Origin of the sequence: Amycolatopsis sp. NPDC006131 (assembly GCF_040614175.1) — a bacterium.
Classification (GTDB): domain Bacteria; phylum Actinomycetota; class Actinomycetes; order Mycobacteriales; family Pseudonocardiaceae; genus Amycolatopsis_E; species Amycolatopsis_E tucumanensis.
In genome coordinates, this window is record NZ_JBEXTX010000035.1 from 1 (window position 1) to 53396 (window position 53396).

Consider the following 53396-nt stretch of genomic DNA (forward strand, 5'->3'; position numbering starts at 1 on the left):
GCGTCGGCGCGGTCGGGCTGGGGTGCACGGCGGGCAGGAGCCGCCGCGCCGTTCGGGGCCTCGACGAAGCCGCTCGGATGCACTGGGGCAGCGGCACCGCCGGAAGGCTTCGGCACGCTCGGGCGGCGCGGGGCCTCCGCACGGACGGAAGGCTGCGGGATCTCGGCGAAACCGCTCGGGTGCCGGGGAGCCTCCGCACGGCCGGAGGGCTGCACCTCGGCGAAACCGCTCGGGTGCCGCGCGTCGGCGCGGTCGGGCTGGGGTGCACGGCGGGCAGGAGCCGCCGCGCCGTTCGAGGCCTCCGCGAAACCGCTTGGGTGGCGTGGCGCTTCGGCAGGGGGCTGGGGTGCTTCCAGGAAGCTGCTCGGGTGCCGGGCGTCAGCGCGGCTCGCCGGCTGGGGGGCGCCGTTCCGGCGGGCTGGTTCGGCGGGACGGCTCGGCGCAGCCGCGCGGTTCGAGGGCTGCGCCTCGGCGAAACCGCCGGTGTGGCGACCCGGCGCAGCAGCCCGGCTCGACGGCTCCGGCGCCTCCGCGAAACCACTCGCGTGCCGTGCGTCGGTGCGGGGCGGGGTCTTCGTGAAGCCGCTCGGGTGCGCGGCACCGTTCGAGGACTCCGGCGCCTCGGCAAAGCCCCCGGTGTGGCGACCCGGCGCCGCAGCCCGGCTCGACGGCTCCGACGGCTCCGCGAAACCACTCGCGTGCCGTGCGTCGGCGCGAGGCGGGGTCTTCGTGAAGCCGCTCGGGTGCGCGGCACCGTTCGACGGCTCCGGCGCCTCGGCAAAGCCCCCGGTGTGGCGGCCCGGCGCCCCAGCCCGGCCCGATGGCTCTGGCGCTTCGGCGAAACCACCTGCGTGGCGGCCCGGCGCAGCAGCCCGGCCCGAGGGCTCCGGTCCCTCCGCGGCACCGGGTAGCGGCTTCGGGGCGAAACCGTTCGGGGTCTCGGGCGAGACCTCACCAGCTGGCGCAACCGCGCCGCGGCGTGGGGGTACGGCTCGGCGGGGCTGCTGGGCGGGCGGCAGGGGCGCGCCTGCCGTGCGGCCGGTTGCCGGGGAGCGGCGTTGCGGTGGGGGCTCCGGCGCGCGCGGCTCCGGGCGGGCCGGGGGTGCGCTCCGCCGCGCCACCGGCGGCGCCTGGTCCGCGGGCGCCGTGTGCGCGTTCGACCGGGCGCCATCGAACCTCGGGCGGTATCCGGTGTGCTGGGCTACCAGATCCGAAACGTTGATGCCGCCGTGCGTGTCCAGGGAACGCCTGCGTCGCCGGCCGTTGGGGGCGTCGTCATCGGCTCTGTGACCGGGGCCTGCGGCGTGGTCGTCTGGCACCCGGTCTCCTCTCCCTCGGTCGCGCCGGCCCGCCGGGAGGGGACCGTCTCAGTGATCATCGCCGGGACGGCGAGCATCGTTATCGTAGAGATACTCGCGGGTCCTGACGACACCCTCCTGCTGATTTTTTTACATAGCGTGCGCCAAAGCGGGCCGAGTGCGACAAACGGGGTGATGCCGCACACCGGCAAAACGGGGAAACGACCGCCGCCAATTACTGACAGTGCTCAAGCACGCGGACTCCGCCGCGTTCGCGGTACGCGACCCGGTTGCGCCCGGCGTGCTTCGCGGCGTAAAGGAGGTCGTCGGCCATCCGCAGCTGCTCCGGGCCGCTCACCGGCTCGTGCGAAACACCCACGCTGATCGTCACGCCGAGCCCGGGGCAAATCTCTGACCAGGCGTGTTGCGCCACCCGGCGCCGGGCGTGCTCGGCTATCCGCAGCGCCGTCCCCGGCTGGACCTCCGGCAGCACGAGCATGAACTCCTCGCCGCCGTAACGCGCGCAAAACCCCGGCGCGGGCACGCCTTCGCGCAACAACTCGGCCACCCGTCGCAACACCTGGTCACCGATCAAGTGACCGAACGTGTCATTGACGCTTTTGAACAGATCGATGTCGATCAACGCGACCGCCAACGGGGTCCGCGCGTCCCCGAGCAGGTCGGCGAGCCGGTTGTCCAGGTAACGGCGGTTGTAGACCGCGGTCAGCGCGTCCCGCAGGCTTTCCTCGCGGGCCTGGGCGCGCTCGCGGCGGAGGCGGTCGAACTCACGGCGCAACTGCTCCGGGATCTGCGGACGGGCGGTGCGCGCGATGCCCAGCGCTGTCCTCAGGTGCTCGTAGGCCGTGCGGAAGTCGCCCTGCGAGGCGTGCAGTTCCGCGATAGCCTCGTGCAGGCTCAGCAGGTCGGTCTCGTCCGGCCGTGCCCGCTCCGAGGTCACCCGTTCCACCTCCGTCATTCAAGTCATGTCGTCTGGTTAGACGCGCGGCTTGAGCAATCGATACGGGCCAACACGAATATCGCTCAATGGGACGACCGGGGATCGCTCTCCGTGGCGAACGACGCGTCCGTTTCCCGCCAGCGGCGCCATCGGTGGATCGTGAAGCTGAAACCGTGACACACGTGGAGATCGAGCCGAACATCCTGTACTTCGGCACGCCGGTGGTGCTCGTCAGCACGGCCGGCGAAACCCCCAACCTCGCCCCGATCTCGTCGGCGTTCTGGCTAGGCTGGCGCGCGATCATCGGCATCGGCGCCCGGTCGCAGACCGCCCGGAACCTGCGGCGCACCAGGGAGTGCGTGCTGAACCTGCCATCCGTGTGCGAGGTCGACGCGGTCGACCGGCTCGCCCGCACCACCGGCACCGCCGCGGTCCCGGAATCCAAGCTGCGCCGGGGATACCGCTACGAGGCGGACAAGTTCGGCGTGGCCGGCCTGACCGCCGTGCCGTCGTCGACGGTGGCGCCGCCGCGCGTCGCGGAGTGCCCGGTGGCCATGGAGGCGGTCGTGGAAGCGATCCACCCGGTCGCGGCGGACGACGAAGCGCAGCTCGGCAGCATCCTGTGCTTCGAACTGCGGGTGCAGAAGGTCCACGTGCACGACGAGATCCGCATGCCCGGCACGACCGACCGGATCGACCCGGACCGGTGGCGGCCGCTGATCATGAGCTTCCAGGAGTTCTACGGGCTCGGCGGGAAACTGCGCCGCTCGGAACTGGCCCAGATCCCGGAGGTCCTGTACCGCAGCCCGGACGTCGACCGCGCGAAAACCGGTGTGCGGCCCGGGCAACCCGAGCCGCACACCGGCAACGGAACTACGCGACGACGGTGATCCGGTCGGCCGGGGGCGGCGTGACCGGCGAGTGTGCGCCGAAGTACGCGATCAGCGCGTCCAGGTCCACGGGGCCGCCGGCGAGGTCGGTGCCCTTGGTGAACTCGGTGAAGCCGTCCCCGCCGCCGGCGAGGAAGTTGTTCACCGACACCCGGTAGGTGGCCGCCGGGTCGACCGGCGTGCCGTTCACCGTGATGTCCCGCACCTTCGACCCGACCGGCGCGGACGCCGAGTAGGTGTAGTGCAGCGACGACGAGATCTGCAGGATCCGCGTGGTGGTGGCGGTCCACTGCTGCTCGAGCACGTTCTTCAGGTTCGCGCCGGTCAGCGTGATGGTCTGCATGATGTTCCCGAACGGCTGCACGGTGAACGCCTCGCCGTAGGTCACCACGCCGTCGCCCTCGCCAGCGGGCGAGGACGCGTAGTTGAGGTCGGCGCGGATGCCGCCCGGGTTGGTGATGGCGATCTGCGCGCCGTTGGCGGCGGTGGCCTCGAGCTGCGCGTCGGCGATCACGTCGCCGAGTGCCGACTCGCCGGACGCGGCGCCGGCCGCCTTCAGGTCGCCGGTGATGGTCCCGATCTGCTCGTTCGCGATCGGCGCCGCCTTGGTCACGGCCTCGTCGACCAGCTTGGCCACGGCCGGGTCGGGCGTGACGTCGCGGGTGACGATCTCGTTGTGCGCCACGGTCGCGCCGCGCACCACGTCCCGGGTGCGCTTGTCGATCTTGAGGTCGACGACCGACAGCAGGCGGCCGAACGACAGGCCCTGGATCACCGGGCGCGGATTGCCCGCGGGGTCCGCGATCGAGCAGTTGTACTGCTGGTGGCTGTGGCCGGTGAAGATCGCGTCGACGCTCGCCGAGACGCCCTTCGCGATCTGGCTGGCCGGGCCGGGGCTGACGGTGCAGGAGTCCGGGCCGCCGCCCTGCGTGTTGTCGCCCTGGTGCAGGAGCACGACCTGGGCCTTGATGCCGAGCCGGTCGAGCCAGCCGGAGGTCCGGTTGATGGCCTCGACCTCGTCGCCGAACTCCAAGCCCTTGATCGCCTCGGCCGAGACGACGGTCGGCAGGTCCTTCAGCGTGGCGCCGATGACGCCGATCGGCTGACCGCCGGAGAACTCGACGGTGAACGGCAGCAGCGCGGGCGCGCCGTTGTCGAAGTACACGTTGGAGCCGAGGAACGGGAACTCGGCGCCGCGGTAGGTGTCGCGGAACTGGCAGCCGTCGGTCGGGTGGCAGCCGCCGAACTGCATGCGCTGCAGTTCCTGGTAGCCCTCGTCGAACTCGTGGTTGCCGACGACGGAGGCCTGCACGCCCATCTCGTTGAGGAACTCGATGGTCGGCTCGTCGTGGAACAACGCGGAGGCCACCGGCGAGGCGCCGACGTTGTCGCCCGCGGACAGCAGGATCGAGTTCCTGACCTCGCTCTCCAGCTGCTTGACGTGCGTGGCCAGGTAGGCCGCGCCGCCGGCGTTGACGGTCGAGCCGTCGGGCAGGGTGACCCGGCCGGACGAGCCGGACGGCGGTTCGAGGTTGCCGTGGAAGTCGTTGAAGGTGATCAGCCGGACGTCGGTGGTGCCGGACGGCTGGGCCGCGGATGCGGGCGCGGCCGAAACCGCGACGGCGGCCAGCGCCGCGGCGGTGGCCGCTACGCAGCGTCGCAGCACGCGAGGTGAAGGGGACATCTTTCCTCCGGTCAGGGGCGTACCGGCGCGATCTAACCTCCGCGGCGCAACGACCACCAGGCCCGAAAGGTGGAAGCCCGGTGAAATGTCGGCCGTTCGGCCGATGCCGGTGATCGTCGCCGGGCTTCTCGGCCGATCCGGCGGGCCAGCTGGTCGCCATAACGTCGAAGCATGACGACAGCGCAGGTCAACGCACTCCACTTCGGACTGATCGGGTTCCTCGCCATCTGGGGGACCGTGCTGGTCCCGCAACTGGTGCTGCAGCACGTCCGGTTCGGGCGGATCGTGCCGGGGCGCGTCGTGACGACCGCCACGCTGATCGCCTACGCGTCGTTCGCGCTCGCCGTGACGTTCCTGCCGCTGCCGAGCGCGGGCGGGCGGCGGCTGGCCCAGACCATCCAGCTGGTGCCGTTCCAGTGGATCGCGGACGCGCGGCGGGAGGCGGTCGAGGACGGGATCAACGCGCTGTCCACGACGGCCTTCGAGCAGATGACCCTGAACGTGCTGCTGTTCGTGCCACTGGGGTTGTTCGCGCGGCTGCTGTGGAAGCGGGGGTTCACCGGGGGCGTGCTGCTCGGCTTCGCGATCTCGCTGGCCGTGGAGATCACGCAGCTCACCGCGAACTTCGGGACCGCGCCGTTCCAGTACCGGATCTTCGACGTCGACGACCTGATCACCAACACGACGGGCGCCGCACTCGGCTGGATCGCCGCCACGCTGTTCCTGGTGCTGCGGTCAGCCGTCCAGCCGGTCCGCGAGCCTGCGCGGCGCGAGCGGGTCCACCTCACCGAGGCGCGCTAGGGCCGCGGCCCGCTGGTGGGCCTTGCGCCTGGCCGCCCGGCGGTCCTCCCAGGTGACGACCACGCCGGCCGCCAGGAAGACCAGGACTACGAGCCCGAGGACGATCGCGAATTCCACGCCGCCTCCTTTGGCGTCGTGCTTGTGTGGCAGATCACATACCGTACTCGGGTCGTGGTGAATCCGCCACCTCCGTCCGTTTCGCGGCGAACCAGCGGTGGTCCGGGGTGCACCAGTGGGAGAAGCGGAGACCGGCTTCGGCGAGGCGGTCCCGCAGCTCGGACTCGGTCAGCCGCCGGGCGGTGAACGGCTGCTCCCACGACCGCCCACGCGCCTGGTAGCGGACGGTCGCGCTCAGGAGCGGCCCGTCGCGGCTGATGCCGGAGAGGCTGACCAGCACCTCGCCGAGCCGGCCGCCGCCCTCGGTGACGGTGTCGAACCAGGACGGCGGGTGCCACTCGACGAGCGCGACGCCGCCACCGGCCAGGTGCCGCGCCACCGTCGCGAGCAGGGCGCCGCTGTCCGGCTGGTTCACGAGGTGGCTGGCCAGCAGGACGACCGGGAAGCGCCGCCCGAGGTCGAGGTCCTCGATGCTCGCCTGGACCGTCTCGGCGCCGCGGACGTGCGCCAGCATCTCCGGCGAGTCGTCGACCGCGGTGACCGGGTGGCCCAGCGCGACCAGCCGGTGGGCGATGCGGCCGGTGCCGCAGCCCAGGTCGAGCACCGCGGCGCCCGGCGGGGCCGCCGGGTGCACGATCTCCGCTTCGCCTGCCGGGGGCAGCAGGCGGTAGACCTCGACCGGGGAGCCGTCGGCGGTGGTGGCGTCCATGCGGCCAGTGTCGGCCGGTCAGGGCCGCAGGCGCCAGAGCGACACCACCTCCCGGGACCGCGCCTCCGCGAGCGGGTCCCCGCCAGGGAACCGCCGGCGCGGCGCGTCCAGCCGGTCCACCACGGTGAGGCCCGCGGCGGCGAACCGGGTCAGCAGCTCGGCGCGGGTGCGCAGGCCGACCAGCTCCGCCAGGTCGGACAGGACCAGCCAGGCCTCGCCACCGGGCTCCAGGTGCGCGGCCACGCCGCCGAGGAAACCGGTCAGCATCCGGGATCCGGGGTCGAACACGGCGGCGTCCAGCGGGGAGTGCGCCGCGCCGGGCAGCCAGGGCGGGTTGCACACCACGAGGTCCGCGCGGCCCACCGGGAACAGGTCCGCCTCCACCACACGGACCTGGGGCAGCCCGAGCCGGCGCACGTTCTCCTCGGCGCACGACACCGCCGCCGGGGAGATGTCCGTCGCCACCACCTCCGGCACCCCGCGGCGCGCCAGGACCGCCGCGAGCACCCCGGTGCCCGTGCCGATGTCGAACGCCGTGCGGACCGCGGGCAGGGGCGCGCGGGCCACCAGCGAGACGTAGTCCTGGCGGGTCGGCGAGAACACGCCGTAGTGCGGGTGGATCCGCGCGCCCAGCGCGGCCACGGGCACGCCCTTCACCCGCCACTCGTGCGCGCTCAGCATGCCGAGCAGCTCGGTCAGCGGCACCAGTCCCGGCGCACCTCCTGCCGCCCGGACCGCGTCGCGCACGTCCGGCGCGCGCGGCAGGTCGATCCGCAGGTCGGGGCCGAGTTCGACCAGCAGCATGCCGAGCACCCGCGCCCGGTTCCGCCTGGACTGGCGGTAGCGGTAGAAATCCGCCGAGCGCGCGGGCAAGCGCCTGCCCATCGCGGCGAGCAGGCGGCGGGCGGCCGGAAAATCGTCGCGCCACAGCAGGCGGACGCCTTGGGACGCCAGCCGGACGGCTACTTCAGGGCGCAGGTCGGCGCCGACTTCGATGGGGGGTTCCACGGAAGGCTCCAGGGCAGGGAGCCGCCTTCGGGGGCACGGCCGTCCGAAGACGGCTCGAAGTGGGTGTCACAACGGCCGTCACACGGACGGCGCCCACCAGTCCAAGGCCACGCACACGCAGAACACCCCGACAGCCTAGCCCGCCTCGCGCGGCGGGAGCACGCAGAATTCGTTGCCCTCCGGGTCCGCCAGCACCACCCACGGCAGGCCGTCGTCGTCCGACAGCACCCGCGCGCCCAGCTCCACCAGCCGGGCGACCTCCTCGGCCTGGCTGCCGCCCTCCGGCGCCAGGTCCAGGTGCAGGCGGTTCTTCACGACCTTGTCCTCGCCGACCGGCTGGAACACCAGCATCTCCTGGTCGTCCGAGCCGACGTTCACGTACTCGACGCCCTTGTCGTCCCGCCAGCGCCGGATCTCCTGGTAGCCGAGCGCGCGCGACCAGAACCGCGCGAGCGCTTCGGCGTCGTGGCAGTCGACGGCGACGGCTAGTATCCGGCTTCGCATGGCTTCCTCCCGACCCACCAGAGAACAGCTCGCCGCAGCGGCGGGGACGACCATCCCGGACGTCCTCCGGCCCGGCCTGGACGTGCTGTTCTGCGGGATCAATCCCGGCCTCTACTCCGGCGCCACCGGTTACCACTTCGCCCGCCCCGGTAACCGCTTCTGGCCGGCGCTGCACGCGTCGGGCTTCACCCCGCGCCGGTTCGACCCCAGTGAGCAGGACGAACTGCTCGACCTCGGCCTCGGCATCACCAACGTCGTCAACCGCGCCACCGCCCGCGCCGACGAGCTGACCGACGAGGAGCTTCGCGCCGGCGGCGTCCGGCTCGCCGCGAAGGTCGCGGAGTACCGGCCGCGCTGGCTCGCGGTCGTCGGCATCACCGCGTTCCGGACGGCGTTCGGCCGTCCGAAGGCGACCGTGGGCCGCCAGCCGGATCCGCTCGGCGAAACACGCGTGTGGGTGCTGCCCAATCCGAGTGGTCTCAACGCACACTGGACCCCGGCGACACTCGCCGAAGCATTCGCCGACCTGCGGAACTCGGTTTACTCAGAGTAGTGCGCGACACAAGCGGGTGAACCCGCGTCACGCGGACGGCCCTGACGGGTCAGACAATTGACGGGTGTCGGTCGTGGCCGGTTCCAGCAGGGAGGATCGGGTCAAGGCGCCACGGAAGCCCGGGCGGACGTCGAGGGGGGCGGACCGTCCTGGCGGTGCTGCTCCCACGGCCGGCCTTGCCGAGACGAGGTTCTTTTCGTGATGACGCGCAGTAACGACCCCGGCAGGGTGCCGCAGGGACCACCGGCCGGCCGCAGCGTGGGTGTCGCCGCTGTGGACCCGGTGCCCATCTACCGCGAGGGCCTGTCCGGGCTCGTGCAGCGCACGCAGGGGATGCACTGGGCGGGACAGGCCATCAACCCGCACGGCGCGCTGCAGCTCGCCGAGCAGATCCACCCCGACGTCATCCTCGTGGACTCCGGACTCGACCCCCACGGGCACCTCAGCAAGCTGCTGATCGCCGGCGATCCGGCGCTGATCGTGATCGCGCTGGTCCGTGAGGCCAACCGCACCCCGGCGTTCCTGCACGACGCCATCGCGGCCGGCGTGCACGCCGCCATCCCGCGCTCGGCCGAGTCGCGCCGGCTGGTCGAGGGCATCCGCCGCGCCTACCTCGACCGCCGCTACGTCGACCCGTCGCTGGCCACCCTCGTGTCCGCGGCGCGCCAGTCCGCCAGCGCCGCCGCGGTGCGCCGCGCCCAGATGCCCTTGTCCCGCCGCGAGTACCAGGTGCTGCAGCTCGTCGCGGAGGGACTGGAGAACGCGGGCATCGCGAAGGTCCTCTACCTGTCCGTGGAAACCGTGCGCACGCACGTGAAGAGCATCCTGCGCAAGCTCTCCGCCCGTGACCGGACGCACGCCGTCACGATCGCCTTCCGCGCCGGGATCCTGGTGACCCAGCCCGACGACGGCCCCGAGCAGCGGGTCGCGCCCGGTTCGACGGCTCCCGGGGTGGTCGAGTACCGCTCCCGCTAGCCGATCCGTGCGTCACAACAGGCTGGTTTCCCTTGCCGCGGTTACCCACAGGTAATATCCTGATGTTACCGGCCAGTAGGGGACCAGCATGCGCCCAGCCGGAAACCCGATCGACAACGGAGCGACGACATGGGCCACTACAAGTCCAACGTGCGAGACCTCGAGTTCAACCTGTTCGAGGTCCTGAACGTCCAGGAGCGCCTCGGCAAGGGAGTCCTCGCGGACTCCGACGAGGAGACCGCGCGCGGCGCGCTGCAGGAACTCAACAACCTCGCGGTCGGCCCGCTGGCCGAGTCCTTCGCCGACGCCGACCGCAACCCGCCGGTGTACGACCCCAAGACGTTCTCGGCCACCCTGCCGGAGTCGTTCAAGAAGAGCTACCAGCAGCTCTGGGACGGCGAGTGGTGGCGGCTGGGCCTCACCAACGACCTCGGCGGCCTCGGCCTGCCCCCGACCGTGCAGTGGGCGGCGGCCGAGCTGATCCTCGGCGCCAACCCGGCCCTGTTCATGTACATGGCGGGCCCGAACTTCGCGATGATCCTCGACCGCAACGGCACCGAGGAGCAGAAGCGCTGGGCGCGGATCATGATCGACCGCGCCTGGGGCGCCACGATGGTCCTCACCGAGCCGGACGCCGGTTCCGACGTCGGCGCCGGCCGCACCAAGGCCGTGCTGCAGGAGGACGGCAGCTGGCACCTGGACGGCGTGAAGCGGTTCATCACCTCCGCCGACCAGGACATGACCGAGAACATCATGCACCTGGTGCTGGCCCGTCCCGAAGGTCCGGGCATCGAGGCCAAGCCGGGCACCAAGGGCCTGTCGCTGTTCCTCGTGCCGAAGTTCCACTTCGACACCAACACCGGTGAGCTGGGCGAGCGCAACGGCGCCTTCGTCACCAACGTCGAGCACAAGATGGGCCTGAAGGTCTCCACCACGTGCGAGCTGACCTTCGGCCAGCACGGCATTCCGGCCAAGGGCTGGCTGCTCGGCGAGGTGCACGACGGCATCGCGCAGATGTTCCAGGTCATCGAGTACGCCCGGATGATGGTCGGCACCAAGGCCATCGCCACGCTGTCCACCGGTTACCTGAACGCGCTGGAGTACGCCAAGGAGCGCGTCCAGGGCGCCGACCTGACCCAGATGACCGACAAGACCGCGCCGCGGGTCACCATCACGCACCACCCGGACGTGCGCCGGTCGCTGATGCTGCAGAAGGCCTACGCCGAGGGCCTGCGCGCCGTGTACCTCTACACCGCGTCCTTCCAGGACCAGGTGTGGACCGGCGAAGGCGACGAGCAGTCGCAGAAGCTGGCCGAGCGGGTCAACGACCTGCTGCTGCCGATCGTCAAGGGCGTCGGTTCCGAGCGCGCCACCGAGCAGCTCGTGCAGTCGCTGCAGACCCTGGGCGGCTCCGGCTTCCTGCAGGACTACCCGATCGAGCAGTACATCCGCGACGCGAAGATCGACTCGCTGTACGAGGGCACCACGGCCATCCAGTCGCAGGACTTCTTCTTCCGGAAGATCGTCCGCGACAAGGGCCAGGCGCTGGGGTACATCGCGAACGAGATCACCAAGTTCATCGAGTCCGAGGCGGGCAACGGCAGGCTGAAGAACGAGCGTGAGCTGCTCAAGCGCGCCCTGGAGGACGTGCAGGGCATGCTCGGCTCGATGATCGGCTACCTGACCTCGTCGCAGGAGGACGTCAAGAACCTGTACAAGGTCGGCCAGCACACCGTCCGGTTCCTGATGTCGGCCGGCGACCTGCTGGTGGGCTGGCAGCTGCTGCGCCAGGCCGAGATCGCGCTGACCAAGCTGGACGGCGCCTCGGCCAAGGACCAGGCGTTCTACCAGGGCAAGATCGCGGTGGCGTCGTTCTTCGCCAAGCAGGTGCTGCCCGAGCTGACCGCGCGCCGCGCGGTCGTCGAGGCCGCCGACAACGACCTCATGGAGGTTCCGGAGTCGGCGTTCTGATCTCCCCGTAGATCCCCTGTGGAAGGCCCCCTCGCCCAGCGCGAGGGGGCCTTTCGCGTGTTCGCCGAAAAAATCGGCGTCGGTGTCGAGAACCCGCGATCGGCTCCGTCCCCGGTGCGAACGCGGCCACAATGGGCGCACCACACCGAGGAGACGATCATGGCGAAGTATCTGCTGCTCAAGCACTACCGCGGTGCTCCGGCGGCGGTCAACGACGTGCCGATGGACCAGTGGGCGCCGGAGGAGATCACGGCGCATGTGCAGTACATGCGGGATTTCGCGGCCCGGTTGGAGGAGACCGGTGAGTTCGTCGACGGTCAGGCGCTGGCGCCGGAGGGCACGTGGGTGCGCTACGACGGGGAGGGGCGTCCGCCGGTGACCGATGGTCCGTTCCCGGAGACCAAGGACCTGATCGCCGGGTGGATGGTGATCGACGTGGACAGCCACGAGCGTGCGGTCGAGCTGGCCGGGGAACTGTCGGCGGCGCCCGGGGCGGGCGGGAAGCCGATCCACGAGTGGCTCGAGCTGCGCCCCTTCCTCGCCGAGCCGCCCGACGTGGCCCCCTGCCACGGATGATCGCTGACAGGGCGTCAGGACCAGGCCGGGTAGCGCTCGGCGACGGCCGCGTAGCGCTCCGGCCACGCGGGCGGCTCCGCGCCGGCCAGGTGGGCGGCCAGCCGGTCGAAGAAGGCGTGTGTGCCCGGGATGAAGCCCCGCGCGTTGCGCACTGACAGTCCCCGGTGGGTGAACTTCAGCAGGGTGCCGTCCGGCGTCTCGGACAGCTCGTAACGCACCACGCCGTCCTCGACGATGCGCTGGCGCCACTCGTGCTCGAACACGTGCGGCGGCTGCCACACGAGGATCCGCCCGGTCATGCGCTTGGCGTCGTCGGCCGCGGGCGGGTCCTCGGGCAGCATCTCGATGGTGCCTGCCTCGGTGTCCAGGACCGTTTCGCCGAACCACGCCCGCCGCTGCGCGGGATCGGTGATCGCGGCCCACACCGTCTCGATCGGGAAGGGCAGGTGGCGCTCGAAGCGGATGACCGCCGCCTCGCCGTCGGTTTCGATCGTGCCGTTCTCGGAGCTCACTCCTGGTGTCCTTCCTGGTTGCGCGCCAGGTGGCGCTCGAGGGAATCGAGGTGGCGCGCCCAGTAGCGGCGGTACCGGCCCAGCCACTTGTCGATCTCGGCCAGGCCGTCCGGGCGCAACGCGTAGATCCGGCGTTGCCCGTCCGGGCGAACTTCGACCAGTCCGACCTCCCGCAGGATCCGCAGGTGGCGGGACACGGCCGGCTGGGTGAGGCCGGGAAGCGCCGCGACCAGATCGCCCGCAGGCAGCTCGCCCTGGGCCAGAAGGTCCAGCAGGGTGCGCCGGCTGGGCTCGGCCACCGCTTCGAAGACGTCCACTCGCGAAGTATCACACAAGACGTATATAAGCGCCAGCAAATATGCGGGTTTGAAAGCGGCGCGGGAAGGTACCCCGGAAGCACACCGAAGCTGAAGGAGTTGCGATGACAATCGGTGGAATCATCAGCGCGATCGTCGTTGGTTTGATCATCGGCGCGCTCGGTCGGCTGATCGCACCCGGCAAGCAGGGGATTCCGATCTGGCTCACGATCATCGTCGGTATCGTCGCGGCGTTCATCGGCACCGCGATCGCGCGGGGCATCGGCTACGCGGACACCAAGGGCTTCGACTGGCTGGAGCTGATCACCCAGGTGGTCATCGCGGCGATCGGGGTCTCGCTGGTCAGCGGCATGTACGGCCGGCGAAAACTGACCAGGTAACGCATTCGGACGTGGTGCCCGGGAAGGTCCGCCTTCCCGGGCACGTTCGCGTTCAGGACCGGAACGCGGCACAGCCGACGGCCACGAACGACTGCTGCGGCGAGCGCCACAGCACCTCGGCCCACCGGTTGTCGGTCAGCTGCTTGCCCTCGGCTCCGACGCAGGTGTACTGCCCGCCCGTGACGACCTGCCCGCACGGCAGGTCCCGCTCCGGCGCGTGCACGCAGGTCGTGTAGTTCGTGCAGGTCAGCGTGTGCAGCAGCGCCGAACCGACGTCCGCGGCCGCCCGGATGTTCAGCTTGCAGCCGTTCTGCGGCGACGCGTGCACCAGGGCCGGCTCGCCCTCCGCGGCCGTGGCCGTCCCGGGCAGCACCACCACCGCCGCGGCCGCCGCCAGCAGGGCAAGGGACTTCTTCACGTGGATCCTCCCTCTCTCGAGAACGGTGACGGAGGGTATCGGAACGTACGCGGAGTGATCGCGCCGGTATGTTCGCCCGATGGACCTCGACCACCAGGGCCTCACCCGGCTGCCCGAGCTGCCCGCGGGCCTGGAGTACCTGAGCGCCTACGACAACGAGCTGACCGAGCTGCCGGACGAGTTGTGGGACCTCGACCGGCTGGCCGTGCTGAACCTGGCCGCGAACCGGCTGACCTCGATCCCGGCCGGCATCGCGCGGCTGACCTCGCTGCACACCCTCGACCTCGGCCACAACCAGCTCACCGAACTACCCCGCGAGCTGGGCGACCTGCCGAACCTGACCGAGTACCTGTACCTCTCGGACAACCGCCTGACGACACTGCCGGACTCGCTGACCCGGCTCGGCCGGCTGCGCTACCTGAGCGCGACGGACAACGGGCTGAAGTCGCTGCCCTCGGACCTCTCCGGCCTGCGTGAGCTGCGCGAACTACGCCTGTACCGCAACGACCTGCACGAGCTGCCGGACAGCATCGGCGAGCTGAGCAAGCTGCGGGAGCTGCACCTGCGCGGCAACCACCTCACCGAGCTGCCCGCGTCCGTCGGGAAGCTGCGCGACCTGCGGTACCTGGACCTGCGGGAGAACGAGCTGCGCACGCTGCCGGACGGGCTCGCCGAGCTGCCGCTGGTGAAGCTCGACCTGCGCTGGAACCGGTGGCTGGAGACCCCGGACTGGCTCGACGATCTCGACGACTGCCTCGTGCTGCGCTGAGATCAGGCGACCACGGCCAGCAGGGTGGTCACCGCCCCGGCGAGTTCGCGGTCGCCGTCGAGGCCCGCGCGACGGCGGGCCTCGTCGACGGAGATGCCCCGCGTGGCCAGGCGCCAGAAATCGCCGGGCCGCATGGTGACGGTGGCGGCGGGTTCGCCCCCGGCGGCCATCCGCCAGCGCTGCCCGTCCGACCTGGCGTGCCACGTCCCGCCGTCGGGGACGACGACCCGCACCACGGTGCCCTCCGGGCGAACCACGTCTCGCAGCGTGTGGGGCAGCGCGCGCATGAACGCGTCCAGCACCGGGCGCACCAGCTCGGGCTCGTCCGCGCCGGGCCGCCCCACCGCGTCCCGGATCTGTTGCTGGTGCACCCAGAACTCGGTGTACTCGCGCGCGATGTCCAACCACGCCGGGCTGGTGCCGGGACCGGCCCACGACACGTCCAGCATCGCCGGCGCGGTCAGGTCGAAGGACTCCCACAGCCGGTCGAGCTCGGGGCCGAGAACGGTGAGCAACTGGACGATCAGCTCGGGGCTGACCTGCCGCATCGCACGGACGAACTCGTCGTTGACCCGCGTCAGGTAGGCGGGCAGGGTCTCGTCGTTGGCGAACTTCGCCCCGGCGAAGCCGTCCCGGCCGCCGGACAACCGGCGCATGTAGTCGTTCAGGATGTGCCCGGCGAGGTCGTGCACCGTCCAGCCCGGGCACACCGTCGGCGCCGACCACTCCGCCGCGCTCAGCGAGCCCAGCAACCGCAGCAGTTCGCGACGCTCCCGGCCGAACAGCGGCCGCACGTCCAGCACCGGTCCGAAGATCTTCACCACCGGATGCTGACAGCGGCCCCGGCGGCTCCGCTACCGGATTTCCGTGCCGTGCCCCGGCTCGGAGCTCACCCCGAAACCACACAGCACGGCCGGCTTCGGGGCGTAGGTGACGGTCCTGGTGTCGCGGCGGACCTCCGCTCCGGTGGTCACGTCGTAGAGCACCCGGGTGTCGGTGGTGGTGAAGCCGGGGCGGCCGCCAGACGGGCGGCAGTCCGGACCGGGGCCGCCGGGCTGCAGCGGTGGCGGCCGGAAGTCCGAGAACGAACCGGTCGAGGACTCCACGCGGTACTGCTTGGTGCCCCAGATCTTCACCGTGACGCTGCCGCCGGACACCGACGCCTGGATCGCCACCCCGCTCTTGAGGCTGTCGGTGAACTTCAGGTCCACCGCCGCCCCGTCGGCGGTGATCGCGACGGCGTCCCGGCCCGCCGGGTAGCGGTCCAGGTGGTAGCTGTGCTCGGTGTGGCCCGCGTCGGTCAGGCCCGCGAAGTACGCCGCGTTGTAGAGGGTCGTCGCCAACTGCGACGAGCCGCCGCCGATGACCTCCGGGCCGAACCCGTCCTCGTTGACCGGCGCCGGGACGTACCCCTGCGACTGGCTGCGGGCGCCCACCCGCGCGTTGAGGCTGAACGTCTCACCGGGCCGCAGGATCGTGCCGTTCACCTTGTCCGCCATGATCCGCGCGTTCGTCGCGGCCGGGCCGGACAGCCCGCTGGTGGTGAACTCGCCGACGACCTCCTTGATGCCCAGCGCGTTCGCCTCCTCGGTCGTGGTCTGCGGGCGGGTCGTCTGGTAGCGCACCGCCAGGTCGCGGCCGTCCGGCTTGGCGAGGACATCCATCAACGGCTGGAACGTCCGGTTCCAGTCGATCTTGCGCGCGTCCTCGGACGGCTGGACGGCGGGCGCGCCACCGGCGAACACGATCTGCGCGTCCTTGCCGCGCTTCTCGGTGGACACCAGCGGGTCCCGCACCGCCTGCTGCAGCTTCCCCGGATCGGCCTCGACCCGCAGCGCGCCGCCGTCGGCCGGGCTGAACTTCAGGGCGGCGGCGATCGCGCTGGGCTTGAGCACCGCGTCGGCGCCGTCGCCGTGCAGCGTGACCGGCTTGGCGACCGCGGGCGCGACCAGCCGCTCCAGCGCCGAGTGCACCCCGGCCGAGGTGACCTTGACCGGCGTCAGCACGACCGGCAGCCGCACGCCGCTCTTGTCCAGCCAGGTCGCCCGCAGGATGTCCCCGGCGCCCTTGACGTCGACCAGGTCCTGCCCGTTCCTCGGCTCGATCGGGTACGGGTTCACCCCGCCGTCGGTGCCCGGGACCGTCACGAACCCGATGCTGCCCTCGGTGGGTGGGTGGTTGATGCGCTCGGCCGCCAGCCGCGCGATGGACTGGTGCAGCTTGTCCGGATCGGTGGACGTGACGACCCCGACCTCGCGGGTGCGGAAGAACGACGTGATCCGGTCGAGCGGGTCCAGCGGCTGGCGCCCGGCCTGCGCGACGGTCGACGACCAGTCGACGGTCAGGCCGGACCGCGCCGGGTCGAGCGTGGTGCGCACGTCCCCGGCCTCGACCGGGACCGGCGCGTTCAGGCGCGGGCCCAGCTCGCGGCGCAGCTTCGCCTCGGCGTCCTCCCGGCTGAGCCCGCCGACCTCGACACCGGCGACCGTGACGCCGCGCGGCACGTCACCGGCGCTGACGATCAGGTCCGCGCCGTAGAGGATGACCCCGACGCCCAGCAGGCAGCCGGCGACCATGAACGCGCGGGCCAGGAAGCGCTTGCCGGGCGACGGTGGTGCCGCGGGCGCATCGCCGACCTCGAGCAGCTCCCCGACCAGGGCGTCCTCGGTCGCGTCGAGCGGTTCGTCCAGCAGGAACTCGGCGGGCGGACGCGGTCCGACCGCGGTCTCGGCGTCCCGGAGGGAATCAGGGTCCCGCTCCGGCCAGTACTGGTCCTCCCGCCCCACGCTTCCTCCCGGACGCGTTACAAGTACAGGCCCGTCCCGTGCTCCGTGCGCTCGGTGGCCACCGCGTGGATGTCGCGCTCCCGCATCACCAGGTACGCCTCGCCCTGGACCTCGACCTCGAGCTGGTCCTCGGGGTTGAACAGCACGCGGTCGCCGACCTTCACGTTGCGTACATTACTGCCTACCCCCAGTACGTCGCCCCACGCGAGACGGCGCGCCACCTGAGCGGTCGCCGGAATCACGATGCCGCCGCTGCTGCGGCGCTCTCCCTCCTCCGCGGAGACCCGGACGAGGACGCGATCGTGCAGCATCTGGATTTCCAGCTTCGCCGCGGCGTCCGGCAGGTTCTTGGCTTCCGACACGCCGGTAATGCTACGTGTCCTCAGCGTGCCGCGGAGACCAGCGGTTGCCGTCCGCGCAGCGTGAAGTCCCGGTGTGTGGTCCCGCCCTCGCGCACCAGCGCGCGGCTCGCGGTCGCCTCGAACCCTGGCGCGGACACGACCAGGTCGACGAACTGACCGGGCAGCCCGGCGACCGCGTAGCGGCCCTCGCCGTCGGCCGTCGTGCGGACGAGCTGGTGCCCGCGGCCGTCCATCACCGTCACCGCGGCGCCCGGCACCGGCGAGCCGTCGGCCGCGTGGACCGCGCCGGTCAGCGTCGGCACCGGCTCGCCGAAGTGGCGGTGGTCCGCCGGCACCGCGGTCGGCTGCGGCATCTCGAAGGCCGGGTCCTCGACCGGCGGCTCCTCGACCGCGCCGCCCTTGCGACGCTGCACGAGGGCGTGACCGGCGATCAGCACGACGCCGAGCAGGACCCACCCGCACAGCACCAGCACCGGCCGCAGCACGCCCCGGCCGTCGAAGTAGAAGATGCCGCGCAGGGCCTCGATCAGGTTGCCCATCGGGAAGAACGGGTGCAGCGCGCGGAAGAACCCGGGGACCATCTGGACCGGCACCGCGCCGCCACTGGACGGCATCGACAGCAGCACGAACAGGCCCATCGCCACCCCCGGGAACCACTGCTTGGCCAGCGGCACCAGGCCGAACGAGGTCAGCGAGACGGCCTGCGTGAGCAGGAACGCGACGGGGATCGCGACCGGGTCGTTCGGGATGACGTCCATCGCGACGCCGCCGGCGTAGCCGATGAGGGTGAGCAGGGCGCCGAAGCCGACCAGCGTGGCGACCTTGGCGCGGCGGCTCAGCGTGACCGCCCGCAGCAACATCATCACAACGATGTAGCTGGGGATGTTCCAGATCAGCACCAGGTAGAACAGGCCGGTGCCCATCGCGTCGCCGGGTTCGGTCGGCGCGAGGTCGATGACGGTGAGCGCGTGCCCGGTCTGGGCGGCCACCGGGGCGAAGGCCTGGTTGAGGACCGATTCGAGCAGGTAGCCGTCGGCCTTGGCGACGAACAGCGTCGGGCGCGCCGGATCGGCGGAGTAGGCGGCGGTGGCGTCGCGGTCGAGCACCGCCTGGCGGGCCTGGTCGGCGGTGGCGACCGGCTGGATGTCGAACGCGTCGGGGCTCGCCTGGCCCAGGGCCGCCTCGATGCGCGCCGCGGCGGTCTCGTCGGCGACCGCGACCTCGATGTGGTGCGGCGACGGCGCGTGGAACGCGAGCAGGTAGCAGAAGACGAAGCCGAGGGCGAAGAAGACCGGGAACCACAGGCTTTCGGCCAGGGTGCGGAGCTTTCCGGGTTCTTGTTCCTGGGTTTCGACATGTTCCGCCATGCTGTCAGCTTATCACTTTTTGCAGGCGCTGCAAAAATGCAGTACTGTAAGAATCGTGAGCCCGCCCACCGGTCTGCGCGAGCGCAAGAAGGAAGCCACCCGCGAAGCACTGCGCCACGCGGCCGTCACGCTGTACCGCCGGCACGGGCCGGACGCGGTGACGGTCGAGGACATCTGCGCGGCCGCCGGGGTCTCGCCGCGGACGTTCTTCAACTACTTCGCGACCAAGGACGAGGCTGTGCTGTCGCTGGACATCGCGGCCGCCACGCTGGGGCAGCGCATCGCGGACCGGCCCGCGGACGAGCCGCCGCTGACGGCGTTGCGGGAGGTGTTCGCCGGGCGCTTCGCCGAACTGGCCGCCACGGACGTGTGGACCGAGCGGACGCTGCTGCTGCGGGAGCACCCGGAGCTGATGCCGCGAGTGGCACAGGCCAACCGCGCGCTCGAAGAGGCGGTGGCCGAAGCCCTGGCCGCGCGCACCGGACTACCGGCGGACGACCTCTACGTGCGGACCACGGCCGCGGCCGCGATCGGCGCGAACCGGGCCGCCATCGGACGGTGGCAGCCCGGTTCGGATCCGGACCTGGTCACGTTGTTCCACCAGGCCATGGACGTGCTGGAGAGCGCCTTCACGCCCCCGCGAGGATCAGCTGGAGGCGGTCCGGCCCGTCCGGCGTGATCCGGATCGGCACGCCCCAGTCCTGGCGGGTCACCCGGCAGACCGGGTGCTCGGCGTCGGCGTCGCAGCTCGCGGCCTGCGCCACGACCTGCAGCACGCCCTCGGTGTGGCCCTCGGCGATCTTGAGCGTCCGGGTCAGCTCGGTGCCGGTGCCCTCGCCCTCGGCCAGCAGCTCCGGCGGCGCGGCGGTCACCTGCAGGCGGGTCGACGGGCCGAACCGGTCGTCGAGCTTCTCGCCCGGCGGCGGGGTGAAGACGACGGAGAACTCGACCGTGCCCGCGGCCAGCTCGGTCGGCGGGCGGCGCACGGCGAGCGCGTCCCCGGCGACCTGCTGCCCGTCCGCGCTCAGCGGCAGCGCGGTGAGGCGGTGCGCGGCCGACTCGACGACCAGCAGCGCGTCCCCGGTGACCAGCAGGCCCGACGGCTCGGCGAGGTCCTTCGCCAGCGTGGACACCTTGCCGCTCGCAGGGTCGTAGTGGCGGACGGCGCCGTTGTAGGTGTCCGCGATCGCGATGGTGCCGTCGGCCAGCACCGCGACGCCCAGCGGGTGCTGCAGCAGCGCGTCCGCGGCGTCGCCGTCGCGGTGGCCGAAGGAGAACAGGTCGGTGCCGATCGCGGTGTGCACGGCGCCGTCCTCCAGGTAGCGCAGCGCGGAGGTCTCGGCGTCGGCGAGCCACAACCGGTCGCCCTGGACGGCGAGGCCGGAGGTCTGCGCGAAGAACGCCTCGGCGGCCGCGCCGTCACGCAGGCCCTCGACGGTCGTGCCGGCGAACCGGGAGATCCGGCCGGTGCGCGGATCGAACAGGCCCAGCGTGTGGTTGCCCGCCATCGCGACGACCGCGCCGCCCGCGGGCTCCCACCAGATCACGTCCCACGGGCTGGTGAGGTCGATGGACAGCGCGTCGCCGTCGGTCTCGCCGTCACGCCACTGGTTGCCGGTGCCGGCGACCGTGGTCACCTCGCCGGTGACGAGGTCCACGCCACGCAGCAGGTGGTTGGCCGTGTCGGCGACGAGCAGGTGGTAGCCGGCCTGGTCGGCGACCTCGGCGGGCAGCAGCGCGAGACCGGACGGCTCGGCCAAGCTCGCGACGTCGAACGCGCCGTCGGCGCGGCCGCGGGCGCCGCTGCCGAAGCGGCGGATCAGGGTCTCGCCGTCGGAGGCGAACTCGGCGATCGAGTGGTTGCCGGTGTCGGCGACCAGGATGCGGCCCTCGGCGGTGACCACCGCCTTGCTGGGGAAGCGCAGGTCGGCGGGCTGCTCCTCGACCGGCACGTACGGGTTGCCGCCGCGGCGCAGGGTGCCCTCCGCGTCGTGGGTCTCGACGAGCTCGGCGATGACCCGGCGCAGCGCCTCGGCGTGCCCCTCGCCGGCGGCGGTGTGCACGACGTAGCCCTGCGGGTCGACGATCACCAGCGTCGGCCAGGCCTTCACGGCGTACTGCGACCAGGTCGTCATGTCGGGGTCGTTGAGGACCGGGTGGTGCACTTCGTAGCGGCGCACGGCCGCCTCGATGGCCGCGGCCTCGCCCTCGTGCAGGAACTTCGGCGAGTGCACACCGATCGTGACGAGCACGTCGGCGAACTCCTCCTCCAGCGGGCGCAGCTCGTCCAGGACGTGCAGGCAGTTGATGCAGCCCGACGTCCAGAAGTCGAGCAGCACGATCTTGCCGCGCAGCTGGGCCAGCGTGACGGTCTCACCGCCGGTGTTCAGCCACACGTCGCCGGCGAGTTCGGGCGCGCGCACGCGCGCCTGCCGTTGCTCTGATGCCACGGAACGGTTCAACGAGACGCGGGAATCCGCTTGTTCCCGCAGCTCACGATGTGGAATCTCACAGCCGTTCCAGCGCGTCCGCGATGATGGCGGGGTCGGTGAGCGGCGCGAGGTGGTGGGTGTCCAGGCGCTGCACGGGCCAGCCGCGTCCGGCGGCTTCGCGGGCTTCCTCGTCGTAGGCGCCGCTGAGCTGGAGGTAGGCGCTCGGCGGTTCGGTCTCGGCGGGCGCGGGTTCGGTGAAGTAGGCGAGCGGGACGCGGGGCAACCCGGCCAGGAACTCGTCGCGGATCCGCTGGTCGGGCAGCAGGTCCTCGACCGTGCCGGGCGGGAACCACTCGTGCCACGGCGGGAGCCTGCCGTCGGCGGCCAGGTCGCGCAGGCGCTGGGCCAGCTCGGGCGGCGCGGTGTCGAACCAGCTGCGACCCGGGTGCGGCAGGAGGGCGTCGACGAAGACGGCCCGCGGAGCGCCGGTGCGGGCGGCGATCCCGGCGGCCAGCGCACCCGCGCCGCTGTGCACCACCAAGGTGCCGGGTTCGCGGACCGCGTCGAAGAGCCGCGGGTAGTAGGGGCCGGGCCCGTCGAGCGCGGCGACCAGGGACGGGGTGGCCACGCGGTGGCCACGCGAACGGAGTTCGTCGGCGACCCGCTGCCAGGTCTGCGGACCCACGAGCGGGCTGTGGACCAGGACGAATTCGGCCATCACGCTCCAATCGGGCAATTCATTTCGGATCACATCCGGACTTCGTTGATCACTACCATGGAGCGCATGGACGAGGCGTTGCGCGCTGTGGAGAACAGTCTGGACCGCCCGTCCGCGGCACGGGTCTACGACTACTTCATCGGCGGCACGACGAACTACGCCATCGACCGGGAGTTCGCGCAGAAGATCCGGCGCAGGCTGCCGCTCATCGGCGAGTACATGAAGACCAGCAGGCAGTTCCTCGGCCGCGCGGTGCGGGAGTGCGCGCGGCTGGGGGTGCGGCAGTTCGTGGACATCGGGTCGGGGCTGCCGACGGCGGGCAACGTGCACGACGTCGCCGACGAGGCGCGGCCCCAGCGCGACAGCCGGGTCGTGTACGTGGACAACGAGCCGGTCGCGCTGGCGCACTCGCAGCTGCTGCTGGCCGACACCGCCGACCCGGCGCGGCACGTGGCGATCGCCGCCGACTTCATGCACGCCGAGGACCTGTGGGAACGGGTGCTGGACACCGGCATGGTCGACGCGCGGCAGCCGGTCGCGCTCGTGATCAACGCGGTGCTGCACTTCATCAAGGACGCCGACGACCCGGACAGCCGGGTGGCCTACTTCCGGAACCGGCTCGCGCCGGGCTCGCTGCTGGTCCTGTCGCAGATGACGAACGAGAACCCGCGCAGCGACGAGGAACGGCAGGCGCTGGCCGACCTGGTGGAGTACTACGAGGGCACCACGAACCCCGGGCAGCTGCGCACGAGGGCCGAGTTCGCCCGCTTCTTCGGCGACTGGGAGCTGCTCGAGCCCGGACTGGTGTACGCGCCGTCGTGGCACCCGGACCGGAGCACCCTGTTCCGCCGGACGCCCTCGGAGTCCCGCGTCCTCGGCGGCGTGGCCCGCAAGCCCTGAGCGAACACGCTTCCGGCGGCCGCCGGGCGGTGCCAGGTTGGGGACATGCGGGTGGTGTTCGTGCACGGTGCCCTGGTCCGCGACGGCGCCTGGTGGTGGAGCCGGATGGCGCCGCTGCTGCCGGAGAGCGTGGCAGTGGAGCTGCCCAGCTGCGGTGGCGGGGGTGACCTGTACGCGGACGTCGCGGCGGTGCGGGCGGCGCTGGACGACGGCCCCGCGGTGCTGTGCGGGCACTCCTACGGCGGAGTGGTGATGACCGAGGCCGCGGCGGATCACCCGGCGGCGCGGCACCTGGTCTACGTCGACTCGTACCTGCCCGACGTGGGCGAGTCCCTGTCCCACGTGACCGGCGGCGTGGCGCCGGTGGAGCCCGCCGGGGAGGGGCTGGTGTCGCTGCGCCCCTCGCTCGCGCCGCGCTACCTGCACGACTGCGACCCGGAGGTTGCGGCCGGCGCCATGACGCGGCTGATCCCGCAGACCGCGACGGCTTTCACCCAGCCGGTGCGGGCCGCCGCGTGGCGCTCGCTGCCCTCGACGTACGTGGTGTGCGCCGACGATCCGGCGACACCGCCGGACGTGCAACGCTTGCAGGCGAAACGGGCGGGCGCGGTGGTCGAGATGGCGTGCGGGCACCACCCGTTCCTGACACGGCCGGCGGAACTCGCGGCCGTGCTGCGACAGGTGGGCTAGGGTCGGCGGTCATGCGGCGCGTCGTGGTGCTCGGCTGCGGTGGGGCGGGCAAGTCGACCTTCTCCCGGCGGCTGGGCGCGCTGCTCGACCTCCCGGTCACCCACCTCGACCACGTCTACTGGCAGCCGGGCTGGGTACCGCTGCCCGCCGGGGAGTTCGCCGCGCGGCAGCGGGCCCTGGTCGCCGGCGAGCGGTGGCTCCTCGACGGGAACTACGGCGGCACGCTGGAGATCCGGCTCGCCGCCGCCGACACCGTGATCCTTCTCGACCCGCCGCGGAGGGTCTGCCTGCGCCGGGCCGTCCTGCGTGTCCTGCGGGGCTGGGGGCGGGACGGGCAGGCGCCGGGCTGCCCGGAACGTCTGTCCCTCGAGTTCCTGGCCTGGATCTGGGCCTTCCGCCGCCGCTCGCGGCCCCGGGCCCTGCGCGCGATCGCCGAGCACGGCTGCGGCGCCCGGCAGTACCTGCTGACCACCCCGCGCGAGGCCGGGCTGTTCCTCTCCGGCCTGGCCCGGGAGAAATCCGCCGGTTCCGGACGTTGAACCGGTATGGCTGTCGTGTTGCTGCTGTACATCGTCGCCGAGGTGGCTGCCGTTTGGGCGGTCAGCTCGCTCATCGGCTTCCTGGGCACGCTCGGGCTGCTCGTGGTCGGGGCGTTCCTGGGCTCCTGGCTGGCCCGGCGGGAAGGGGCGCGCGCCGCTCAGGCGTTCCTCGCCACCGCTCGCGCCGGCCGCTCGCCGCACGCGGAGATCACCGACGGCATGCTCGTCGCGTTCGGCGGGTTGCTCATCATGATCCCGGGCTTCCTCTCCGACCTCGCCGGGCTGGCGCTGCTGCTGCCGCCCACCCGCGGCATCGTCCGCCGGGCCTGGCTCAAGCGCGCCGAACGCCGCATGCCGAACCGGCTCATCGTCGTCGACAGCGAGGTGGTCGACAAGGAGACCACCAACCGCCCGATCATCGAAGGCTAAGCCGGCTTCGGTATATCGAAATAACCCGACAGCCGAACAGCGGGCGCGTACTCGCCCTTCACCTTGACCTTGCCAGTCACGAACATCGCCGCCACCGCGGCGTTGCCCGTCGCGACGCGGAAGAAGTCGTCCGGCGCGATCGTGATCGTCGTGTCCGGCTCGCGCCCCAGGTCCTTCCCCGAGTGGCACCGGCCGTCCTCGATGACCGTCTGGAACCGGTCGTACCCGCCGATCCCGGAGCCGCCCGGGAACCGCCAGCACACCACGACGCTCGAATACCGCGCCTTCTCCGCCAGGAAGTGGTCCGACATCCGGCGGAAGATCTCCTCCAGGAACACCATCCGCAGCTCGGGGTGCTCACCGATCGCCCTGAGCTGCTCCTTCGACGCGCGCCGCACGACGTCGGCGAGCGTTTCCGTGGACATCCCGCTCAGGTGCACGCCGGTCCCGGCCGACCCCAGCATGTGCAGAGTTTCGAGCAGCTGGATGAACTGCTCCGCGGACAGCCTGCTCAGATCGATCTGGCGGGCGAACGCGTCGACCACTGTGCCGGACACAGGCGGAGATTCTACCGGCGAAGGGGTGAGGAGGTAGCGTTTCGGCGTGAAGGAGGTCGGCGTGACGGAAGACGTGAAGACCCCGCGCTCGCGGCGGTTGCCCAGGGCCGTGCGAGAACGGCAGATCCTGGACGCCGCCGTGGAGGTGTTCTCCCGGCACGGCTACCACTCCGCGTCGATGGACGAGATCTCCGAGGTCGCCGGCGTCTCCAAGCCGATGATCTACTCCTACCTCGGCGCCAAGGAAGACCTGTTCGCCAAGTGCATCCGCCGCGAGGCAGGCCGCCTGCTGGAGGCGGTCCGCGACGGACTGCGCTCGGAACTGCCGCCGGACATGCAGCTGTGGCACGGGCTGCGGTCGTTCTACCGCTTCGTCGCCGAGTACCGGGACTCCTGGACGGTGCTGCACCGCCAGGCGCTGACCGTCGGCGGCCGGTTCGCCGACGAGATCACCATGCTGCGCTCGCGCGCCATCGAGGTGGTCACCGCGCTCGTGGTCACCGCGGGCATGAAGAAGGGCCTGGGGGACCGGGCCGAGTTCTCCGGCCCGGCCCTCGCCGTGGCGCTCGTCGGAGCCGCCGAATCACTGGCCGACTGGTGGCTCGATCACTCCGAGGTGTCGGACGGCGTGCTCGCGTCGTGGCTGATGAACCTGGTGTGGCTGGGGTTCAACGACCTCATCGAGGGTTCGGTGTGGCGTCCGGAGGAGTGATCGTCCCCTCCAGGTGCGGCTTCGGCTTCTTCGCCGCCCACAGCTCGAACGCCCACCCGTCGCCCGTCTGCCACGACGTGAACGCGACCTTCGCCGGCAGCAGCACGGGCAGCTTGAACTTCACGTCGACCGTGTAGGCGTCCGGCAGCCTGCCCTCGAACGCGGCCAGCACACGCGCCTTCGTCCACATGCCGTGCGCGATCGCCGACGGGAACCCGAACAGCTTCGCGGTCAGCGGGTGCAGGTGGATCGGGTTGCGGTCGCCGGAGACCTCGGCGTAGCGGCGGCCGATGTCGGCGGGCACGCGCCAGATCGCCTTCGCCGCGGGCGCCGCGAGCTGCTCGCGCTTCCCGCCGCCCTCGCCGCCGCCGCGCCGCAGGTACGTGCTCACCTCTGTCCAGATTGGACCGTCGGCGGTGGTGAACTCGCTGATCACGTCGAACTGGCGGCCCTTTTCGTGTGGCCGCAGGTTCTCCGCGCGCACCCGGACCGTGCCGGTGTCGGTCAGCCGCACCGGGCGGCGCTGCGTGATGCGGTTGGCGACGTGCACCATGCCCAGCAGCGGGAACGGGAAGTCCGGCTGCGTCATCAGCGCCATCTGCAGCGGGAACGCGAGCATGTGCGGGTAGGTCACCGGCAGTTCGTCGCCCAGCCGGAACCCGCAGACCTGGTTGTAGGCCGCCACGTGCGCCGGGTCGAACTCGACGCCCGCGCGCACGTACTCGGTGTCCGGCAGGCCGCCGCCACCGCTGTGCGGCAGCAACGCCTTGGCGTACAACGGCGCCAGCTTCGGCGCCTCGCGGAGTTCCTTCGTGCCCATCACGCCCCCAGCAGAGCCTGGCCGCACACGCGGACCACGTTGCCGTTCACCGCGGCCGACGCGGGGTTGGCGTACCAGGCGATCGTCTCGGCGACGTCCACCGGCAGCCCGCCCTGGCCGAGGCTGGACAGCCGCCGCCCGGCCTCGCGGATGAACAGCGGGACCGCCGCGGTCATCTTCGTCTCGATGAAGCCGGGCGCGACGGCGTTGATGGTGGCGCCGTACTCGGCGAGCTTCGGCGCGCCGTCCTGGACCATGCCGATCACGCCGGCCTTGCTGGTGCCGTAGTTGGTCTGGCCCACGTTGCCCGCGATGCCGGCGATCGACGAAACGCCGATGATGCGGCCGTTCTCGCGGAGCACCTTCTCGCTCAGCAGCTTGTCGTTGACCGCCAGCTGCGCGGCCAGGTTCACGGTGAGCACCGCATCCCACGCGCCCTCGGTGAGGTTGCCGAGCGTCTTGTCGCGCGTGATGCCGGCGTTGTGCACGACGATGTCGACCCCGCCGTGCCGCTCCTTGAGGTAGGCGGCCAGCTTGTCCGGCGCGTCCGCCGCGGTGATGTCCATCTGCAGCGCGGAGCCGCCGACCTTGTTGGCGACCTCGGACAGCTCGCCGCCCTGCGCCGGGATGTCCAGGCCGATCACGTGCGCGCCGTCGCGGGCGAGCACCTCGGCGATCGCCGCGCCGATGCCCCGGGAGGCGCCGGTGACCAGGGCGATCTTGCCGTCGAGCGGCTTCTCCCAGTTCTCGATCGCGGGCACCGACGGCGTGCCGGTGGCGCCGACGCGGATCACCTGGGCGTCCACGAACGCCGACTTGGCCGACAGCACGAACCGCAGCGTCGACTCGGCGGCCTCCTCGGCGCCGGGCGCGACGTAGACGAGCTGGGCGGTCGCGCCACGCTTGAGCTCCTTGCCGACGGAACGGACGAACCCTTCGAGCGCGCGCTGGGCGATTCGCTCCCGGCCGTCGGCCAGCTCCGGCGGGGTGCCGAGCACGACGACCCGGCCGCAGTAGCCGATCTTGCGGATCACCGGGTGGAAGAACAGGTACACCTCGCGCAACTGCGCCGGGTCGGTGATGCCGGTGGCGTCGAACACCAGGCCGCCGTAGCGCTGGTCGCAACCCGCGGGCTCGGTCAGCACCGTGATGCCGGCCGTCGCCAGCTGGTTCTGCACGGTCTTTTCGAGCCGCCCACCGGGCGCGGCGCCGAAAAGTGCGGGACCATCGAGGGCGGGCTGTCCGGGGCGGTAGCGGCGCAGCACCGGCGGGTTGGGCAGCCCGAGCTTGGGCACCAGGAACTTCCCGATCGGCGTCTTGGTGAACTGCTGATACCGGTCGGCCATCACGTGCCTCCTTACCGAGCTTACCTACTCGTGAGTAGGTTACACTGTCATCCGAGGCTCACCACCGCAGTGGGAGGAATTGATGGACGTTCGTCGCGTCGCCATCGTCGGCGGCAACCGCATCCCGTTCGCGCGGTCGAACGGCCGCTACGCCAACGCGTCCAACCAGGACATGCTCACCGCCGCACTGGACGGCCTGGTGAGCCGCTTCGCGCTGCAGGGCGAGCGCATCGGTGAGGTCGCCGCGGGCGCCGTGCTCAAGCACGCCCGGGACTTCAACCTGGCCCGGGAGAGCGTGCTGGGCAGCAAGCTCTCGCCGGAGACCCCGGCCGCGGACGTCCAGATGGCGTGCGGCACCGGGTTGCAGGCGATCGTCAACGTCGCGAACAAGATCGCGCTCGGCCAGATCGACTCGGCGATCGCCGGCGGCGTGGACACCACCTCCGACGCCCCGCTCGCGGTGAACGACGACCTGCGCCGCATCCTGGTGCAGCTCAACTCCGCGAAGACCGTGGGCCAGCGGCTCAAGCTGCTGACCAAGCTGCGGCCCGGCCAGATCGTGCCGGAGATCCCGCGCAACGCCGAGCCGCGCACCGGGCTGTCGATGGGCGAGCACGCGTCGCTGACGGCCAAGGAGTGGGAGATCTCGCGCGAGGAGCAGGACGTCCTCGCCGCGACCAGCCACCAGCGCCTCGCCGCGGCCTACGAGCGCGGGTTCTTCGACGACCTGGTGACGCCGTACCTCGGCCTGTCCCGCGACCAGAACCTGCGGCCGGACTCGACCGCGGAGAAGCTGGCCAAGCTCAAGCCGGTGTTCGGCGGCCCGGACGGCACGATGACCGCGGGCAACTCGACCCCGCTGACCGACGGCGCGTCGACGGTCCTGCTGGCCACCGAGGAGTGGGCCGCCGCGCGGAAGCTGCCGGTCCTGGCGTACCTGACGTTCTCGGAGACCGCGGCGGTGGACTACGTGCACGGCGGCGAGGGCCTGCTGATGGCCCCGGCGTACGCGGTGCCGCGGATGCTGGCGAAGGCCGGCCTGACGCTGCAGGACTTCGACTTCTACGAGATCCACGAGGCGTTCGCCTCCCAGGTGCTCGCGACGTTGAAGGCGTGGGAGAGCCCGGCGTTCGCCAAGGAGAAGCTGGGGCTGGACGCGCCGCTCGGGCCGATCGACCGGTCGAAGCTGAACGTGAACGGCTCGTCGCTGGCCGCGGGCCACCCCTTCGCGGCGACGGGCGGCCGCATCGTGGCGACGCTGGCAAAGCTGCTGCACGAGAAGGGCTCCGGGCGGGGCCTGATCTCGATCTGCGCCGCGGGCGGCCAGGGCATCACGGCGATCCTGGAGAAGTGAGCAGAGGTTTTGAGCGGCGGAGCCGGTTGCTGTGGGCCAGCAGCCGGCACCGCCGCGGGTTCTGAGTTGGCTCAGCCGCGCGGAGCGCGTCGGTTGAGGGTGGTGGTGGGTGACGGGCGGGCGTCCTCTCGCGAGGACAGCGCCGACGTGGTGGGTGACACCGCCGCGCGGAGCGCGTCCACCAGGGGTGGTGGTCGGGCCGGCGGGTGGGAATTCATGAGGAGGCGATCCCACAGCCGAAGGCACTGCGGCGCGGAGCGCCTCGATGAGGGGTGGCGGTCGGGCTGGCGGGCGGGCGTCTGAGGTTCCGCCACCCGCACCGCAACGCAGGCCGATTGTCATGGCACGAGCCCGAGCTGCTGGAGCAGGCCGAGCTGGTCGAGCCTGCCCCAGCGCTCGACGATGCGATCGCCCTGCACGCGGAAGACGTTGATCCCCCGCAGGGTGATCGTGCGGCCGGTGCCCGGCACGCCCATCAGCTCGCCCTGGTGGGTGCCGCGGGCGGTGAACACCTCCACGACGATGTCGTCTTCGGCGACGAGCCGCTCGACTTCGCTGCGCCAGTCGGGCATGGCCTGGCGCATCGTCGCGGCGGCCTGCCGCATGCCGTCGGGCCCGTCCGGGATGCCCGGGAACGGCGGGTCGTGGTTGACGAAGGCGGGGTCGAGGTAGCGGTCGACGGCGCCGAGGTCGCCCTTGGTGAACAGGTCCTGGATGAAGTCCTCGACGAGTTGCTTGTTGCTGCTGAGCTGGTCAGTGGTCATGCGGTGATGCTGCGGCGGCGGGAACCCCGGGACCATCCCACGCGTCTGGGATTTCCGCGGGGCACGGCGGGGGCGCACACTGGGCGCATGCGGCGATCGCCCAGTGCGGTCCGCGCCGAGCACGACGTGATCCGCCTGTCGCACAGCGGCCTGGACACCACCGGCGTCCGGCGGGAGGTGCTGCGGGCCCTGCGCCGCGTGGTGCCCACGGACGCGACGTTCTTCGCGACCGCCGATCCGGAGACGCTGCTGTTCACCGGCGCCTGGCCGGACCCGCCGCTGGACACCGCGGCGCCGTTGTTCCTGGACAACGAGTTCGGCGGCGGCGACGTGAACACCTTCGCCGGGCTGGTCACCTCCGGCAGGCCGGTCGCCACCCTGGACGGCGCCACCGGGCGGGACCGCTGGGCCAGCGAGCGCTACCGCGAGATCATGCGCCCGCTCGGGCTCGGTGACGAGATGCGTGCGGCGCTCGTGACCGGCGGGCGCTGCTGGGGCTACCTCTGCCTGCACCGCGAGGACGGCCTGCCCGGCTTCACCGCGACCGAGAAGACCGCGCTCGCCCGTCTCGCCCCTCATCTCGCGCACGCCATCCGCACCGCGGCTCTCGTGGACGGCCCGGCCGCCGCGGACCACCGGCCGGGAGTGGTGCTGCTGACCGACGACCTGCGGCTCGTCTCGCTCACCCCCGACGCCGAGCACCTGTTGTCCCTCCTCCCGCCTGGCGTTCCGCTGCCCCTGCCGGTGTACGCGGTCGCCGCCGCGCTGCGGTCCGGTAGCGCGCTGCCGAGTGTCCGGGTGCGTGGCGCCGACGGCTCGTGGCTCACGCTGCACGCCTCGCGGCTCACCGGCACCCGGCAGCTGGCCGTCGTCGTCGAACCGGCCGACGCGCGCGCGGCGGCTCCGCTGGTGCTGGCCGCGCACGGGCTGACCACGCGCGAGGCCGACGTCGCCACGCTCGTCCTGCGTGGCCTGCCGACCCGCGCGATCAGCGACCGGCTGCACATCTCCGCGCACACCGTGCAAGACCACCTCAAGGCCGTGTTCGACAAGGTCGGCGTGCGCAGCCGCCGGGACCTGGTGATCCGCCTGCTCGGTTAGACCGGCAGGACGTCGCGGGCGGACGCGGCCGTCGACTGGATCTGCTTCGACGCCTTGTGCGCCTGCTTGCTCGCCCTCTCGGTCGCCTTGTGGGCCTGCTTGCTCGCCTTGTCGGCGGCGCGGCGGGCGCGCCAGCCCAGCGACGGCTTGCCCTCGGTGTCGGCGGCCGCGATCAGCAGGCCACCTGCCAGTCCGGCGTTCTTGAGCAGGTGGATCAGCTGGTCCTGCTTCTGCTGCGGGTCCTTGGCCTCCCAGAACGGGTGGCCGGCGACGGTCGTCGGCACCAGGCTGCCGACCAGCGCCAGCGCGGACAGCCGCGGGAACTTGCCGAGCGCGAACAGGGTCCCGGCCGCGATCTTCACCCCCGCGTCGATCTTGACCAGGCTCACCGGGTCGGTCGGGAGCGCGTCGGGCAGCTTGTCCTGCTGCTCGCCGACCTTGTCGAGCACGGGTTTGGCCGCCTCCGCGTGCCCCTCGGCCTGCTTCAGGGCGTTGATGCCGCCGTAGATGAAGATGCTCGCCAGCATGGGGCGGGCCAGTCGACGCAAGATCACGATCCTCGCCTTCCTCGGATGCGACATGTCACGTCGAGGATCTACCCATTCCCGCGTCTCTTCATCCCTAACGTTTTCTAGTTCGCACGCTAGATAGCCCTATAAAAAGGTAGCGACACGCCGGTAGCGGAATCTCCGCAAATATCGGGGTCGCACTAGACGCGCCGATACGTTGGCAGAGTGGACCCGATCCGCAACCCGTTCGCGCCGGGCGCGGGACAGCGGCCGCCGGAGCTGGCGGGCCGTGAACGCGAGCTGACCGCGTTCGAGGTGGTGCTGCAGCGGGTCGCCCGTGGCCGCCCGGAACGCAGTCTCGTGCTGACCGGCCTGCGGGGCGTCGGCAAGACCGTGCTGCTCGGCGAGCTGCGGTCGATGGCCGTGAAGCACAAGTGGGGCGCGGGCAAGATCGAGGCGCGCCCGGACGCGGAGCTGCGGCGGCCGCTGTCGGCGGCGCTGCACCGCGCGATCCGCGACCTGGCAGTGCGGCACCGGGCGCCGGACCGGGTCGAAGAGGTCCTCGGCGTGCTGAAGGCGTTCGCGCTGCGGTCGAACAAGGCGGACGCGAAGCTGCGGGACCGGTGGCAGCCGGGCATCGACGTGCCCGCCGCGCAGGGCCGCGCCGACTCCGGCGACATCGAGATCGACCTGGTCGAGCTGTTCACCGACGTCGCCGAGCTGGCCGCGGACGTCGGCACCGGCGTGGCGCTGCTGATCGACGAGATCCAGGACCTGCAGCCGGACGACGTGTCGGCGTTGTGCGCGGCGTGCCACGAGCTTTCCCAGTCGGGCGCGCCGCTGGTGGTGGTAGGGGCGGGGCTGCCACACGTGCCCGCGGTGCTCTCGGCGTCGAAGTCCTACTCGGAGCGGCTGTTCCGGTACGTGCGCATCGACCGGCTGAACCGGGAAGAAGCCGACCGGGCCGTGCTGGCGCCCATCGAGCGGGAGGACGCCGGCATCGAGCCCGAGGCGCTGGACGCGTTGTTCGACGCCTCCGGCGGATACCCGTACTTCATCCAGGCCTACGCGAAAGCGGCCTGGGACGCGGCGCCGGACGACCCGATCACGGTGCAGGACGTGCAGGTCGCCGCGCCGGAGGCCGAGCAGGAACTGGCGGTCGGGTTCTTCGGCTCCCGCTACGAACGCGCCACGCCCGCCGAGCGCGAGTACCTGCGGGCGATGGCGGAGCTGACCCAGGGCCGGGACGAGAGCGCAGGCACCTCCGACGTGGCGGTCTACCTGGGCCGCAAGCCCTCCTCACTGTCCCCGGCGCGGGACTCGCTGATGAAGAAGGGGCTGGTGTACTCCGCGGAGCGCGGGCACATCGCCTTCACCGTGCCGCACTTCGGGCACTACCTGCTCAGCCGCGCCGTGGACTGAAGCAGTTCCCGCTCCTCCTCGGCGACCCGCCGGTCGTAGGCCTCGTGCGCCGCGGCGATCTCCCGCTGGTGCTCCTCGGTCCACGTCACCAGCGACTTGATGACCTGGTGCAGCGAAATGCCCAGCGGGGTCAGCTCGTAGTCGACGCGCGGCGGCACCACCGGGTAGACCGTCCGGCTGATGATCCCGTCCCGCTCCAGGTGCCGCAGCGTCACGGTGAGCATCCGCTGGCTGACCCCGTCGATCGCCCGCCGCAGTTCGGAGAACCGCATCGTGCGGCGGTCGAGCAGCGCGATCACGAGCAGGGACCACTTGTCCGCGATCCGGTCGAGGATGCGCCGGACGTCGCAGTCCGCGCGGGTGTCCCACTGGATGACCTCGTCGTCCTCGGTTCCCGTGCAGTAACCGAGTGCCTTTGAAGTGCCGTCTTCCACAGTCGTCCATGGTCACACAAGATTCGTCTGTTACCAATCGAAACCTTGGGAGCGGATCTCGTGTCCACCACCGCCGGAGCGCCACCGCGCTTCACTCCACGAACCTGGGGAACGCTGTTCGTCCTGTGCGGCGCGATCTTCCTGGAGGGCATCGACGTCGCGATGCTGAACGTCGCGTTGCCCGCCATCCGCGCCGATCTCGGCCTGTCCACCGGCGAGCTGCAGTGGGTGGTCAGCGCCTACGTGCTGGGCTACGGCGGGTTCATGCTCGCCGGCGGCCGGGCCGCGGACCTGTTCGGCAGGCGCCGGATGTTCCTGGTCTGGCTCGCCGTGTTCCTGGTCGTCTCCGCCGTCGGCGGGCTCGCCGGGGAGGGCTGGCTGCTCATCGTCGCGCGGTTCGTCGCGGGTGTCGCCGCCGCGGTGATGACCCCGGCCGGACTGTCGATCATCACCACCGGCTTCGAGGAGGGCCCGCAGCGCAACCGGGCGCTGCTGGTCTACTCCGGGACGGCCGCGGGCGGTTTCTCGCTCGGCCTGGTGCTCGGCGGGCTGCTCAGTGCCGTGAACTGGCGGCTGGTGCTGTTCGTGCCCGCCGCCCTCGCGCTGGTCATCCTGCTGCTGGGGGCCGCGTTGATCCCCGCCACTCCCCAGGAGCGCACCCGGGACCGGCGGGTCGACGTGCTCGGCGCGGTGACCGTCACGGCCGCCATCGTGCTGCTGGTGCTGGGTGTCGAGCGCTCGGCGCACTCGTCCGCGGGCTGGACCACCGCGACCATCGCCGCCGGGCTCGTGCTCGCGGCCGTGTTCGTCCTGGTCGAGCGCCGGTCCGCAGCTCCGTTGATCCGACTGGGGCTGCTCCGGTCCGGGGCGCTGGTGCGCGCGAACCTGGCGGGTCTGCTGTTCGCCGCGGCCTTCTTCGGGTTCCAGTTCATCGCCGTGCTGTACCTGCAGGAGCTGCGTGGGTGGAGTGCGCTGGAGACCAGCCTCGCGATGCTGGCGATCGGCGCGGACGCCGTGCTCGCGCCGACCCTGACCCCGCGCTTGGTCGAGCGGTTCGGCAACGCGAAGGTCATCGTGGCCGGTCTCGTGCTCGCTGTGGTGTCCTACGCCCTGTTCCTGCCGATCTCCACGGACACCGTCTACCTGGCGATGTTCCCGACGATGATCGTGCTCGGGGTGGCGTTCGCGCTCGCCTACGGCCCGCTGACGATCGTCGCCACCGACGGGGTCGCCGAGCACGAGCAGGGGCTGGCCGGCGGCCTGCTCTACACGGCCTTCCAGTTCGGCGCCGCGCTCGGGCTCGCGGCGTGCACGGCGGTGCTCACCGGGGCGAGCGGCGGGGTCGACGGCTACCGGTCCGCGCTGGTGGTGCCGATCGCGGCCGCCGCGGTGGCCGCCGTGATCAGCGCGTCCGGGTTGCGGAAGCGGGTGGCCCGATGAGCCGCGTCGTCGCCTCCTTCGCCGAGCTCGAAGCCGAGTTCAACGCCTACGTCGGGTCGATCGGGTACGCCACGATGGTCACGGTCGACTCCCGGAACCGGCCTCGCACGCGGATCCTCATCCCGGTCTGGGAGAACGTGGACGGGCAGCCGCGCGGGTGGCTGGCCACCTACCGGACGCCGGTCAAGGCCGCGCACCTGGCCCGCAACCCGCACACCTCGTTCTCGTACTGGAAGCCGGGGAACAACTCGGTCGCCGTCGAGGCGGTCGCCGAGTGGGTCGACGACGTGGACGTGAAGTCGCACGTGTGGCGGCTCTACCGCAACACCAGCCCGCGGGGCGCCGGGTACGACCTCGGCGCGTTCTGGCGGTCGCCGTCGGACCCGGAGCTGCACGTGCTCCGGCTCGAGCCGTGGCGGATCCAGGTCATCCGCGGCGCCGATCTGCGTAGTCGCATCTGGCAGTCTCTACCTCTTTCTAGCGATCAAGCTAGAAATGGCGATCTTCCGCAAGATCGAGCTGTTGCCGATGATTCGTAGGCAAGTGCCCTAGGTCACCGGATAATCGTTGGCGACCTTGTGAAAAAAGGTGCATACTGGAAGCACAGCCACCGAGATGCACGAGGGATGCGAACACCGATGAGCAACATCGCCGCCAAGCTCCGAGCCCGCCGCGCCGAGGCGCGCACCCGCCGGGCGCTGAGCCGCGCGATCGACACCGCCGGTTCCGTGACGGTCCGCCAGGAGCTGATCGCCATCGCCCAGGCGCGTCAGTCCAACTTGCGCTGACGCGTGAGCTAGGCCACAAATAGATCAGGTTGTAACGCCACCAGGGGAAGTGGCGATACCCCAGATGACCCCGTGATGCTGGCGGACCCCCGACCTGGCAGCATCACGGGGTTTTCCAATTCCCGGGCTCCCACCTCGAAAAACCACTTGCGGCCCACCTCCACCCGAGTACTGTTTGACTCAGTCAACGAGTTTCTTGAGGTGGTCAATGAACAGCCCGCCACTGCTCGACCGCATCACCCAGGTCCGCGCCTTCAACCGGCTCTACACCGGCCTCATCGGGGTCCTCGAAGAAGGCCTCGTCGGCAGCGACTACTCGCTCGGCGAGGCCCGCGTGCTCTACGAGCTCGCGCAGGAGGGCGTCACCGAGGTCGCCGAGCTGCGGCGCCGCCTCGATCTGGACCCCGGGTACGCCAGCCGCCTGCTCGGACGTCTGGAAAGCCGCGGCCTGCTGGTCCGGGAGCGCCACGAGACCGACGGCCGCCGCCAGCTCGTCCGGCTCACCGAAGCCGGCCGCGCCGAGCAGCAGGTCCTCGAGGACCGGACCATCGAACAGATCGGCAAGCTGCTCAGCCGCCTCACCGACGACGACCAGCACCGCCTGGTCACGTCGATGCGCACCATCCGCCACCTCGTCGGCGAGCGCGAACCCGCCCCGGCGCTCGTGCTGCGCCCGCCCCGGCCCGGCGACTTCGGCTGGGTCGTGCAGCGCAACGGCGCGGTCTACGCACAGGAGTACGGCTGGGACGCCACCTACGAAGCCCTCGTCGCCCGGATCATCGCCGACTACGTCGAGCACTACGACCCGGCGCGCGAGGCCGGGTGGATCGCCGAGCTGGGCGGGGAGCGCGTCGGCTCCGTGTTCTGCGTCCGCGGCTCGGACGACAAGACCGCGAAACTGCGCCTGCTGCTCGTCGAACCGCACGCCCGCGGCCGCGGCGTCGGCAAGCGCCTGGTGGACGAGTGCCTGGCCTTCGCGCGGGCGCACGGCTACACCGCGATGGAACTGTGGACCAACAGCGTCCTGACTGCCGCGCGGCACATCTACCGGCGGGCGGGGTTCGAACTCGTCGACTCGCAACCCCACCACAGCTTCGGGCACGACCTCGTCGGCGAGACCTGGCGGCGGGAGTTGTGACCACGTGTTCGTCGTCTACTGCGAAACCTGCGACACCCGGACCCTGATGGGCATCGACGAGGTGGAGTGGGTGCACAACCTGACGCCCGGCGTCATCTCGGTGACCACCGCCTGCCCGCGCGGGCACCCGACCGTCGTCCTCACCGGCGACAAGTTCCGCCCGAAGGCCGACCCGCGCGTGCCGGACCGCATCCCGCCGCTGTGGGTGCGCGCCTACCGGCACCCGGCGAAGTGGTGGGCCCGGCTGCTCGGCCGCCTGCTCCGCAAGTACGAGATCCAGCGCGACCTGCACGAGTCGCTCTACCGCTTCTGATCGCGGCCCATCGCGTAGAACTCGGGGTTCGGCCGCAACGCGGTCAGGTGCGCCAGCCGGTTGGACATCGCGAACAACGCGGTGATCGCGCCGACGTCCCAGATCTCGTCCTCGGTCAGCCCGGCCTTGCGGGCTGCCTCGATGTCGGCCTCCCCGAACAGTTCCGGCTTGCGGGCCAGCGCGAGCGCCAGGTCGACGATCGCGCGGCCCCGCTCGTCCAGCTCGACCTGCCACGGGTTGGTGGCGACCCGGTCGGCCAGCTGCGGGTCCTTCGCGCGGATCCGCAGGATCGCGCCGTGGGCGACCACGCAGTACGTGCAGTGGTTCGCCCCCGACGTCGCCACCACGACCAGCTCCCGCTCGGCCTTGCTCAGGCCGTCGGTGCGTTCCATGAGCGCGTCGTGGTAGTCGAGGAAGGCACGCAGTTCAGCCGGCCGGTGCCCCAGCGCGCGGAAGACGTTCGGCACGAACCCCGACTTCTCCGCGATCACGCCGATGCGCTCCCGCAGGTCCTCGGGCAGGTCTTCCAGCTCCGTGACACCGAACCGGCTGTCCACGTTGGTCTCCTTCATGGTGATTTCCGTAGCGGCGCGGGTAGCGGTGCGAGCTGCGGGAGTGGTAAGGCGGCTCCGCCGCTTGAAAACGACTGACTAGTGCGCCGCGCCGATGGGGCGCAGGTCCTTGTCGTGCTCGTCGGCGTGGTAGTCGGTGCCCTCGGTGTCGTCCGTGCCGTTGAAGATCTTCAGGCTCCGGGCGATCACCGTGACGATCACGGCCACCACGAGGTTCGCGATCAGCGCCACGAACCCGGGGTAGATCTGGACCATCGAGCCCGAGAACGGGTGCCAGCCGAAGATCGACAGCTTGTCCAGCGCGAGCGCGGAACCGCCGAAGTGCGCCTTGCCCGTCTTCGGGTTCGGGATGCCGTAGAGCATGATGATGCCCCACACCATGCCGACGATCCAGCCGGCGATCAGGCCCCACCGGTGCAGCCATCGCGTGTACAGCGCGATCGCCACCGCGGGCAGGGTCTGCAGGATCAGGACACCGCCGATGAGCTGCAGGTCGATCGAGAACTGCGGGTCGATGAACAGGATGAACGCGACCGCGCCGAACTTCACGACCAGCGACGCCAGCTTGGCCTGCTTGGCCTCCTGCGCCGGCGTGGCGTCCCGCTTCAGGTACTCCTTGTAGATGTTGCGGGTCCACAGGTTCGCCGCGGCGATGGACATGATCGCCGCGGGCACCAGCGCGCCGATGCCGATCGCGGCGAACGCCACGCCCGCGAACCACGACGGGAACTGCGTGTCGAACAGCACCGGCACCACGGTGTTGGAGTCGGCGTTGCCGGTGGCCGCGTTGGTGATCGGCTTGACGCCCGCGGTCAGCGCGACGTAGCCGAGCAGCGCGAGCAGGCCCAGCAGCAGCGAGTACGCGGGCAGCGCGATCATGTTCCGCTTGATCACGCTGCGGCCGCGCGAGGCGAGCACGCCGGTGAGCGAGTGCGGGTACAGGAACAGCGCCAGCGCCGAACCCAGCGCCAGGGTGACGTACTGCAGCTGGTTGTTCGCGGTCAGCAGGATCGAGCCCGACGGGTTGCCCGTCTTCGGGTCCGGCGTCTGCAGCTTCTGCTGGCTCACGTCGAAGATGTGCGACCAGCCGCCGAGCTTGGACGGCAGGTAGAACACCGCGACCAGGATGACGATGTAGATCAGGCCGTCCTTGACGAACGCGATCAGCGCGGGCGCGCGCAGGCCCGACTGGTAGGTGTAGAGCGCGAGCACCAGGAACGCGATCAGCAGCGGCAGGTGACCGGCGATGCCGCCGCCGTTGAGGCCCATCGTCCGCAGCACCGCTTCCAGGCCGACCAGCTGCAGCGCGATGTACGGCATGGTCGCGACGATGCCGGTGATCGCGATCAGCAGCGCCAGCGTCGGCGAGCCGTAGCGGCCGCGCACGAAGTCGGCCGGCGTCACGTAGCCGCGCGAGCGGGACACCGACCACATCCGCAGCGCGGGCAGGAAGACGATCGGGTACAGGATCACCGTGTAGGGCAAGGCGTAGAAGCCCAGCGCGCCGGCGCCGAACACCAGCGCGGGCACGGCGACGAACGTGTAGGCGGTGTAGAGGTCACCGCCGACGAGGAACCAGGTGATCCACGAGCCGAACTTGCGGCCGCCGAGGCCCCACTCGTCGAGGTGGTCCAGCGAGGCCGCCGCGCGCCACCGGGACGCGACGAAGCCCATCACGCTGACCACCAGGAACAGCAGGACGAAAACGCTCAGCTCCACCCACTGCAGCCCGCTGCCGGGCGCCTGCGCCAGTGCCATCACTTCTCACCCTCGTCCAGCTCTTCGGCGGCGAGCCGGTCCGGCTTGCCCGTCACGACCGGCTTCCCCTTGGTCATCACGTAGACGATCGCCACGGATACGACACCGACGAACACGAAGAGGAACTGGTACCAGTAGAAGAACGGCAGTCCCAGCAACCGCGGCTTGTCGAAGTTGAACCACGGCGTGACGAGCATCAGCAGTGGTAACAGCAGGATCAGGTTCCACGGGCTGATCTGGAGCCCGGTGACCTTCCCGGCGGCTTTGCCAGACATGTGACCTCACTTGGACGGGGAATGGCCGCGTTGACCTTAAGTCCTGGCCTCCCCGCCGTCACGCGTGCCCGAGTATCGATTTGATCAGCGCAACACCCGACGAACGCAGGTTGCCCGGCCCCGGCCCGGCCGATATGAATAGGCGCGCCGCGGGGTATGCGCGCGGCTGCGGCTAGTGACGAAGGGGCGAGCATGACACGGACGCGCTGGGCGGTGGTGATCCCGGCTCTGGCCGGCACCCTGCTGGCGGCGGGCACACCAGCGATCGCGGCGCCGGCCGGGCCCGCACTGAACTCGGCCGGCATCCCGGATCGCTACGCCCTCCAGACGTTGAACTGGCACACCTGCACGCCCGACGAGCTGTCGGGGCAGACCCCGCCTCCCGGCGCCGAGGGCATCGAGTGCGCCACCTACCTCTCGCCGCGGGACTGGTCGGCGCCGAACCAGGGCATCGACGTGACGATCGCGGTCAGCAGGCTCAAGGCGACCGGCGAGGCGACGGAGAGCACGTTCGTCAACCCGGGCGGCCCGGGCGCTCCCGGCCGGATGTTCCCGGCGCGACTGCGCAACCAGACGCGGGTGCGTGAGCACCAGGACATCATCGGGTTCGACCCGCGCGGCACCGGCAAGAGCACGAACATCACCTGCGGCGGCGCGATCGGCACGGGCAGCGACCTCGACCCGCGGGACCGCAGCCGGGAGAACCTGAAGCTGATCCTGGACGCCACCGAGTACGCGGCCGACTCGTGCCAGGTGAAGTCCGGCGACCTCGGGCCGTTCATCAACACCCGGCAGACGATCAACGACCTCGACCTGCTGCGCGTGCTGCTGAAGCGGCAGAAGATCAACTGGGTCGGCTACTCGGCGGGCACCTGGATGGGCGCGCACTACGCGCAGGCCTTCCCTGACCGCACCGGCAAGTTCGTGCTCGACTCGAACACCGAGTTCACCACGACGTGGCAGAAGTCGTTCGACTGGCAGCCGCTGGGCTTCGAGCGGCGCTGGCGGGAGGACTTCCTGCCGTGGATGGCGAAATACGACAGCCTGTACCACTTCGGCACGACCGCGGAGATGGCCCGGCAGACCTACGAGCAGGTGCGCTACGCCCTCACCCAGAACCCGGTCGAGGTCGACGGGACGAAGCTGTCGGCCAACGCGCTGGACTCGTTCATCGCCTCCGAGCTGTACAACAAGCGGTACTTCCCGGAGCTGGCGGACTACCTGGTCAACGTGCGGAACCTGACGCAGGGGACGGCGTCGGCCCAGCAGCAGACCGCGCTGCTGGACCAGGTGAAGGCGGTCACCGACGCGGTCGGCCCGCAGCCGCTGGTGGTGCCCACCGACTACGACGACGCCTACGACGCGAGCTTCTGGACGATCCCGTGCAACGAGGGTCCGTGGTTCGGCAACCGGAACACGGCGGTGCGGCAGTCGGCGCAGCTGGGGCCGCAGTACCCGCTGCTGGGCTGGGGGTGGCTGATCCAGCCGTGCATCTTCTGGAACAACAAGCCGGAGCCGCTGCCGGTCCTGGACGGGCGGGGCGTCCCGCCGGTGCTGATGGTGCAGTCGACGCACGACCCGGCGACGCCGATCGAGGGCGCCGAGCGCGCGCACCGCGCGTTCAAGGGCTCGCGGATGATCACCGTGACCGGCGAGGGTGACCACGGGATCTACGCCGGGGGCAACGCGGCGGTGGACAAGGTTGTGGAGGACTTCCTCGTGGACGGGGTGGTGCCGCGGGACCAGACGCTGCCTGGTATGCCGCTGCCCGACCCGACCGCCTAGTTCTCGGTCTTCAGGACCCCGCCGGGCTCGTTCTCGGCGGGGTTCTTCAGTTCTTCCTTCAGTTCGCGGAACCGGCCCGTGCAGGTGCACAACACCAGGTAGACCAGGGTCAACACGAACATCAGTCCGCCGGCCAGCAACATGGCGGCCTCCTCTCCGACTGGTATGAGTGAGACGTGCGACACAGCAGAAGAGTTGCCGTTCCGGCGGTTTTCACGCCCCCTTTCTTCTGGTAGTCCCCAGCCTGTGCACAGAGTTGTCCACAGGCTGGGGACAGGTGGGCGGATAGACTGTGGACATGGTGCGAGTCCCGCTGACCGAAGCCGAACGCGAACGCGGCGAGCGTCTCGGTGCCGCACTGCGAGCCGCGCGGGGTTCCCGCAGCATGGCCGAGGTGGCGCTGGAGGCCGGCGTCTCGGTCGAGACGCTGCGCAAGATCGAGACCGGCCGCATCCCGACGCCGGCGTTCTTCACGGTGGTCGCACTCGCGGACGCGGTCGGCCTCCCACTGGACGCCCTGCGCGACGCGATCACCGGCGTACCGACCGGTTGACGGTGGATGCGCGCGGCGGAGCGATGGCTCGCGACGCCGAGTACGGAACTCGCGGCTACTTCAGCTGCTCCAGCACCGGGGCGAACGCGTCCAGGCTGCGTTCCAGCACCGACACGTAGGTGATCCCGAACTGCTCCCGCATGCGCTCGATCTGCGCGACGATCTCCGGCACCGAACCGACCAGCAGCGTCGGCAGCTCGCCGATCGCGTCGACGCTCATCTCCGGCGCGAACCGCTGGAGGTCGGCCAGTGCGGCGCGGCGGTCGTCGGTCACCACGACCAGCTGCACCAGGACGTTGATCTCCGCCGTGCGGTCGCCCAGCCGTGACCGCACGAACGACACCCGCTCGGCGAACGCGTCCGCGCCGGCCAGGCCGACCAATCCGCCGCCCTTCGCCGTCGGCGCGCCGGTCAGCGCGATCGTGTCCGCGTACTCCGCGGCCAGCGCCAGCATCCGGTCGCCCCAGCCGCCCAGCATCAGCGGCGGCCCGCCGTCCTGCGCCGGGCGCGGCTGGTGCTCGGGGTCGCCGAACAGCTTGCGCAGCTCCACGACCGTCCGCTCGACGTGGTCGACCCGGCGCCCCGGCCACGGCAGCCCGGCCGCCTCGAACTCCTCGCGCACGTACCCCGCGCCGAGACCCAGCTCCAGCCGCCCGCCGCTGTACTGGTCGGTCGTCGCGACGTCCCGCGCCAGCACGGCGGGGTGGTAGAAGGGCGCGTTGAGCACGAACGTGCCCAGCCGCACCGTCGACGTGGCCTCCGCGGCGAGCACCAGCGCCGGAAACGGCGCCGGCATCCCCAGGTGATCGGCCACGGTCACGACGTCGAAGCCCAGCTCCTCCGCCCGCCGCACCTTGTCCACGAACTCGGCCCGCGATCCGGGCTCCATCATGTTCACACCGAAGCGCATCCCCAGCATGTTCCGACCATAGAGCCGAAAACGACGAAACGGCCAGCCCCGGCCGGAACCGGGGATGGCCGTTCGCGCGGCGGAAAAAACTCAGCCGAGGCGCTGCTTCAGGGCCGCCAGCTCGTCGTGCAGGCTGGAGGGCACCCGGTCGCCGATCTTGGCGAACCACTCCTCGATCAGCGGGATCTCCTGGCGCCACTCCTCCGGCTTGACCGCGAGCGACTCCTGGACGTCCTCGATCGGCTCGGCGATGCCGTCCAGGTCGAGGTCCTCGGCGCGCGGCACCAGGCCGACCGGGGTCTCGACCGCGCCGGCCTTGCCCTCGAGGCGCTCGACGATCCACTTGAGCACGCGCGAGTTCTCGCCGAAGCCCGGCCACAGGAACCGCTTGTCGTCACCGCGGCGGAACCAGTTGACGTAGAAGATCTTCGGCAGCTTGGCGGCGTCGGCGTTCTTGCCGGTGTCCAGCCAGTGCTGGAAGTACGCGCCGGCGTGGTAGCCGAGGAACGGCAGCATCGCCATCGGGTCGCGGCGCACCTCGCCGACCTTGCCCGCCGCGGCCGCGGTCTTCTCCGACGACATGGTGGCGCCCATGAACACGCCGTGCTGCCAGTCGCGGGCCTCGGTCACCAGCGGGACGGTGGTGGCGCGGCGGCCGCCGAACAGGATCGCCGAGATCGGCACGCCCTTCGGGTCGTCCCACTCCGGCGCGAGCGTCGGGACCTGCGCGATCGGGGTGCAGAAGCGCGAGTTCGGGTGCGCGGCGGGCTCGTCCGACTCGGGGGTCCAGTCGCGGCCCTTCCAGTCGGTGAGGTGCGCCGGCGCCTCCTTGGTCATGCCCTCCCACCACACGTCGCCGTCGTCGGTCAGCGCGACGTTGGTGAAGACGGTGTTGCCGGCCTCGATGGTCTTCATCGCCACCGGGTTGGTCTTCACACCGGTGCCCGGCGCGACGCCGAACAGGCCGAACTCGGGGTTGATCGCGTACAGGCGGCCGTCCTCGCCGAACCGCATCCACGCGATGTCGTCACCGATGGTCTCGGCGCGCCAGCCCGGGATGGTCGGCTGCAGCATTGCGAGGTTGGTCTTGCCGCACGCGCTCGGGAACGCGGCCGCCACGTAGTAGGCCTTGTTCTCCGGCGAAATCAGCTTGAGGATCAGCATGTGCTCGGCGAGCCAGCCTTCGTCACGGGCCATGACGGAGGCGATGCGCAGCGAGTAGCACTTCTTGCCCAGCAGCGAGTTGCCGCCGTAGCCCGAGCCGTAGCTCCAGATCGTCCGGCTCTCCGGGAAGTGCGAGATGTACTTGGTGTCGTTGCACGGCCAGGCGACGTCCTTCTCGCCCGGCTCCAGCGGCTTGCCGACCGAGTGCAGAGCGGGCACGAACTCGCGCTCGGTGCCGTCGTCGGTGACGAACTTCTCCAGCGCCTTGGTGCCCATGCGGGTCATCACCCGCATTGACGCCACGACGTACGCGAAGTCGGTGACCTCGATGCCCAGCTTCGGGTTCTCGTCGCCGAGCGGGCCCATGCAGAACGGGATGACGTACATCGTCCGGCCACGCATGCAGCCCCGGTAGAGCTCGGTCATGGTGGCGCGCATCTCGTCCGGGTGCATCCAGTTGTTGGTCGGCCCGGCGTCCTCTTCGTTCTCGGAGCAGATGAAGGTCCGCTCCTCGACCCGCGCGACGTCGCTCGGGTCCGAGGCGGCCCAGAAGGAGTTCGGCTTCGCCTTCAACGGGACGAACGTGCCGGCCTCGACCAGCTCGTTGTTGATGCGCTCGGCCTCCTCGTCGGAGCCGTCGCACCACACCACTCGGTCAGGGGTGGTCAGCTCGGCGACCTCCCGTACCCACGCAAGCACACCGCTGTGCGACGTCGGCGCCTTGTCCAGTCCCGGGATGGCTACTGCAGTCATTCCTTCTCCTGACTTCGACGGCAGGAACGCCCGCCCGGAACGTGGTCCGGGGAAGCGCTCCGTCGCCGGCGACCGAATGGCTTCGCACACCGGCTGCCCTACCGGTGTGCTGGAAATACTGGGATTCCCCGAGGGTAGCCGGATGGACGGCCGGTAACCGAGGCCTGACCTGTCGGTTCTCTCACAAGAACGATCAGGGAATCGATTCAGATATCGCTGAACCGGCGTAGCGGAGAAAGTTCTTCGGCTTGCGCGTGATCTCGCCGATATCCGGGGGTGGGTGATTTGCCCGGAAACGCGATCAGGCCCCGCCGTCCGCGAGGGACGTTCGGGGCCTGATTTCGCCGTGGTTACCGGTCAGTTCAGGGAAGTTCGGTTCCGCGGCCGTCAGTTCTGGGAGATCCACTGCCCGGTGCCGGAGTCGATCTTCGCGACCCCTTCGACGGCCTGTGCGCCGCTGCCGCCCCACAGCTGGTCGCTGTCCGGCGGCACCTCGGCGGTGAAACCGTTCGTCGTCTCGGTCCACTCGCCGGGGCCGGTGTGCTGGTACGTGGTCGTCTCGCCCTCGGGCGTGATGATCGTCTGGACGTCGGCCTGGCCGTCGCCGTCGACGTCGGTGAAGACACGCGTGTTGCCCTGGTCGTCGGTCACGACCGCGCTGTCGGCGGTGCCGTCGTTGTCGCTGTCCACAGTGGCCGGGCCGACCTCGACAGTGCCGTCGGACATGTCCGCCGTGATCTCGCCCGCGCGGCCGGTCTCGGTGGCGTCCGGCTCGCCCGCCTCGGAGTCGTGGTCGGCGACCCAGTCGCCGGTCGTCTCGTCGAAGCGGGCCAGGTCGACGACGTTGCCCTCGGTGTCGGTGTGCACGTACTGGTCGGCGCGCCCGTCGTCGTCGGTGTCGACGTACGCGGTGATCGTGCCGTCGGCGTTGTCGAGGCGGACCGTCTCGTTGACCCCGTCGTGGTTGAGGTCCATGTTCTCTTCGGCCGTGTAGGTCTGCCCGTCGACCGTGATCTCCAGGTCACCGTCGGAGGTCGTGGCGTCGGTGGGCTCAACCCCGCCGGTCTCATCGATCCACACGCCGAACTCCCCAATCTCACACCAATGAAGTCACACGCTTTGACTCACGTTAGGCCGGTTCGGTTCCCCGGCACAACCGACCCTCTCAGGCCTGCTCACGCAGGGTGCGGATGCGCCCGAGCAGGGTCTCGGCCCGATCACGGCCGTCACCGGTCTCCTTCAGCTTCCGGCTCACCGCGGCCAGCTTCTTCGCCCGCTCCTGCGCGCCCATTTTGATCGACTTGTCGACCTGCTTGAGCTCGGCCTCGATGGCGTCGATCCGGCGGGACAGCGCCTCGTCGAGCGCCAGCGACAGCTGCTGCTCGGCCTCGATGAGCTGCTCGGCGACCAGCTGGTCGAGGATCGAGCGCGCCTCGGCGATCGACTCGACCAGCCACTGCTTGAGGTGCTGCTTGTCCGCCGCGTGCCGCCGGGTGCGGGCCATCCACCAGCCCGCGCCCAGGCCGACGACGATCGTCGCGGGCAACACGACCGGGTTGAGCAGGGCGACCCCGGCCAGCGGCAGCGCGGCGATCTTGCCTGCCCCGACGCCGCCGGAGATCCCCATGAAGATGAGTAGCTTGTCCTCGGGTGTGGACGGCTTGCGGTCCGGCGGCCGCAGCACCACCTGCGGCCCGCCCGCGCGCAGGAACTGCGAGCGGATCACGTCCAGCTCCTCCGGCGCGAACAGCTCGGCCAGCGCGATCTCGGTGACCCGGTTCAGCCGCTGCGCCATCGTCGCCGACACGCGCTGGGAGATCATCTGCAGCGCCGCGTCCACCTGCTGCGGCAGCTGGGCCAGCTGGTCGCGCTTGGCGTTGTCGATCTGCGCGCGGAAGTAGGACTGGGCGTCGCGGACCTGGCGGCTGGTCTCGTGGCCGAGGTCGACCCTGGCCCGCTGGATCTCGCCGCGCAGCTTGAGCTGCCAGCCGCGGGTGGACGTCTTGCGCTCGGCCGCCAGCTCGTCGCGCCGCTCGCGCAGCCGCTCCGCCTCGGCCTCGCCGGAGGACAGGGCCCGCTGCTCGGCCAGCAGCCCGGCGTGCACCTCGCCGAGCGCGCTGGACAGCGCCCGCAGCGTGTTCGCCTCGCCGAGCATCGCCGACCGGCCGACGACGAGTTCCTGCAGCGCGGCCTGCAGTTCGATCACACCGGACCGCTCCCGCAGCATCACCGCGGCCTGCTCGTTCGGCGCCTTCGCGGCCATCTCGAACATCCGCGCCGACACCGGGTGGAACACCGCGTCTGCGAAGCGCGGCGCGTGCTCGGCCAGCAGCCGACGGTCGGCCTCCAGCACCTCGCGCCAGCCGCGGAAAGCGTCCGTTTTGGACAGTGCGAACACCACGGTCTCCACGCGATCGCCGACGCGGCGCAGGAACTCCAGCTCACCGGCGGTGAACGGGGCCGACGCGTCGACGACGAACAGCAGCGCGGTCGCGTTCGCCGCGGCTTCGGCGGCCAGCTCGCCGTGCATCGAATCGAGCCCGCCGACCCCGGGGGTGTCCACCAGCGACACACGCTCCAGAATCGGGACGGGACCGGTGACCTCGACGTACCGCGGCGGCAGCTGGCCGTCGGGCAGCTCGTGCGCGGCCGAGACCCAGCGAACGAGTTCAGGCAGCGGCACGGCGACCGGCGCGAGCTGACCGGGGTAGCAGGCCTGCGCGCCCCACTCCGGGGCGTGGTCGAAGACGAGGTAGCCGGCGGTGGCGACGTCGGCGTCCACCGGGGACAGACCTGGGGTCGCCAGCAGCGCGTTGACCAGGGAACTCTTGCCGCGGTTGGTCTCGCCGACCACCACCACCTGCGGCTTCTTCGGCCGCGACCGGCGGACCTCCTCGACCCACGCCGCCGCCTTCGGGTCGTTCTCCCGCAACAGCGCCAGCAGTGCTTCGCGGGCCTGCTTGACCTGGTTGGGCAGGGACGAGAGCGGCGGAGCGGTCACGACCGGACCTTAGCGCTTCGTGTAGACCGTCACGACGGGCGCGCGCAGCAGGCGGCCGCCGTCGGTGAACCCGACGACCTCGGTCTCGGCGACCACGCCGTCCAGCGCCGGGTCGTCGGTCTTGATCGCGCCGCCCGCCTCGTGCACGGACGGGTCGAACCGCTGCCCGTCCGGCCGCACCGCCTCCACCCCGACGCGAGCCAGCCCTTGTTCGAGGCGCTCGACCACGCCCCCGCTGCGCGCCCGGTCCAGGGCGTAGAGGCAGAGCTGGATCAGCTCCTGCCGGTCGGCCCGCGCCTGCTCCAGCGCTTCCGGGCCGGCGGCGGCCAGATCGGATACACGGTTCACATCGGTGTTGGACGGGGGTTGCGCCGCTGTGGTTCCCTCGACTTCGTCGATGATCTTCGCCAGTTGCGCGCCGGGGATCTGCCCGGTCGGGGAGTCGTCCGCGGACCGGCGCCGGAACCAGGAAGCCACGCTCACCACCCCTCGTTCATCTCAGCTGCTGCCAGATGAGGAAGTACGCCCGGTGCACGACGTGCGCGACCCGGCTCTGCGCGGGCGTCGCGCCGAAGGACGCGAACGACCGCCACCAGCCGGCGCGCTCCAGCGCGTGCGCGGCGAGCTCCGGCCGGGACGCGCCGGGCAGGCCCAGCTGCTCGTCGATGTCGGCGTTGCTGCCCACCCGCAGGACCTCTTCGGCCAGGTCCTCGGGCATGTCGACCGCGCCGGCCACGACCAGCGTGAGCGCCTCCAGCAGCCGCAGCTGGTGCGCCTCGGGCTTGGCGAGCAGCACCTCGATGGCGTCGTGCACGCGCTGCCGCTCGGCCGGGTCACCGGATGCGTGCGCCAGCGCGGTGACCGACGCGAGCGCGGCGGCGGCCTTGATCCCGTCCGCGCGAGCGGCGAAGACCGTGTTCAGCCGGGCGCGGACGGCGTCCAGACCGGAGGCGCTGAGCAGCAGCCTGCGCAGGGCGCCCGCGGTGATCGTCGAGTCGGCGCGGATCGCGTCGATGGCGCGGCGAATGCCGTAGAGGTCGAGCTTCTCCAGCAGCCGCAGCCGGGTGCCTGCCGGGACGTCGCAGTCCCAGCTGGTGAAGATGTCGGCCGCCATCAGCATGGTCTCCAGCGTCGCGTCGTCCAGAGCGGCCAGCTGGCGCAGCGCGTCGGCATCGGCGGAGGTGAAGTTGCCCGACTCGGCGGACTCGGCGATCAGCCCGATCACCGGCAGCACGTCGGCGACCCGCGGCTTGAGCAGCAGCCCCTGCTTCTCGGCGAGGATCGACGCGGCCCGCCACACGTCGCCGCCGGAACCCTCGACGGACTCCGGCGGGATGGTGTCGGCCTTGTTCAGCACGGCGATCGCGTTGACCGGGCCCGCCTCGCGGCTCGCGGTCGCGGCGGTGAACGCGGCGAGCGCCTGCTGGTCGTCCGCGCGCACGCCCTGCGTCACGACGTAGAGGACGGCCTCCGCGCCGGCAACCGCGTTGCGCGAGGTCTCGTCCAGCTCGTCGCCGCCTTCTTCGGCCTGGGCCGCGCCCAGCAACTGCTCGGTGCGCGACACCGACGCGGCGTCCAGCGAACCGAGGCCGGGGGTGTCGATCACGGTCATCTCCTGCAGGACCGCGCTGGTCAGGTACGCCTCGATGTGCGAGACCTTGCTGATGTCCACGCCCAGCTCGGCCGGGATGGACCCGTCCGGCGCGAACGGCAGCACCTGCTTGTGACCGCCGGCGAAGACCACTTCGATGCGGTCGACCGTGCCGTACTGGAAACGGGTCACCAGGCGGGTGCACTCGCCCACGTCGGTCGGCGCGACCCGCCGCCCGATCAGGGCGTTGACCAGCGTCGACTTGCCGGACTTGATGCGCCCGGCGACCGCGACCTGCAGCGGCGCGCCGAGGCGGCGCAGCACCTCGGCGAACCCGGCGGCGGTGCGGGCGGAAACCTGCGGCTGCAGGCGGCGGCAGAGGTTGGCCACCGACACCGACAGCGGACCGGCCAGGCGGCCCTGATCCGTCGTCGCCGTCACGTCGCCCCCTCCCGGTGCCTGCGTTTTGCCCCCGAATCCTGCCATGAAGCTCGGCCCGAAGTCCCACGTGCGGTGATACCTCGGGATGACGCGGAGTGGAACGCCGCCGACCTAGGGTGAACGGTGTGCGGCGACTGAGCTTGTGGATGCGGACGCACCCGATGGTCGGGGACGTCCTGCTCGCCGTGTTGCTGCTGCTCATGGACCTGCTGTTCCTGGTCGCGCGGGCCGAGCCCAGCGAGGGTCAGCGGTGGTACGTCGCGATCCCGCTGGACCTCGCGATGGTGGGACCGGTGGCGTTCCGCCGGAAGTACCCGGTGGTCACGGCCTACGTGATCCTGCTGATGACAGTGCCGCACAGCGCGCTGGAGCTGGGGGTCGGCAGCGCGACGGCGAGCTGCGTGGCGCTGTACACGGTGGTCGTCTACGTCGGGCGGCGGCAGGCCGCGCTGTACCTGGCCGCGCAGGCCGTGATCAGCGTGGTGCAGATGTGGGCCGGCTGGTCGCCGCAGGGCTGGGCGCCGCTGCTGTTCATCGGGCTGATCTTCGCGTTGTGCTGGGTGCTCGGCGAGTTCGTCGGCGCGCGCCGGGCCTACCACGCGGAGATGGAGGCGCGGCTGCACCTGCTGGAAACCGAACGCGACCAGGCCGGGCGGATCGCGGTGGCCGAGGAGCGCGGGCGGATCGCGCGGGAGCTGCACGACGTGGTCGCCCACGCGGTGAGCGTGATCGTGGTGCAGGCCGACGGGGCGTCCTACGCTCTGCGGTCGAACCCGGAGCTGGCCGAGCGGGCGGTGCGCACGATCTCCGAGACGGGCAGGCAGGCGCTGACCGAGCTGCGGCGGCTGCTGCAGGTGCTGCGCAACGAAGAGGTGGCCGGGGAGCCGCGCATCCCGCAGCCGACGGCGGAGTCGCTGGCCGACCTGGCGGAGCGGGTGCGGACCGCGGGGGTGCCGGTGGAGTTGTCGATCGACGGGTCGCTCGCCGAACTGCCTGCCGGGGTGTCGCTCGGCGTGTACCGGATCGTGCAGGAGTCGCTGACCAACACGCTCAAGCACGCCGGACAGGGGGCCCGGGCGGAGGTGCGGGTGCGGCGGACCGAGAACCTGGTGGACGTGGAGATCGTGGACGACGGGGCCGGGAAGGCGCGGGAGCTGGTGCCCGGGCCGGACCTGCCGGGAGGCAACGGGGTGATCGGGATGCGCGAACGGGCGCACCTGTTCGGCGGGATTTTGCAGGTGGGGCCGCGGCCGGGCGGTGGCTGGCGGGTGCACGCGAGCTTCCCGGTGAGGCTCGACCCGTGATCCGCGTGGTGGTGGTCGACGACCAGGAGCTGATGCGGGTCGGGTTCCGCATGGTGCTGGGCGCGCAGGACGACATCGACCTGGTCGGCGAGGCGGGCAACGGCGCGGACGCGGTGTCGCTGGCCGGTTCGCTGCGGCCGGACGTCGTGTTGATGGACGTGCGGATGCCGGTGATGGACGGGGTGGAGGCGACGAAGCGGATCGTCGAGGCCGGCACATCGCGGGTGCTGGTGATGACGACCTTCGACCTGGACGAGTACGTGTACGCGGCGCTGCAGAACGGGGCCAGCGGGTTCCTGCTGAAGGACACGCCGCCGGACCACCTGGTGTCGGCGCTGCGGTCGGTGGCGTCCGGGGACGCCGTGGTGTCGCCGTCGGTGACGCGGCGGCTGCTGGACCGTTTCATGAGCGGCGGCGGCCCCCTGCGCGACGAGGCCGAGCTGAACGTGCTGACCGAGCGGGAGCGGGAGGTGCTGGTGCTCATCGCGAAGGGCCTGTCCAATGTGGAGATAGCGGAAAAGCTGTTCCTCTCCGAGGCGACGGTGAAGACGCACGTGGGACGGATCCTGGCGAAGCTCGGGCTGCGGGACCGCGTGCAGGCGGTGGTGCTGGCCTACGAGACGGGGTTGATCCGGCCCGGTTTGGCGTGATCGAGGAGGCCCCGGCGGGACACCTGGCTCGGGGCGACCGATCGCTTGCCGTTGGGCGCCGGGTGACCCTGCCCGCGTCCGGGCAGCGCGGCGGAGCCGGCTCCGTTTCGCGACCCCGGCGTCCCGGCGGCCGCACTGAGGCGGCCGGCCACGCGCGAGGTGGCATCGGGGTTCCGTCGTGGGCGGCGCGTTGGTCGCCGCCGTGGACAGCCGTCGGCGGTGCGGCCTGAGGCGTCACAAGAGCAGCACCCGCAGGCGATACGACTCCGGGTCGGCCACCGCGCGCGCCAGGTAACGCTCGTCCAGAGGGCGGAGGACGGACCGCAGCTCACGCGCCGCCCTACCGGGCAGTGCGGCCAGCACCGCCGCCACCCCTTCCGACGCGCGACCGCGCCACTCGACTGGCAGCCCCGCCGAGCGGCAGTCCTCTGCGGCACGCCTGTGGCGTCACAAGAGCAGCGCTCGCAGGCGATGCATCTCCGAACCAGCGACGGTGCGCGCCAGGTAACGCTCGTCGAGCGGGCGGAGGACGGACCACAGCTCACGCGCCGCCTTACGGGGCAGTGCGGCCAGCACCGCCGCCACCCCTTCCGACGGGCGACCGCGCCACTCGACTGGCAGCCCCGCCGAGCGGCAGTCCTCGGCGGCACGCCTGTGGCGTCACAAGAGCAGCGCTCGCAGGCGATACGTCTCCGGGTCGGCCACCGCGCGCGCCAGGTAACGCTCGTCCAGCGGGCGGAGGACGGACCGCAGCTCACGCGCCGCCTTACGGGGCAGTGCGGCCAGCACCGCCGCCACCCCTTCCGACGCGCGACCGCGCCACTCGACTGGCAGCCCCGCCGAGCGGCAGTCCTCGGCGGCACGCTTGTGGCGTCACAAGAGCAGCGCTCGCAGGCGATACGTCTCCGGATCAGCCACCGCGCGCGCCAGGTAACGCTCGTCGAGCGGGCGGAGGACGGACCGCAGCTCACGCGCCGCCCTACGGGGCAGTGCGGCCAGCACCGCCGCCAGCGTCTTCCGGCGCACGACCGGGTCGTCCCACTGGCAGCCGGGGCAGGGGCAGTCTTCGGGGGCGTAGCCGTCGAAGCGCCGGGCCGGGCCGTGCACGAACCGGGACCAGCCGGCCACCGCCTCGGCGACAGCGCCTGGGTGTAGCCGGGTGCGTTCCAGGTGGGCGATCGCGCGCAGGGTGCCCGCGGAGACCCCGCCGACCTGCGGGATGCGGCGGTGCTCCGGCCAGGTCGTCCGGCCGGTGCGCAGCTGTGCGGGGCGCCTACG

At 71.3% G+C, this 53396-nt stretch carries 60 protein-coding genes (1 of these 60 running past the window's edge); 26 read left to right on the forward strand and 34 right to left on the reverse strand.

The window, feature by feature from the left end; translation table 11 throughout:
• Nucleotides 1–1533: 1533 nt before the first annotated feature.
• Nucleotides 1534–2274 carry a GGDEF domain-containing protein gene (locus ABZ215_RS19460; protein ID WP_020422218.1) on the reverse strand — a complete coding sequence of 247 codons (741 nt, stop codon included), beginning with the start codon at nucleotides 2272–2274 and terminating at the stop codon, nucleotides 1534–1536.
• Nucleotides 2275–2438: 164 nt separating this feature from the next.
• Here ABZ215_RS19460 and ABZ215_RS19465 point away from each other — a divergent pair, with 164 nt between their 5' ends.
• A complete protein-coding gene (locus tag ABZ215_RS19465; protein ID WP_354950686.1) occupies nucleotides 2439–3146 on the forward strand; it encodes a flavin reductase family protein in 708 nt (235 codons plus the stop codon).
• Here the strand turns inward: ABZ215_RS19465 and ABZ215_RS19470 are convergent.
• Nucleotides 3130–4830: a bifunctional metallophosphatase/5'-nucleotidase gene (locus ABZ215_RS19470; RefSeq protein ID WP_354950614.1), complete on the reverse strand. Its 1701-nt coding sequence runs from the start codon at nucleotides 4828–4830 to the stop codon at nucleotides 3130–3132. The two genes, ABZ215_RS19465 and ABZ215_RS19470, sit on opposite strands and share 17 nt — an antisense overlap.
• A 171-nt stretch (nucleotides 4831–5001) precedes the next feature.
• Here ABZ215_RS19470 and ABZ215_RS19475 point away from each other — a divergent pair, with 171 nt between their 5' ends.
• Nucleotides 5002–5631 (forward strand): VanZ family protein, encoded by a 630-nt coding sequence (locus ABZ215_RS19475; RefSeq protein ID WP_354950616.1) that lies wholly within the window; start codon nucleotides 5002–5004, stop codon nucleotides 5629–5631.
• Here the strand turns inward: ABZ215_RS19475 and ABZ215_RS19480 are convergent.
• The 4 genes from ABZ215_RS19480 to ABZ215_RS19495 all read right to left on the reverse strand — a co-directional run bounded on the left by ABZ215_RS19480 (nucleotide 5566) and on the right by ABZ215_RS19495 (nucleotide 7969).
• Complete coding sequence (locus ABZ215_RS19480) at nucleotides 5566–5748, reverse strand: hypothetical protein (RefSeq protein WP_020422222.1); 183 nt, start codon at nucleotides 5746–5748, stop codon at nucleotides 5566–5568. The genes ABZ215_RS19475 and ABZ215_RS19480 overlap by 66 nt on opposite strands.
• A gap of 34 nt (nucleotides 5749–5782) precedes the next feature.
• Nucleotides 5783–6457: a class I SAM-dependent methyltransferase gene (locus tag ABZ215_RS19485; RefSeq protein ID WP_354950618.1), complete on the reverse strand. Its 675-nt coding sequence runs from the start codon at nucleotides 6455–6457 to the stop codon at nucleotides 5783–5785.
• A gap of 18 nt (nucleotides 6458–6475) precedes the next feature.
• A complete protein-coding gene (locus ABZ215_RS19490) occupies nucleotides 6476–7465 on the reverse strand; it encodes a class I SAM-dependent methyltransferase (RefSeq protein ID WP_354950620.1) in 990 nt (329 codons plus the stop codon).
• A gap of 135 nt (nucleotides 7466–7600) precedes the next feature.
• Nucleotides 7601–7969 (reverse strand): VOC family protein, encoded by a 369-nt coding sequence (locus tag ABZ215_RS19495; RefSeq protein WP_354950622.1) that lies wholly within the window; start codon nucleotides 7967–7969, stop codon nucleotides 7601–7603.
• Here ABZ215_RS19495 and mug point away from each other — a divergent pair.
• From mug to ABZ215_RS19515, 4 genes are all read left to right on the forward strand, one after another.
• Complete coding sequence (mug, locus tag ABZ215_RS19500) at nucleotides 7968–8522, forward strand: G/U mismatch-specific DNA glycosylase (RefSeq protein ID WP_354950624.1); 555 nt, start codon at nucleotides 7968–7970, stop codon at nucleotides 8520–8522. The genes ABZ215_RS19495 and mug overlap by 2 nt on opposite strands.
• A gap of 201 nt (nucleotides 8523–8723) precedes the next feature.
• Nucleotides 8724–9497, forward strand: coding sequence for a response regulator transcription factor (locus tag ABZ215_RS19505; RefSeq protein ID WP_354950626.1), 774 nt, complete (start codon nucleotides 8724–8726; stop codon nucleotides 9495–9497).
• Between the two features lie 129 nt (nucleotides 9498–9626).
• Nucleotides 9627–11468, forward strand: a complete 1842-nt coding sequence (locus ABZ215_RS19510) for an acyl-CoA dehydrogenase (RefSeq protein ID WP_020422228.1) — start codon at nucleotides 9627–9629, stop codon at nucleotides 11466–11468.
• Nucleotides 11469–11627: 159 nt separating this feature from the next.
• Entirely contained in the window at nucleotides 11628–12044 is a 417-nt protein-coding gene (locus ABZ215_RS19515; RefSeq protein WP_354950628.1) for a YciI family protein, read from the forward strand.
• A 14-nt stretch (nucleotides 12045–12058) separates the two neighbouring features.
• Here ABZ215_RS19515 and ABZ215_RS19520 read toward each other — a convergent pair whose 3' ends face one another.
• Entirely contained in the window at nucleotides 12059–12556 is a 498-nt protein-coding gene (locus ABZ215_RS19520; protein WP_354950630.1) for an SRPBCC family protein, read from the reverse strand.
• Nucleotides 12553–12873: a metalloregulator ArsR/SmtB family transcription factor gene (locus tag ABZ215_RS19525; protein ID WP_020422231.1), complete on the reverse strand. Its 321-nt coding sequence runs from the start codon at nucleotides 12871–12873 to the stop codon at nucleotides 12553–12555. The genes ABZ215_RS19520 and ABZ215_RS19525 overlap by 4 nt, the downstream gene beginning before the upstream one ends.
• A gap of 104 nt (nucleotides 12874–12977) precedes the next feature.
• Between ABZ215_RS19525 and ABZ215_RS19530 the strand changes: the two genes are divergently transcribed.
• A complete protein-coding gene (locus tag ABZ215_RS19530) occupies nucleotides 12978–13253 on the forward strand; it encodes a transglycosylase (protein WP_020422232.1) in 276 nt (91 codons plus the stop codon).
• A gap of 52 nt (nucleotides 13254–13305) precedes the next feature.
• Here the strand turns inward: ABZ215_RS19530 and ABZ215_RS19535 are convergent, their stop codons facing one another.
• Nucleotides 13306–13671 carry a hypothetical protein gene (locus ABZ215_RS19535; protein WP_020422233.1) on the reverse strand — a complete coding sequence of 122 codons (366 nt, stop codon included), beginning with the start codon at nucleotides 13669–13671 and terminating at the stop codon, nucleotides 13306–13308.
• Between the two features lie 79 nt (nucleotides 13672–13750).
• On the opposite strand from ABZ215_RS19535, the gene ABZ215_RS19540 reads away from it, so the two are divergent.
• Entirely contained in the window at nucleotides 13751–14440 is a 690-nt protein-coding gene (locus tag ABZ215_RS19540; protein WP_354950632.1) for a leucine-rich repeat domain-containing protein, read from the forward strand.
• Nucleotides 14441–14442: 2 nt separating this feature from the next.
• On the opposite strand, the gene ABZ215_RS19545 is transcribed toward ABZ215_RS19540, so the two are convergent.
• The 4 genes from ABZ215_RS19545 to ABZ215_RS19560 all read right to left on the reverse strand — a co-directional run bounded on the left by ABZ215_RS19545 (nucleotide 14443) and on the right by ABZ215_RS19560 (nucleotide 18955).
• The gene (locus tag ABZ215_RS19545) at nucleotides 14443–15261 is read right to left on the reverse strand and encodes a maleylpyruvate isomerase family mycothiol-dependent enzyme (RefSeq protein ID WP_354950634.1); all 819 of its coding nucleotides are present in this window, start codon (nucleotides 15259–15261) and stop codon (nucleotides 14443–14445) included.
• A 33-nt stretch (nucleotides 15262–15294) separates the two neighbouring features.
• The gene (locus tag ABZ215_RS19550; protein WP_354950636.1) at nucleotides 15295–17226 is read right to left on the reverse strand and encodes a VanW family protein; all 1932 of its coding nucleotides are present in this window, start codon (nucleotides 17224–17226) and stop codon (nucleotides 15295–15297) included.
• A gap of 17 nt (nucleotides 17227–17243) precedes the next feature.
• Complete coding sequence (locus ABZ215_RS19555; RefSeq protein ID WP_051079572.1) at nucleotides 17244–17537, reverse strand: co-chaperone GroES; 294 nt, start codon at nucleotides 17535–17537, stop codon at nucleotides 17244–17246.
• 71 nt (nucleotides 17538–17608) lie between these two features.
• Nucleotides 17609–18955, reverse strand: a complete 1347-nt coding sequence (locus ABZ215_RS19560) for a carboxypeptidase regulatory-like domain-containing protein (RefSeq protein ID WP_354950638.1) — start codon at nucleotides 18953–18955, stop codon at nucleotides 17609–17611.
• Between the two features lie 55 nt (nucleotides 18956–19010).
• On the opposite strand from ABZ215_RS19560, the gene ABZ215_RS19565 reads away from it, so the two are divergent.
• Nucleotides 19011–19634: a TetR/AcrR family transcriptional regulator gene (locus tag ABZ215_RS19565; protein ID WP_354709715.1), complete on the forward strand. Its 624-nt coding sequence runs from the start codon at nucleotides 19011–19013 to the stop codon at nucleotides 19632–19634.
• Here the strand turns inward: ABZ215_RS19565 and ABZ215_RS19570 are convergent.
• On the reverse strand, nucleotides 19585–21378 hold the full coding sequence (locus ABZ215_RS19570) for an NHL domain-containing thioredoxin family protein (RefSeq protein ID WP_354950688.1): 1794 nt from the start codon (nucleotides 21376–21378) through the stop codon (nucleotides 19585–19587). The genes ABZ215_RS19565 and ABZ215_RS19570 overlap by 50 nt on opposite strands.
• An 85-nt stretch (nucleotides 21379–21463) precedes the next feature.
• Nucleotides 21464–22105 (reverse strand): alpha/beta hydrolase, encoded by a 642-nt coding sequence (locus ABZ215_RS19575; protein ID WP_354709717.1) that lies wholly within the window; start codon nucleotides 22103–22105, stop codon nucleotides 21464–21466.
• A gap of 57 nt (nucleotides 22106–22162) precedes the next feature.
• Between ABZ215_RS19575 and ABZ215_RS19580 the strand changes: the two genes are divergently transcribed.
• Genes ABZ215_RS19580 through ABZ215_RS19595 form a run of 4 tightly spaced genes read left to right on the forward strand, consistent with a single transcriptional unit; the run spans nucleotide 22163 to nucleotide 24663 of the window.
• Nucleotides 22163–23005, forward strand: coding sequence for an SAM-dependent methyltransferase (locus ABZ215_RS19580; RefSeq protein WP_354950640.1), 843 nt, complete (start codon nucleotides 22163–22165; stop codon nucleotides 23003–23005).
• Between the two features lie 45 nt (nucleotides 23006–23050).
• Nucleotides 23051–23695 (forward strand): alpha/beta hydrolase, encoded by a 645-nt coding sequence (locus ABZ215_RS19585; protein ID WP_354950642.1) that lies wholly within the window; start codon nucleotides 23051–23053, stop codon nucleotides 23693–23695.
• An 11-nt stretch (nucleotides 23696–23706) separates the two neighbouring features.
• Nucleotides 23707–24234 (forward strand): DNA topology modulation protein FlaR, encoded by a 528-nt coding sequence (locus tag ABZ215_RS19590; RefSeq protein ID WP_237335906.1) that lies wholly within the window; start codon nucleotides 23707–23709, stop codon nucleotides 24232–24234.
• 6 nt (nucleotides 24235–24240) lie between these two features.
• Nucleotides 24241–24663 carry an FxsA family protein gene (locus ABZ215_RS19595; protein WP_017985824.1) on the forward strand — a complete coding sequence of 141 codons (423 nt, stop codon included), beginning with the start codon at nucleotides 24241–24243 and terminating at the stop codon, nucleotides 24661–24663.
• Here ABZ215_RS19595 and ABZ215_RS19600 read toward each other — a convergent pair.
• Entirely contained in the window at nucleotides 24660–25220 is a 561-nt protein-coding gene (locus ABZ215_RS19600; RefSeq protein ID WP_027936488.1) for an SCP2 sterol-binding domain-containing protein, read from the reverse strand. The genes ABZ215_RS19595 and ABZ215_RS19600 overlap by 4 nt on opposite strands.
• A gap of 61 nt (nucleotides 25221–25281) precedes the next feature.
• Here ABZ215_RS19600 and ABZ215_RS19605 point away from each other — a divergent pair, with 61 nt between their 5' ends.
• A complete protein-coding gene (locus ABZ215_RS19605) occupies nucleotides 25282–25932 on the forward strand; it encodes a TetR/AcrR family transcriptional regulator (RefSeq protein ID WP_026153636.1) in 651 nt (216 codons plus the stop codon).
• Here ABZ215_RS19605 and ABZ215_RS19610 read toward each other — a convergent pair.
• Both ABZ215_RS19610 and ABZ215_RS19615 read right to left on the reverse strand, forming a co-directional pair.
• Nucleotides 25898–26752 (reverse strand): MaoC/PaaZ C-terminal domain-containing protein, encoded by an 855-nt coding sequence (locus tag ABZ215_RS19610; RefSeq protein ID WP_354950690.1) that lies wholly within the window; start codon nucleotides 26750–26752, stop codon nucleotides 25898–25900. The genes ABZ215_RS19605 and ABZ215_RS19610 overlap by 35 nt on opposite strands.
• Complete coding sequence (locus ABZ215_RS19615; protein ID WP_354950644.1) at nucleotides 26752–28098, reverse strand: 3-oxoacyl-ACP reductase; 1347 nt, start codon at nucleotides 28096–28098, stop codon at nucleotides 26752–26754. The genes ABZ215_RS19610 and ABZ215_RS19615 overlap by 1 nt, the downstream gene beginning before the upstream one ends.
• A gap of 82 nt (nucleotides 28099–28180) precedes the next feature.
• On the opposite strand from ABZ215_RS19615, the gene ABZ215_RS19620 reads away from it, so the two are divergent.
• A complete protein-coding gene (locus tag ABZ215_RS19620; protein ID WP_020422248.1) occupies nucleotides 28181–29452 on the forward strand; it encodes an acetyl-CoA C-acetyltransferase in 1272 nt (423 codons plus the stop codon).
• Between the two features lie 338 nt (nucleotides 29453–29790).
• Here ABZ215_RS19620 and ABZ215_RS19625 read toward each other — a convergent pair whose 3' ends face one another.
• Nucleotides 29791–30216, reverse strand: a complete 426-nt coding sequence (locus ABZ215_RS19625; RefSeq protein ID WP_020422249.1) for an ester cyclase — start codon at nucleotides 30214–30216, stop codon at nucleotides 29791–29793.
• An 87-nt stretch (nucleotides 30217–30303) separates the two neighbouring features.
• Between ABZ215_RS19625 and ABZ215_RS19630 the strand changes: the two genes are divergently transcribed.
• Complete coding sequence (locus tag ABZ215_RS19630) at nucleotides 30304–31317, forward strand: LuxR C-terminal-related transcriptional regulator (protein WP_354950647.1); 1014 nt, start codon at nucleotides 30304–30306, stop codon at nucleotides 31315–31317.
• Here the strand turns inward: ABZ215_RS19630 and ABZ215_RS19635 are convergent.
• Nucleotides 31314–31844, reverse strand: a complete 531-nt coding sequence (locus ABZ215_RS19635; protein ID WP_020422251.1) for a DoxX family protein — start codon at nucleotides 31842–31844, stop codon at nucleotides 31314–31316. The genes ABZ215_RS19630 and ABZ215_RS19635 overlap by 4 nt on opposite strands.
• A 207-nt stretch (nucleotides 31845–32051) precedes the next feature.
• On the opposite strand from ABZ215_RS19635, the gene ABZ215_RS19640 reads away from it, so the two are divergent.
• Nucleotides 32052–33248, forward strand: coding sequence for an ATP-binding protein (locus ABZ215_RS19640; protein ID WP_020422252.1), 1197 nt, complete (start codon nucleotides 32052–32054; stop codon nucleotides 33246–33248).
• On the opposite strand, the gene ABZ215_RS19645 is transcribed toward ABZ215_RS19640, so the two are convergent.
• Nucleotides 33221–33682, reverse strand: coding sequence for a helix-turn-helix domain-containing protein (locus tag ABZ215_RS19645; RefSeq protein WP_237335899.1), 462 nt, complete (start codon nucleotides 33680–33682; stop codon nucleotides 33221–33223). The two genes, ABZ215_RS19640 and ABZ215_RS19645, sit on opposite strands and share 28 nt — an antisense overlap.
• A 60-nt stretch (nucleotides 33683–33742) precedes the next feature.
• On the opposite strand from ABZ215_RS19645, the gene ABZ215_RS19650 reads away from it, so the two are divergent.
• The 5 genes from ABZ215_RS19650 (at nucleotide 33743) to ABZ215_RS19670 (ending at nucleotide 37361) form a co-directional block, all read left to right on the forward strand.
• Complete coding sequence (locus ABZ215_RS19650; protein WP_354950649.1) at nucleotides 33743–35122, forward strand: MFS transporter; 1380 nt, start codon at nucleotides 33743–33745, stop codon at nucleotides 35120–35122.
• The gene (locus ABZ215_RS19655) at nucleotides 35119–35661 is read left to right on the forward strand and encodes a pyridoxamine 5'-phosphate oxidase family protein (protein ID WP_354950651.1); all 543 of its coding nucleotides are present in this window, start codon (nucleotides 35119–35121) and stop codon (nucleotides 35659–35661) included. The genes ABZ215_RS19650 and ABZ215_RS19655 overlap by 4 nt, the downstream gene beginning before the upstream one ends.
• A gap of 99 nt (nucleotides 35662–35760) precedes the next feature.
• Entirely contained in the window at nucleotides 35761–35910 is a 150-nt protein-coding gene (locus ABZ215_RS19660) for a hypothetical protein (RefSeq protein WP_017985832.1), read from the forward strand.
• A 208-nt stretch (nucleotides 35911–36118) separates the two neighbouring features.
• Nucleotides 36119–37048, forward strand: a complete 930-nt coding sequence (locus tag ABZ215_RS19665) for a bifunctional helix-turn-helix transcriptional regulator/GNAT family N-acetyltransferase (RefSeq protein WP_354950653.1) — start codon at nucleotides 36119–36121, stop codon at nucleotides 37046–37048.
• A 4-nt stretch (nucleotides 37049–37052) separates the two neighbouring features.
• Nucleotides 37053–37361 carry a hypothetical protein gene (locus ABZ215_RS19670; RefSeq protein WP_020422257.1) on the forward strand — a complete coding sequence of 103 codons (309 nt, stop codon included), beginning with the start codon at nucleotides 37053–37055 and terminating at the stop codon, nucleotides 37359–37361.
• Here the strand turns inward: ABZ215_RS19670 and ABZ215_RS19675 are convergent.
• From ABZ215_RS19675 to ABZ215_RS19685, 3 genes are all read right to left on the reverse strand, one after another.
• Nucleotides 37349–37933: a peroxidase-related enzyme gene (locus tag ABZ215_RS19675; protein ID WP_354950655.1), complete on the reverse strand. Its 585-nt coding sequence runs from the start codon at nucleotides 37931–37933 to the stop codon at nucleotides 37349–37351. The two genes, ABZ215_RS19670 and ABZ215_RS19675, sit on opposite strands and share 13 nt — an antisense overlap.
• 78 nt (nucleotides 37934–38011) lie before the next feature.
• Nucleotides 38012–39691, reverse strand: a complete 1680-nt coding sequence (gene mctP / locus ABZ215_RS19680) for a monocarboxylate uptake permease MctP (protein ID WP_020422259.1) — start codon at nucleotides 39689–39691, stop codon at nucleotides 38012–38014.
• A complete protein-coding gene (locus ABZ215_RS19685; RefSeq protein ID WP_020422260.1) occupies nucleotides 39691–39966 on the reverse strand; it encodes a DUF3311 domain-containing protein in 276 nt (91 codons plus the stop codon). The genes mctP and ABZ215_RS19685 overlap by 1 nt, the downstream gene beginning before the upstream one ends.
• A gap of 192 nt (nucleotides 39967–40158) precedes the next feature.
• Here ABZ215_RS19685 and ABZ215_RS19690 point away from each other — a divergent pair, with 192 nt between their 5' ends.
• Nucleotides 40159–41751, forward strand: coding sequence for an alpha/beta hydrolase (locus tag ABZ215_RS19690; RefSeq protein ID WP_354950658.1), 1593 nt, complete (start codon nucleotides 40159–40161; stop codon nucleotides 41749–41751).
• On the opposite strand, the gene ABZ215_RS19695 is transcribed toward ABZ215_RS19690, so the two are convergent.
• Nucleotides 41748–41894: a hypothetical protein gene (locus ABZ215_RS19695; protein ID WP_020422262.1), complete on the reverse strand. Its 147-nt coding sequence runs from the start codon at nucleotides 41892–41894 to the stop codon at nucleotides 41748–41750. The genes ABZ215_RS19690 and ABZ215_RS19695 overlap by 4 nt on opposite strands.
• A 155-nt stretch (nucleotides 41895–42049) precedes the next feature.
• Here ABZ215_RS19695 and ABZ215_RS19700 point away from each other — a divergent pair, with 155 nt between their 5' ends.
• On the forward strand, nucleotides 42050–42304 hold the full coding sequence (locus ABZ215_RS19700) for a helix-turn-helix transcriptional regulator (RefSeq protein WP_020422263.1): 255 nt from the start codon (nucleotides 42050–42052) through the stop codon (nucleotides 42302–42304).
• Between the two features lie 55 nt (nucleotides 42305–42359).
• On the opposite strand, the gene ABZ215_RS19705 is transcribed toward ABZ215_RS19700, so the two are convergent.
• The 6 genes from ABZ215_RS19705 to ABZ215_RS19730 all read right to left on the reverse strand — a co-directional run bounded on the left by ABZ215_RS19705 (nucleotide 42360) and on the right by ABZ215_RS19730 (nucleotide 50209).
• Complete coding sequence (locus ABZ215_RS19705) at nucleotides 42360–43223, reverse strand: LLM class F420-dependent oxidoreductase (protein WP_020422264.1); 864 nt, start codon at nucleotides 43221–43223, stop codon at nucleotides 42360–42362.
• Between the two features lie 81 nt (nucleotides 43224–43304).
• Nucleotides 43305–45131: a phosphoenolpyruvate carboxykinase (GTP) gene (locus ABZ215_RS19710; protein WP_027936490.1), complete on the reverse strand. Its 1827-nt coding sequence runs from the start codon at nucleotides 45129–45131 to the stop codon at nucleotides 43305–43307.
• Between the two features lie 387 nt (nucleotides 45132–45518).
• Complete coding sequence (locus ABZ215_RS19715; protein ID WP_354950660.1) at nucleotides 45519–46211, reverse strand: DUF6802 family protein; 693 nt, start codon at nucleotides 46209–46211, stop codon at nucleotides 45519–45521.
• 85 nt (nucleotides 46212–46296) lie between these two features.
• Nucleotides 46297–48132: a dynamin family protein gene (locus ABZ215_RS19720; RefSeq protein ID WP_354950662.1), complete on the reverse strand. Its 1836-nt coding sequence runs from the start codon at nucleotides 48130–48132 to the stop codon at nucleotides 46297–46299.
• A 9-nt stretch (nucleotides 48133–48141) separates the two neighbouring features.
• Nucleotides 48142–48618: a nucleotide exchange factor GrpE gene (gene grpE / locus ABZ215_RS19725; protein ID WP_020422268.1), complete on the reverse strand. Its 477-nt coding sequence runs from the start codon at nucleotides 48616–48618 to the stop codon at nucleotides 48142–48144.
• A 7-nt stretch (nucleotides 48619–48625) separates the two neighbouring features.
• Entirely contained in the window at nucleotides 48626–50209 is a 1584-nt protein-coding gene (locus ABZ215_RS19730; protein WP_354950664.1) for a dynamin family protein, read from the reverse strand.
• A gap of 116 nt (nucleotides 50210–50325) precedes the next feature.
• Here ABZ215_RS19730 and ABZ215_RS19735 point away from each other — a divergent pair, with 116 nt between their 5' ends.
• Entirely contained in the window at nucleotides 50326–51468 is a 1143-nt protein-coding gene (locus tag ABZ215_RS19735) for a sensor histidine kinase (protein ID WP_237335921.1), read from the forward strand.
• Complete coding sequence (locus ABZ215_RS19740; RefSeq protein ID WP_020422271.1) at nucleotides 51465–52118, forward strand: response regulator transcription factor; 654 nt, start codon at nucleotides 51465–51467, stop codon at nucleotides 52116–52118. Before ABZ215_RS19735 ends, ABZ215_RS19740 begins: the two co-directional genes overlap by 4 nt.
• Before the next feature lie 234 nt (nucleotides 52119–52352).
• On the opposite strand, the gene ABZ215_RS19745 is transcribed toward ABZ215_RS19740, so the two are convergent.
• From ABZ215_RS19745 to ABZ215_RS19755, 3 genes are all read right to left on the reverse strand, one after another.
• Entirely contained in the window at nucleotides 52353–52481 is a 129-nt protein-coding gene (locus ABZ215_RS19745) for a hypothetical protein (protein ID WP_354950666.1), read from the reverse strand.
• A gap of 297 nt (nucleotides 52482–52778) precedes the next feature.
• Nucleotides 52779–52907, reverse strand: a complete 129-nt coding sequence (locus ABZ215_RS19750; RefSeq protein WP_354950668.1) for a hypothetical protein — start codon at nucleotides 52905–52907, stop codon at nucleotides 52779–52781.
• Nucleotides 52908–52991: 84 nt separating this feature from the next.
• Nucleotides 52992–53396 carry the 3' portion of a hypothetical protein gene (locus ABZ215_RS19755; RefSeq protein WP_354950670.1) on the reverse strand. 6 nt of this gene lie beyond the right edge of the window, so 405 of the gene's 411 nt are visible here — the last part of the coding sequence; the start codon falls outside the window, past its right edge; it ends in the stop codon at nucleotides 52992–52994.

What these genes read in the sequence shown, in the direction of transcription:
- ABZ215_RS19460 (WP_020422218.1), bottom strand. Translation starts at nt 2,274, where the DNA reads ATGACGGAGGTGGAACGGGTGACCTCGGAGCGGGCACGGCCGGACGAG.
- ABZ215_RS19470 (WP_354950614.1), bottom strand. Translation starts at nt 4,830, where the DNA reads ATGTCCCCTTCACCTCGCGTGCTGCGACGCTGCGTAGCGGCCACCGCC.
- ABZ215_RS19475 (WP_354950616.1), top strand. Translation starts at nt 5,002, where the DNA reads ATGACGACAGCGCAGGTCAACGCACTCCACTTCGGACTGATCGGGTTC.
- ABZ215_RS19485 (WP_354950618.1), bottom strand. Translation starts at nt 6,457, where the DNA reads ATGGACGCCACCACCGCCGACGGCTCCCCGGTCGAGGTCTACCGCCTG.
- mug (WP_354950624.1), top strand. Translation starts at nt 7,968, where the DNA reads ATGGCTTCCTCCCGACCCACCAGAGAACAGCTCGCCGCAGCGGCGGGG.
- ABZ215_RS19495 (WP_354950622.1), bottom strand. Translation starts at nt 7,969, where the DNA reads ATGCGAAGCCGGATACTAGCCGTCGCCGTCGACTGCCACGACGCCGAA.
- ABZ215_RS19505 (WP_354950626.1), top strand. Translation starts at nt 8,724, where the DNA reads ATGACGCGCAGTAACGACCCCGGCAGGGTGCCGCAGGGACCACCGGCC.
- ABZ215_RS19510 (WP_020422228.1), top strand. Translation starts at nt 9,627, where the DNA reads ATGGGCCACTACAAGTCCAACGTGCGAGACCTCGAGTTCAACCTGTTC.
- ABZ215_RS19515 (WP_354950628.1), top strand. Translation starts at nt 11,628, where the DNA reads ATGGCGAAGTATCTGCTGCTCAAGCACTACCGCGGTGCTCCGGCGGCG.
- ABZ215_RS19530 (WP_020422232.1), top strand. Translation starts at nt 12,978, where the DNA reads ATGACAATCGGTGGAATCATCAGCGCGATCGTCGTTGGTTTGATCATC.
- ABZ215_RS19540 (WP_354950632.1), top strand. Translation starts at nt 13,751, where the DNA reads ATGGACCTCGACCACCAGGGCCTCACCCGGCTGCCCGAGCTGCCCGCG.
- ABZ215_RS19555 (WP_051079572.1), bottom strand. Translation starts at nt 17,537, where the DNA reads ATGCTGCACGATCGCGTCCTCGTCCGGGTCTCCGCGGAGGAGGGAGAG.
- ABZ215_RS19560 (WP_354950638.1), bottom strand. Translation starts at nt 18,955, where the DNA reads ATGGCGGAACATGTCGAAACCCAGGAACAAGAACCCGGAAAGCTCCGC.
- ABZ215_RS19575 (WP_354709717.1), bottom strand. Translation starts at nt 22,105, where the DNA reads ATGGCCGAATTCGTCCTGGTCCACAGCCCGCTCGTGGGTCCGCAGACC.
- ABZ215_RS19580 (WP_354950640.1), top strand. Translation starts at nt 22,163, where the DNA reads ATGGAGCGCATGGACGAGGCGTTGCGCGCTGTGGAGAACAGTCTGGAC.
- ABZ215_RS19585 (WP_354950642.1), top strand. Translation starts at nt 23,051, where the DNA reads ATGCGGGTGGTGTTCGTGCACGGTGCCCTGGTCCGCGACGGCGCCTGG.
- ABZ215_RS19590 (WP_237335906.1), top strand. Translation starts at nt 23,707, where the DNA reads ATGCGGCGCGTCGTGGTGCTCGGCTGCGGTGGGGCGGGCAAGTCGACC.
- ABZ215_RS19595 (WP_017985824.1), top strand. Translation starts at nt 24,241, where the DNA reads ATGGCTGTCGTGTTGCTGCTGTACATCGTCGCCGAGGTGGCTGCCGTT.
- ABZ215_RS19610 (WP_354950690.1), bottom strand. Translation starts at nt 26,752, where the DNA reads ATGGGCACGAAGGAACTCCGCGAGGCGCCGAAGCTGGCGCCGTTGTAC.
- ABZ215_RS19615 (WP_354950644.1), bottom strand. Translation starts at nt 28,098, where the DNA reads ATGGCCGACCGGTATCAGCAGTTCACCAAGACGCCGATCGGGAAGTTC.
- ABZ215_RS19620 (WP_020422248.1), top strand. Translation starts at nt 28,181, where the DNA reads ATGGACGTTCGTCGCGTCGCCATCGTCGGCGGCAACCGCATCCCGTTC.
- ABZ215_RS19625 (WP_020422249.1), bottom strand. Translation starts at nt 30,216, where the DNA reads ATGACCACTGACCAGCTCAGCAGCAACAAGCAACTCGTCGAGGACTTC.
- ABZ215_RS19630 (WP_354950647.1), top strand. Translation starts at nt 30,304, where the DNA reads ATGCGGCGATCGCCCAGTGCGGTCCGCGCCGAGCACGACGTGATCCGC.
- ABZ215_RS19635 (WP_020422251.1), bottom strand. Translation starts at nt 31,844, where the DNA reads ATGCTGGCGAGCATCTTCATCTACGGCGGCATCAACGCCCTGAAGCAG.
- ABZ215_RS19655 (WP_354950651.1), top strand. Translation starts at nt 35,119, where the DNA reads ATGAGCCGCGTCGTCGCCTCCTTCGCCGAGCTCGAAGCCGAGTTCAAC.
- ABZ215_RS19660 (WP_017985832.1), top strand. Translation starts at nt 35,761, where the DNA reads ATGAGCAACATCGCCGCCAAGCTCCGAGCCCGCCGCGCCGAGGCGCGC.
- ABZ215_RS19665 (WP_354950653.1), top strand. Translation starts at nt 36,119, where the DNA reads ATGAACAGCCCGCCACTGCTCGACCGCATCACCCAGGTCCGCGCCTTC.
- ABZ215_RS19675 (WP_354950655.1), bottom strand. Translation starts at nt 37,933, where the DNA reads ATGAAGGAGACCAACGTGGACAGCCGGTTCGGTGTCACGGAGCTGGAA.
- mctP (WP_020422259.1), bottom strand. Translation starts at nt 39,691, where the DNA reads ATGGCACTGGCGCAGGCGCCCGGCAGCGGGCTGCAGTGGGTGGAGCTG.
- ABZ215_RS19685 (WP_020422260.1), bottom strand. Translation starts at nt 39,966, where the DNA reads ATGTCTGGCAAAGCCGCCGGGAAGGTCACCGGGCTCCAGATCAGCCCG.
- ABZ215_RS19690 (WP_354950658.1), top strand. Translation starts at nt 40,159, where the DNA reads ATGACACGGACGCGCTGGGCGGTGGTGATCCCGGCTCTGGCCGGCACC.
- ABZ215_RS19695 (WP_020422262.1), bottom strand. Translation starts at nt 41,894, where the DNA reads ATGTTGCTGGCCGGCGGACTGATGTTCGTGTTGACCCTGGTCTACCTG.
- ABZ215_RS19700 (WP_020422263.1), top strand. Translation starts at nt 42,050, where the DNA reads ATGGTGCGAGTCCCGCTGACCGAAGCCGAACGCGAACGCGGCGAGCGT.
- ABZ215_RS19705 (WP_020422264.1), bottom strand. Translation starts at nt 43,223, where the DNA reads ATGCTGGGGATGCGCTTCGGTGTGAACATGATGGAGCCCGGATCGCGG.
- ABZ215_RS19710 (WP_027936490.1), bottom strand. Translation starts at nt 45,131, where the DNA reads ATGACTGCAGTAGCCATCCCGGGACTGGACAAGGCGCCGACGTCGCAC.
- ABZ215_RS19730 (WP_354950664.1), bottom strand. Translation starts at nt 50,209, where the DNA reads ATGGCAGGATTCGGGGGCAAAACGCAGGCACCGGGAGGGGGCGACGTG.
- ABZ215_RS19735 (WP_237335921.1), top strand. Translation starts at nt 50,326, where the DNA reads ATGGTCGGGGACGTCCTGCTCGCCGTGTTGCTGCTGCTCATGGACCTG.